General features: G+C 33.4%; 55 protein-coding genes and 1 pseudogene (1 of these 56 only partly in view). 35 read left to right on the top strand and 21 right to left on the bottom strand.

Annotated elements, in window-relative coordinates:
* The 8 genes from ASE40_RS03190 to metG form a co-directional block, all read right to left on the bottom strand.
* Positions 1 to 206, bottom strand: the beginning of a protein-coding gene (locus ASE40_RS03190; RefSeq protein ID WP_057115352.1) for a ferritin. It extends 313 nt beyond the left edge of the window; 206 of the gene's 519 nt are visible here — the first part of the coding sequence; its start codon is at positions 204 to 206; its stop codon lies beyond the left edge, outside the window.
* A 213-nt stretch (positions 207 to 419) separates the two neighbouring features.
* A complete protein-coding gene (locus ASE40_RS03185; protein ID WP_057115351.1) occupies positions 420 to 1,544 on the bottom strand; it encodes an OmpA family protein in 1,125 nt (374 codons plus the stop codon).
* A 179-nt stretch (positions 1,545 to 1,723) separates the two neighbouring features.
* Positions 1,724 to 3,118 (bottom strand): hypothetical protein, encoded by a 1,395-nt coding sequence (locus ASE40_RS03180; protein ID WP_057115350.1) that lies wholly within the window; start codon positions 3,116 to 3,118, stop codon positions 1,724 to 1,726.
* A 32-nt stretch (positions 3,119 to 3,150) separates the two neighbouring features.
* Positions 3,151 to 3,780, bottom strand: a complete 630-nt coding sequence (locus tag ASE40_RS03175; protein WP_057115349.1) for a chloramphenicol acetyltransferase — start codon at positions 3,778 to 3,780, stop codon at positions 3,151 to 3,153.
* Positions 3,780 to 4,487 (bottom strand): HAD family hydrolase, encoded by a 708-nt coding sequence (locus ASE40_RS03170; protein ID WP_057115348.1) that lies wholly within the window; start codon positions 4,485 to 4,487, stop codon positions 3,780 to 3,782. The genes ASE40_RS03175 and ASE40_RS03170 overlap by 1 nt, the downstream gene beginning before the upstream one ends.
* 141 nt (positions 4,488 to 4,628) lie before the next feature.
* Positions 4,629 to 5,516: a DMT family transporter gene (locus tag ASE40_RS03165; protein ID WP_057115347.1), complete on the bottom strand. Its 888-nt coding sequence runs from the start codon at positions 5,514 to 5,516 to the stop codon at positions 4,629 to 4,631.
* A gap of 115 nt (positions 5,517 to 5,631) precedes the next feature.
* Positions 5,632 to 5,907, bottom strand: a complete 276-nt coding sequence (locus ASE40_RS03160; RefSeq protein ID WP_057115346.1) for a hypothetical protein — start codon at positions 5,905 to 5,907, stop codon at positions 5,632 to 5,634.
* A gap of 333 nt (positions 5,908 to 6,240) precedes the next feature.
* Positions 6,241 to 8,376 (bottom strand): methionine--tRNA ligase, encoded by a 2,136-nt coding sequence (gene metG / locus ASE40_RS03155; RefSeq protein WP_057115345.1) that lies wholly within the window; start codon positions 8,374 to 8,376, stop codon positions 6,241 to 6,243.
* A gap of 577 nt (positions 8,377 to 8,953) precedes the next feature.
* Between metG and ASE40_RS03150 the strand changes: the two genes are divergently transcribed.
* From ASE40_RS03150 to ASE40_RS03140, 3 genes are all read left to right on the top strand, one after another.
* On the top strand, positions 8,954 to 9,181 hold the full coding sequence (locus ASE40_RS03150) for a CDGSH iron-sulfur domain-containing protein (protein WP_057115344.1): 228 nt from the start codon (positions 8,954 to 8,956) through the stop codon (positions 9,179 to 9,181).
* A 135-nt stretch (positions 9,182 to 9,316) separates the two neighbouring features.
* Positions 9,317 to 10,453, top strand: coding sequence for a DinB family protein (locus ASE40_RS03145; RefSeq protein ID WP_057115343.1), 1,137 nt, complete (start codon positions 9,317 to 9,319; stop codon positions 10,451 to 10,453).
* Positions 10,454 to 10,605: 152 nt separating this feature from the next.
* Positions 10,606 to 11,172: a hypothetical protein gene (locus ASE40_RS03140; RefSeq protein WP_057115342.1), complete on the top strand. Its 567-nt coding sequence runs from the start codon at positions 10,606 to 10,608 to the stop codon at positions 11,170 to 11,172.
* 44 nt (positions 11,173 to 11,216) lie between these two features.
* Here ASE40_RS03140 and ASE40_RS03135 read toward each other — a convergent pair whose 3' ends face one another.
* Both ASE40_RS03135 and ASE40_RS03130 read right to left on the bottom strand, forming a co-directional pair.
* The gene (locus ASE40_RS03135) at positions 11,217 to 11,666 is read right to left on the bottom strand and encodes a protease complex subunit PrcB family protein (RefSeq protein WP_057115341.1); all 450 of its coding nucleotides are present in this window, start codon (positions 11,664 to 11,666) and stop codon (positions 11,217 to 11,219) included.
* Positions 11,667 to 11,879: 213 nt separating this feature from the next.
* The gene (locus ASE40_RS03130; protein WP_057115340.1) at positions 11,880 to 12,317 is read right to left on the bottom strand and encodes an SMI1/KNR4 family protein; all 438 of its coding nucleotides are present in this window, start codon (positions 12,315 to 12,317) and stop codon (positions 11,880 to 11,882) included.
* A 223-nt stretch (positions 12,318 to 12,540) separates the two neighbouring features.
* On the opposite strand from ASE40_RS03130, the gene ASE40_RS03125 reads away from it, so the two are divergent.
* The 9 genes from ASE40_RS03125 (at position 12,541) to proC (ending at position 22,006) form a co-directional block, all read left to right on the top strand.
* Positions 12,541 to 13,080, top strand: a complete 540-nt coding sequence (locus ASE40_RS03125; protein ID WP_057115339.1) for a hypothetical protein — start codon at positions 12,541 to 12,543, stop codon at positions 13,078 to 13,080.
* A 132-nt stretch (positions 13,081 to 13,212) separates the two neighbouring features.
* Positions 13,213 to 14,130: a hypothetical protein gene (locus ASE40_RS03120; RefSeq protein ID WP_057115338.1), complete on the top strand. Its 918-nt coding sequence runs from the start codon at positions 13,213 to 13,215 to the stop codon at positions 14,128 to 14,130.
* Between the two features lie 158 nt (positions 14,131 to 14,288).
* Positions 14,289 to 15,560: a serine--tRNA ligase gene (gene serS, locus ASE40_RS03115; RefSeq protein ID WP_057115337.1), complete on the top strand. Its 1,272-nt coding sequence runs from the start codon at positions 14,289 to 14,291 to the stop codon at positions 15,558 to 15,560.
* 85 nt (positions 15,561 to 15,645) lie between these two features.
* The gene (gene lgt, locus ASE40_RS03110; protein ID WP_057115336.1) at positions 15,646 to 16,506 is read left to right on the top strand and encodes a prolipoprotein diacylglyceryl transferase; all 861 of its coding nucleotides are present in this window, start codon (positions 15,646 to 15,648) and stop codon (positions 16,504 to 16,506) included.
* A 101-nt stretch (positions 16,507 to 16,607) separates the two neighbouring features.
* Positions 16,608 to 18,389, top strand: a complete 1,782-nt coding sequence (locus ASE40_RS03105; protein WP_057115335.1) for a tetratricopeptide repeat protein — start codon at positions 16,608 to 16,610, stop codon at positions 18,387 to 18,389.
* Between the two features lie 110 nt (positions 18,390 to 18,499).
* Positions 18,500 to 18,811: a DUF4286 family protein gene (locus ASE40_RS03100; protein WP_057115334.1), complete on the top strand. Its 312-nt coding sequence runs from the start codon at positions 18,500 to 18,502 to the stop codon at positions 18,809 to 18,811.
* A gap of 187 nt (positions 18,812 to 18,998) precedes the next feature.
* Positions 18,999 to 19,784 carry a 16S rRNA (adenine(1518)-N(6)/adenine(1519)-N(6))-dimethyltransferase RsmA gene (gene rsmA / locus ASE40_RS03095; protein WP_057115333.1) on the top strand — a complete coding sequence of 262 codons (786 nt, stop codon included), beginning with the start codon at positions 18,999 to 19,001 and terminating at the stop codon, positions 19,782 to 19,784.
* Positions 19,768 to 21,117, top strand: a complete 1,350-nt coding sequence (mgtE, locus tag ASE40_RS03090; protein ID WP_057115332.1) for a magnesium transporter — start codon at positions 19,768 to 19,770, stop codon at positions 21,115 to 21,117. Before rsmA ends, mgtE begins: the two co-directional genes overlap by 17 nt.
* Before the next feature lie 112 nt (positions 21,118 to 21,229).
* The gene (gene proC / locus ASE40_RS03085) at positions 21,230 to 22,006 is read left to right on the top strand and encodes a pyrroline-5-carboxylate reductase (RefSeq protein WP_057115331.1); all 777 of its coding nucleotides are present in this window, start codon (positions 21,230 to 21,232) and stop codon (positions 22,004 to 22,006) included.
* A gap of 80 nt (positions 22,007 to 22,086) precedes the next feature.
* Here the strand turns inward: proC and ASE40_RS03080 are convergent, their stop codons facing one another.
* Genes ASE40_RS03080 through nhaA form a run of 3 tightly spaced genes read right to left on the bottom strand, consistent with a single transcriptional unit; the run spans position 22,087 to position 24,206 of the window.
* Positions 22,087 to 22,503: a c-type cytochrome gene (locus tag ASE40_RS03080; RefSeq protein ID WP_057115330.1), complete on the bottom strand. Its 417-nt coding sequence runs from the start codon at positions 22,501 to 22,503 to the stop codon at positions 22,087 to 22,089.
* 40 nt (positions 22,504 to 22,543) lie between these two features.
* Entirely contained in the window at positions 22,544 to 23,050 is a 507-nt protein-coding gene (locus tag ASE40_RS03075; RefSeq protein WP_057115329.1) for a hypothetical protein, read from the bottom strand.
* A gap of 10 nt (positions 23,051 to 23,060) precedes the next feature.
* A complete protein-coding gene (nhaA, locus tag ASE40_RS03070; protein ID WP_057115328.1) occupies positions 23,061 to 24,206 on the bottom strand; it encodes a Na+/H+ antiporter NhaA in 1,146 nt (381 codons plus the stop codon).
* Between the two features lie 220 nt (positions 24,207 to 24,426).
* Here nhaA and ASE40_RS03065 point away from each other — a divergent pair, with 220 nt between their 5' ends.
* The 4 genes and pseudogenes from ASE40_RS03065 to ASE40_RS22250 all read left to right on the top strand — a co-directional run bounded on the left by ASE40_RS03065 (position 24,427) and on the right by ASE40_RS22250 (position 27,122).
* The gene (locus tag ASE40_RS03065; protein ID WP_057115327.1) at positions 24,427 to 25,377 is read left to right on the top strand and encodes a 2-hydroxyacid dehydrogenase; all 951 of its coding nucleotides are present in this window, start codon (positions 24,427 to 24,429) and stop codon (positions 25,375 to 25,377) included.
* 158 nt (positions 25,378 to 25,535) lie between these two features.
* Positions 25,536 to 25,811, top strand: coding sequence for a TM2 domain-containing protein (locus tag ASE40_RS03060; protein ID WP_057115326.1), 276 nt, complete (start codon positions 25,536 to 25,538; stop codon positions 25,809 to 25,811).
* Positions 25,812 to 26,010: 199 nt separating this feature from the next.
* Positions 26,011 to 26,388 (top strand): DUF805 domain-containing protein, encoded by a 378-nt coding sequence (locus tag ASE40_RS03055; protein WP_057115325.1) that lies wholly within the window; start codon positions 26,011 to 26,013, stop codon positions 26,386 to 26,388.
* A gap of 182 nt (positions 26,389 to 26,570) precedes the next feature.
* Positions 26,571 to 27,122 (top strand): annotated as a pseudogene (locus ASE40_RS22250) (DUF4303 domain-containing protein).
* A gap of 171 nt (positions 27,123 to 27,293) precedes the next feature.
* Here ASE40_RS22250 and ASE40_RS03040 read toward each other — a convergent pair.
* Positions 27,294 to 29,096 (bottom strand): GNAT family N-acyltransferase, encoded by a 1,803-nt coding sequence (locus tag ASE40_RS03040; RefSeq protein ID WP_057115322.1) that lies wholly within the window; start codon positions 29,094 to 29,096, stop codon positions 27,294 to 27,296.
* A gap of 118 nt (positions 29,097 to 29,214) precedes the next feature.
* Here ASE40_RS03040 and ASE40_RS03035 point away from each other — a divergent pair, with 118 nt between their 5' ends.
* The 5 genes from ASE40_RS03035 (at position 29,215) to ASE40_RS03015 (ending at position 33,028) form a co-directional block, all read left to right on the top strand.
* Positions 29,215 to 29,976 (top strand): exodeoxyribonuclease III, encoded by a 762-nt coding sequence (locus tag ASE40_RS03035; protein ID WP_057115321.1) that lies wholly within the window; start codon positions 29,215 to 29,217, stop codon positions 29,974 to 29,976.
* 104 nt (positions 29,977 to 30,080) lie between these two features.
* Positions 30,081 to 31,025 (top strand): flagellar motor protein MotB, encoded by a 945-nt coding sequence (locus tag ASE40_RS03030; RefSeq protein ID WP_057115320.1) that lies wholly within the window; start codon positions 30,081 to 30,083, stop codon positions 31,023 to 31,025.
* Between the two features lie 194 nt (positions 31,026 to 31,219).
* A complete protein-coding gene (locus ASE40_RS03025; protein ID WP_057115319.1) occupies positions 31,220 to 31,471 on the top strand; it encodes a hypothetical protein in 252 nt (83 codons plus the stop codon).
* Positions 31,464 to 31,763 (top strand): type II toxin-antitoxin system RelE/ParE family toxin, encoded by a 300-nt coding sequence (locus tag ASE40_RS22580; protein ID WP_057115318.1) that lies wholly within the window; start codon positions 31,464 to 31,466, stop codon positions 31,761 to 31,763. Before ASE40_RS03025 ends, ASE40_RS22580 begins: the two co-directional genes overlap by 8 nt.
* 227 nt (positions 31,764 to 31,990) lie before the next feature.
* Positions 31,991 to 33,028 carry an aldo/keto reductase gene (locus ASE40_RS03015; protein WP_057115317.1) on the top strand — a complete coding sequence of 346 codons (1,038 nt, stop codon included), beginning with the start codon at positions 31,991 to 31,993 and terminating at the stop codon, positions 33,026 to 33,028.
* A 69-nt stretch (positions 33,029 to 33,097) separates the two neighbouring features.
* Here ASE40_RS03015 and ASE40_RS03010 read toward each other — a convergent pair whose 3' ends face one another.
* Together ASE40_RS03010 and ASE40_RS03005 are read right to left on the bottom strand one after the other, a co-directional pair.
* On the bottom strand, positions 33,098 to 34,078 hold the full coding sequence (locus ASE40_RS03010) for an SIMPL domain-containing protein (RefSeq protein WP_057115316.1): 981 nt from the start codon (positions 34,076 to 34,078) through the stop codon (positions 33,098 to 33,100).
* A 137-nt stretch (positions 34,079 to 34,215) separates the two neighbouring features.
* Positions 34,216 to 36,180 (bottom strand): transglycosylase domain-containing protein, encoded by a 1,965-nt coding sequence (locus tag ASE40_RS03005; RefSeq protein ID WP_057115315.1) that lies wholly within the window; start codon positions 36,178 to 36,180, stop codon positions 34,216 to 34,218.
* A 266-nt stretch (positions 36,181 to 36,446) separates the two neighbouring features.
* On the opposite strand from ASE40_RS03005, the gene ASE40_RS03000 reads away from it, so the two are divergent.
* A complete protein-coding gene (locus ASE40_RS03000) occupies positions 36,447 to 36,932 on the top strand; it encodes a DUF6252 family protein (RefSeq protein ID WP_057115314.1) in 486 nt (161 codons plus the stop codon).
* A gap of 81 nt (positions 36,933 to 37,013) precedes the next feature.
* Here the strand turns inward: ASE40_RS03000 and radA are convergent, their stop codons facing one another.
* The 4 genes from radA to panC form a co-directional block, all read right to left on the bottom strand.
* Positions 37,014 to 38,375 carry a DNA repair protein RadA gene (gene radA, locus ASE40_RS02995; RefSeq protein ID WP_057115313.1) on the bottom strand — a complete coding sequence of 454 codons (1,362 nt, stop codon included), beginning with the start codon at positions 38,373 to 38,375 and terminating at the stop codon, positions 37,014 to 37,016.
* On the bottom strand, positions 38,375 to 39,529 hold the full coding sequence (locus ASE40_RS02990; protein ID WP_057115312.1) for an alpha/beta hydrolase: 1,155 nt from the start codon (positions 39,527 to 39,529) through the stop codon (positions 38,375 to 38,377). The genes radA and ASE40_RS02990 overlap by 1 nt, the downstream gene beginning before the upstream one ends.
* Positions 39,530 to 39,732: 203 nt before the next feature.
* The gene (panD, locus tag ASE40_RS02985) at positions 39,733 to 40,083 is read right to left on the bottom strand and encodes an aspartate 1-decarboxylase (RefSeq protein WP_008465481.1); all 351 of its coding nucleotides are present in this window, start codon (positions 40,081 to 40,083) and stop codon (positions 39,733 to 39,735) included.
* Between the two features lie 14 nt (positions 40,084 to 40,097).
* Positions 40,098 to 40,976, bottom strand: coding sequence for a pantoate--beta-alanine ligase (panC, locus tag ASE40_RS02980; protein ID WP_057115311.1), 879 nt, complete (start codon positions 40,974 to 40,976; stop codon positions 40,098 to 40,100).
* Positions 40,977 to 41,053: 77 nt separating this feature from the next.
* Between panC and ASE40_RS02975 the strand changes: the two genes are divergently transcribed.
* From ASE40_RS02975 to ASE40_RS02915, 13 genes are all read left to right on the top strand, one after another.
* The gene (locus ASE40_RS02975) at positions 41,054 to 41,860 is read left to right on the top strand and encodes a glycogen/starch synthase (protein WP_057115310.1); all 807 of its coding nucleotides are present in this window, start codon (positions 41,054 to 41,056) and stop codon (positions 41,858 to 41,860) included.
* Between the two features lie 21 nt (positions 41,861 to 41,881).
* Complete coding sequence (locus tag ASE40_RS02970; protein WP_057115309.1) at positions 41,882 to 43,504, top strand: DUF4270 domain-containing protein; 1,623 nt, start codon at positions 41,882 to 41,884, stop codon at positions 43,502 to 43,504.
* A gap of 9 nt (positions 43,505 to 43,513) precedes the next feature.
* Entirely contained in the window at positions 43,514 to 45,364 is a 1,851-nt protein-coding gene (glmS, locus tag ASE40_RS02965) for a glutamine--fructose-6-phosphate transaminase (isomerizing) (protein ID WP_057115308.1), read from the top strand.
* 307 nt (positions 45,365 to 45,671) lie between these two features.
* Positions 45,672 to 48,503 (top strand): TonB-dependent receptor domain-containing protein, encoded by a 2,832-nt coding sequence (locus tag ASE40_RS02960; protein ID WP_057115307.1) that lies wholly within the window; start codon positions 45,672 to 45,674, stop codon positions 48,501 to 48,503.
* Positions 48,504 to 48,588: 85 nt separating this feature from the next.
* A complete protein-coding gene (locus ASE40_RS02955) occupies positions 48,589 to 50,115 on the top strand; it encodes an SGNH/GDSL hydrolase family protein (RefSeq protein WP_057115306.1) in 1,527 nt (508 codons plus the stop codon).
* Between the two features lie 237 nt (positions 50,116 to 50,352).
* The gene (atpD, locus tag ASE40_RS02950; RefSeq protein ID WP_057115305.1) at positions 50,353 to 51,864 is read left to right on the top strand and encodes a F0F1 ATP synthase subunit beta; all 1,512 of its coding nucleotides are present in this window, start codon (positions 50,353 to 50,355) and stop codon (positions 51,862 to 51,864) included.
* An 82-nt stretch (positions 51,865 to 51,946) separates the two neighbouring features.
* Positions 51,947 to 52,228, top strand: coding sequence for a F0F1 ATP synthase subunit epsilon (locus ASE40_RS02945; RefSeq protein WP_057115304.1), 282 nt, complete (start codon positions 51,947 to 51,949; stop codon positions 52,226 to 52,228).
* A gap of 206 nt (positions 52,229 to 52,434) precedes the next feature.
* Complete coding sequence (locus tag ASE40_RS02940) at positions 52,435 to 52,683, top strand: hypothetical protein (protein WP_128414923.1); 249 nt, start codon at positions 52,435 to 52,437, stop codon at positions 52,681 to 52,683.
* Positions 52,684 to 52,884: 201 nt separating this feature from the next.
* Entirely contained in the window at positions 52,885 to 53,523 is a 639-nt protein-coding gene (locus tag ASE40_RS02935) for an NAD(P)-dependent oxidoreductase (protein WP_057115302.1), read from the top strand.
* 77 nt (positions 53,524 to 53,600) lie between these two features.
* Positions 53,601 to 54,737: an aminotransferase class I/II-fold pyridoxal phosphate-dependent enzyme gene (locus ASE40_RS02930; RefSeq protein WP_057115301.1), complete on the top strand. Its 1,137-nt coding sequence runs from the start codon at positions 53,601 to 53,603 to the stop codon at positions 54,735 to 54,737.
* Positions 54,738 to 54,809: 72 nt separating this feature from the next.
* Positions 54,810 to 55,673, top strand: a complete 864-nt coding sequence (locus ASE40_RS02925; RefSeq protein WP_057115300.1) for a TraB/GumN family protein — start codon at positions 54,810 to 54,812, stop codon at positions 55,671 to 55,673.
* Between the two features lie 79 nt (positions 55,674 to 55,752).
* Positions 55,753 to 56,184: an RNA polymerase sigma factor gene (locus ASE40_RS02920; RefSeq protein WP_373428955.1), complete on the top strand. Its 432-nt coding sequence runs from the start codon at positions 55,753 to 55,755 to the stop codon at positions 56,182 to 56,184.
* Positions 56,174 to 56,788: a DUF2975 domain-containing protein gene (locus ASE40_RS02915; RefSeq protein WP_057115298.1), complete on the top strand. Its 615-nt coding sequence runs from the start codon at positions 56,174 to 56,176 to the stop codon at positions 56,786 to 56,788. The genes ASE40_RS02920 and ASE40_RS02915 overlap by 11 nt, the downstream gene beginning before the upstream one ends.
* A 46-nt stretch (positions 56,789 to 56,834) precedes the next feature.
* Here ASE40_RS02915 and ASE40_RS22575 read toward each other — a convergent pair whose 3' ends face one another.
* Positions 56,835 to 56,993 (bottom strand): T9SS sorting signal type C domain-containing protein, encoded by a 159-nt coding sequence (locus tag ASE40_RS22575; RefSeq protein WP_410503470.1) that lies wholly within the window; start codon positions 56,991 to 56,993, stop codon positions 56,835 to 56,837.
* Positions 56,994 to 57,671: the final 678 nt, after the last annotated feature.

The raw sequence follows: 57,671 nt of genomic DNA, 5'->3' as shown, positions 1-57,671 counted from the left end.
TGAGCATGTCCTCCGCGTTCGTTAACATACTTAACCAATTTAAGCATATGTGCGCGCTCTTCATCTGACTGTGTGTACATAAATTGAGCGATTCCCTCTAATCCGTGTACTTCAGCCCAACAAGCCATAGAAAGATAAGTTTGTGAAGATTCTGCTTCTATGCGGATTTGCTTGTTTAAAGCCGATTCAATATTTTTTGATAGCATAATACGTGTCTTTTTTGTAAAATTAAGAAAAAAAGACCAACAAAGAAATTGTTTAAATGCTTTCGGATCTATTCAGATTCAGACTAAATATAGAACAGTAATGCTTTTTACTTTTTTTAGTATTATGTAATGGTTTGAAAATAAGATTGTTGAAATTTTATAAAAATAAAAAGCCCGAATTAGAATTCGGGCTTTATTACTATTCAAAGTTGTTTATTTCACAATAAAAGTAACTCTTCTTGCTAATCTTCTAGCTTCATCAGAATCTTTTTGGATTGATGTATCAGCTCCGTTAGCAATAACATTCAAACGAGATGAAGCAATTCCTGCTTTCTCAAAAATTGTTTTTATATTATTTGCTCTAGCGTTTGATAATCTTTCGTTGTATTCTGCTTTTCCAACTTGATCCGCATAACCTACAAGGTCAAGTGATGCAGATGGATTTTTTCTCAAGTAATTTAAAACAACGTCGATGGCTGCAGTTGAGTTTTCGATTGGAGTTGTTTTGTTGAAATCAAAGTACACACTGTAGTACTTATCATTGATCATTCTTTTGATCAAATCATTATCAACTGGCTGTGCTTGTTTTTCGATAACTACTTCTTTTTGTGCAGGAATCTTTTTGATTTGTGACTCAAGATCTGCTATTTTGTTTTCTAATGCTGAAAGATCAGTATTATCTGTAGTCATTACAGTCCAATCTGCATGCTTAGCATTTTTACCCAAGTAAACATTCAAACCAATAGTACCATTGAAAATTAATCCAGAAAAACCTCTGTTTTGACCAACGTAAGCGCCGTCAAAAGTATGATCTTGTGTTGAATTTAAAATTGTAGAGAAATCTCCCGTTAATGCAACTCTGTTTGATAATCTAATCTGACCTGTAACACCAGCAATAAAGTTTCCAACGATATCTCTTTCAGTAAAATTATCTGATTTTAATTGACCTACACCAAAACCTGCATGCCCTAATAAACCAAATGTATTAGTCCATGTTTCAAAATTCATGATACGTCCTAAGTTTGCAACTGCTTGTAAATCTATTCTATAGTATTTTGAATCAAAATCTATAGAATTACTTTTCGCAGTAAAACTATTGTATCCAAAATCAGCTTTCAAACCAAATTTGTTATTAAACATATAACGAACTCCTAAATCACCAACCCAAGGGCTTGGCGTATCTGTAGAGTAACCCGCTGAGAATGGTCTCTGAGGTTTTGTCAAACCACCGTTTAACTCTATAGACCACTTATTAAATCTAGTAGCGTTGTTTTCAGTTTGAGCATGTAATCCTGTTAATCCAAGAGCAAATGCGAGGGTCATTACAACTTTTTTCATTGTTATTGATATTTTAAATTTGGGGTCAAAACAACGATAAATTGTAAGTAAATACTTCCTCTAAAAGTCAAAAAGATATTAGAATAAGGTATATAATGGTGCTTTTAATCAATTTAAAAAGCTTTTATAAAGCGCAGAAAAAAAAGCCTTTTTGTAGTAAGTAATTGAGATTGATTTGTTTAGTCAAATCCATCTGTGAATTTTCTTAAAACGTATTCTTTTGAAGTAATGTTATAATAACCCAGAATGCTGTAATTGTTTAATTTCAGAATGTTTGGGAGAGAGACTTCTTTATGAGTGTCCATAAAATAATAAATTTTATCTGAGGCGAGAGGTTCATGTTTTTCTGTTGTTAGTTCCAGTTTTTTAGTCCAGACACTTTCAAAAAAAACAGAATAATTACTTTCTATATAATAGTTACGAGGAGGAAAGTCTCCAAAAAAATCATCGAACATATTAAAACCATTCATAGATATGGCCTTTGAATCACTGCCAGTTCCACCTAATGTGATAAAAAGATTCTTTTTGTTTTTAAACACAGAAAGACCAGCATCAACAGAAGCTAATTCTTTTAAAAATTTACTTGTTTTCTTAATTTCTTTAGGCTGTCTATTTTCTATTTGCATTAATAAAGGAGAATTATTAAAGCGGATAGTGTCATTTTTTGAAACAGTAAATGTCTTTATTAATTCGCCAGAATCGTAATCTTTGATATCAAATAGAAGCTCATCAGAATTGACATTAAACTGATAAAGTTTGTTTTCGTGATAAAAAGAATTTGAGGTTCTTGCATTTTTATGACCGAGCGGCTGCATGAATGTCTTCTCTTTGATTTCCAGATTGTCCAAATTGATATCAAACAACTGCGTTTTCCTGAGACTTTGATCTAAAGTCAGAATTAAGCGATTTGGAAGCGTATATAATTTAGTTTTTGCAACCACTTTAAACAGCGGATTGTATTCCCCAGAATCCATTTTCTCAATCGGATTTTCATTCAAAATTTGATTGAATGTCTTTTGCTGTGTTTTTCGATCGCGAAAAATGAAAGGAGAGAAGTCGAGAAACCTTTCTTCGGCCATTCCATTTTTAAAGATATAAGCAGTTAATGCCTGCTTATCTTTATATTTCATCAATAAGTAAAAATTATTGTCTTTTTGATATTGAGTAACAATAGATTGATTGTCAACAGGCAAAGCAAATTTTAAAGCTCTGGTTGTTTTATTTTCAAAGTAGTATTTGATAACTATAATATCTTTTTGTTCAGGCGATAACCAATATACTGTTGGGTTGCCATCTTCACTAAAGCTGTATCCCAATAAAGATCTGTTTTCGACATATTGACGGCTAGTTACAAACTGATCTTTTAAAAAGAAAGCACTATTGTATTTTAGAATCGTAAAATTATTGGGAGATGCTATAAAAGCAAATACATCATGTGTAGTAGTGTTTTCTGCGTTTAAGAGCTCACATTGATCTTGTACATTTTTGAAATCTATAGGATAAGAAGTTAACACTGTTTGACTTATCGAAACAGTGCTAAAAATTATAGACAGAAAAAGAAAGATTTGTTTCATGTGTTTCTAGCGACAAAAATCATTCCATTAATTTATTGATTCATAAGCTCTTGAAAAAGATCTACAAATTGACCTACATGCATTCCGTCCATCAAACCATGATGTACATAAACCGCCATCGAGATGGTTCTTTTACCCGTTTCAGATACCATCATTTTTCCAAATGAAATTTTCGGACAGCTGTCAGGATATGTAAAACTTCGCGCATGCGTAAGTGATGTAAAATTCAACCACGGAATTGCAGAAAAATGTATGAGATTATCATCATCAAATGATCTGGTAAAAAGTCCTGTTGTATTTTGAATGCGTTCGATTTCTTTTAAAGCGATTTGCTCGAAAGTTTTAAAATCGGGATGATATTCGATTAATGAAAATCCGAAAGTTCCGTCTTCGCGCCCAATTGTTGCCGATGCATCTACGCGATCATTAATATAAATCTGCTCTCCTGAAATTCGATATTTAAAATTTTCAACTGCATTAACAGCGGCTAAAGTTTTGTGTAAATAGAAAATGAAAAAAGAAGCGTTCATACTTTTTGCGGTCTCATACGCTTTTGTACAATCGATTTCGACAGTTGCACCAAAAAACGGTTCTTCCATCTGTTTAAAATGAACAAAATGCTCCTTTCTATTCCAGTTTTCTAAGTCTAAAAGTGTTTTCATTATAGTAAATTAGGAACAACTTCTGCAATAGTATCAAAGGAACTAAAATGCTGGTGTTCTACTTTGTGATTTATTTTTTCGTGTTCCCAAGTGGTGTGAAACGGAATGTGAACGGCATAACCGCCAATTCCCAAAACTGGAAGAACATCTGATTTTAATGAATTTCCGATCATCAAAAATTCATGTGCCTGAATGTCTAAACGGCCCAATAGTTTTTCATAATCAACTTCTTGTTTGTCTGACATTACTTCAATATGGTGAAAATAATGCCCTAAACCAGAACGATGCAATTTGCTGTGCTGATCTTTTAAGTCGCCTTTTGTAGCAACAACTAATTTGTATTTTCCGTGTAAAGCCTGTAATGTTTCTTCGATTCCGTCCAAAAGTTCAATTGGTTTTTCAAGTAATTCTTTTCCGTATTGAATGATTTTTTCGATTACTTCAACTGGAATTGTATTATTTGAAATATTCATTGCAGCTTCAATCATCGAAAGAATGTATCCTTTAATTCCGTATCCGTATAACGGTAAATTGGCAATTTCGATTTTGAATAATTCCTGAGAAATGCCTTGATGCGAAAGATAATCTTCCATCAAAGCACAGAATTTATGTTCGGTTTCCTGAAAGTAAGGTTCGTTTACAAATAAAGTATCATCGGCATCAAATGCGATTACTTTTAAATTTGGTATTTTGCTTTTATGTAACATAGTTTTTTTGTTTCAAGTTTGAGGTTTCTTTTCAAGTTTTTGCCACGAATTCCACTAATTTTCTCGAATTTTTGCCACAGATTATTAAAATGATTCTTTTTAAATCTGCTCAAATCTGCTGAATCTGCGTGAAAACTAAATCTAATTCTTTGAAAACAGTCTTTTTAAAGAAATTGTTTTATCGTAAAAAGTAATTCGGATTCCGAAAAGTAAAACGATTCCGCCGAAAACCATTTGTAAAGTTATTTTTTCTTCTAAAAACAACCAAGCTAAAATGGAGGTAATTACAGCCTGACTCAATAAACTTAAAGAAACGCGGGTTGCGCGCATATGTTGTGTTGCGTAACTTATCGAAAGCCAGGCACACAATTGACAAATTACCGCCTGAAGTATTAATACAAACCAGCCTGTATTGGTAAAACCTGTAAAAGGCTCGTTTAGCGAATAACACAAAATTCCCAAATAAATACTCGAAGCCATCAAACTAATCGTCATAAATGATAAAACATCAACTGTTGAAAGCACATTTTTGCTGACCAAAAGATAAATCGAATATAGAATTCCAGATAAAACGGCAAAAAGGAATGCTTTATCAAAGTTTAAATCGATAAAAAACTCAAATCCAACTAAAGTGATCATTCCGAATAAAGCGACCAATGTTCCGATCCAGAAATTTGTGGCAGGTTTTGCTTTCAGAAAAAAGAAAGAGCCAACACCAACCCAAACTGGAGATAAATTGGTCAACAAAGAAGCCTGAGTCGCGCTTGATTCCTGAATGGCGATATTCCAAACCGCAACATCCGAAGAAAACAAAATCCCGCAAAGCGCTGCTAAAAGTGTAAATTTAAGAGTCGGAAGTTTGAAGTTTTTACTTAAAAGTACGTAAGGCAATAACAGAATCACAGCAAAAAACATTCGGTAAAAAGCCGAAATTAATCCTGGTGTTAAACGTAATTTTACCAATATCGGGAAAATAGATATGCAGAGTATACCGCAGATTAAAGCTAATCTTGGTTTGGTGAGTTTCATTTAATGAATTTTAGTCGTGTATTATTTTTCAAAGATAACTGAGAAAACAACTATTTTGAAAGCAAAAAGCGTGAATCGATTAAAAATAATAATTGATTAACGCTTTTTTGTTGTTTTAAGCAGCTATAAATTTACTGCACGCTTTCTGAATTTGTTTATCCGAAAAAGGTTCGAGTGTTTTGGCAAGCATTTTGCTGATTTTGATGCACTCCATCATTTTTGATCTTAGCTCTTTGTCATCTCCCAAGTCTGTTTCAAGAATTCTCTTGAAAATTTCAGACAGATAATTGGGCTGTTCTCTAAAATCTCCTTCAAACCAAAGGTCTGACAGGAATTTTGCCATCGATGGCATTACATCGTGGTGTGTCGGTTTTTGATTTTCTCTTTGCATATCGAAAATATTAAACGCACGAAACCCTCGCTTTAGATGTGCAAAAATACCCCAGAAGGATAGATTTCCCGAGTTTCCATAGGGCCATCATGGCGAGGGTTCGCTTATTGTTAACTTTTAATAAAGTTCAGAATTACTTCTGAAGTATTTTTGCAAGACAAACTTACAAATATAAATTTATAAAAAGAAAGAAAAATCTTATTTTAATCTGGTGATATTGTCATTTCGAGGAACGAGAAATCGCACTAGAAACTCAACAAACATTGCATGAATCTCGCGTGCGATTTCTCGTTCCTCGAAATGACAAACGATATATTTACTGTCTAAATCAGTTTAATTTACTGTAGCTCCATTCGGCGCATCAGCATCTGGATTTACAAAAACCAATTTTCCTTCAGCATTTGTTGTCATCAAGATCATTCCTTGACTTTCAACGCCGCGTAAAGCTCTTGGCGCTAAGTTTGCTAATACAGAAACACGTTTCCCGATAATTTCTTCTGGAGAAAAACTCTCAGCAATTCCTGAAACAATCGTACGAACGTCAATTCCAGTATCAACTTTTAATACTAAAAGTTTGTTTGCTTTTGGCATTTTTTCAGCTTCCAAAATTGTTCCGATACGAATATCCATTTTCGCAAAATCCTCAAACTGAATTAAATCTTTTTGTGGTTCTGCTTGTTTGTTTTCAGCAATATTTGCGGTTTTTGTCGCTTCCAATTTATCTACTTGTTTTTGTATTTCTTCGTCTTCAATTTTAGCGAAAAGCAATTCTGCTTCACCAATTTTATGTCCTGCCGGAATTAAATCTGAATTCTCAGAAATGTCATTCCAGCCTAATGTTTTCTCAATTACAATGTCTTTTGGATCGCGGTCTTTCTCTTTCAAAAACTTACTGAATCCAGCAAAATGTTCTTTAAGATCACCTAAATTCAAGATTTTAGAAAGTTTAGAAGCTGTAAAAGGTAAAAACGGCTCAGCTAAAACGCTCAACGCAGCAGCAATTTGCAATGCCACATACATTTGAGTTTTTACACGCTCTGGATTGTCTTTCATTACTTTCCAAGGCTCTTCGTCTGCAAGGTATTTATTTCCTAAACGCGCAACATTCATCAATTCGCCTAAAGCTTCACGGAATCTGTAACGCTCAACAGAACTTGAAATTACAGCTGGATACGCTTTTAATTCGGCTAAAGTTTGTTCGTCAACTTCTGTAAATTCATTTGGCGTTGGAATAACACCATCGTAATATTTATTGGTTAAAACCACAACACGATTAATGAAATTTCCGAAAATAGCCACTAATTCGTTGTTATTTCTCGCTTGGAAATCTTTCCATGTAAAATCGTTATCTTTTGTTTCAGGAGCGTTTGATGTTAAAGCATAACGCAAAACATCCTGCTTATCTGGAAACTCTTCTAAATATTCGTGTAACCAAACTGCCCAGTTTTTAGAAGTCGAAAGTTTGTTTCCTTCCAAATTCAAAAACTCATTTGCAGGAACGTTGTCTGGTAAAATATAGCTTCCTTCAGCTTTCAGCATCGCTGGGAAAATGATACAGTGAAAAACAATATTGTCTTTCCCAATAAAGTGAACCAGTTTGGTGTCTTCATCTTTCCAATATGGTTCCCAATCTTTTCCTTCGCGAGCTGCCCATTCTTTCGTAGACGAAATATACCCGATTGGCGCATCAAACCAAACATATAATTTTTTTCCTTCGGCACCTTCAACCGGAACATCAATTCCCCAGTCAAGGTCACGCGTTACGGCACGAGGTTCCAATCCGCCGTCGATCCAAGATTTTACTTGTCCGTAAACGTTAGGTTTCCAGTCGTTTTTATGTCCTTCTAAAATCCATTTGGTTAAGAAATCAGAATAACGGTCTAAAGGTAAAAACCAGTGTTTTGTTTCTTTAAGAATTGGAGTTTCTCCAGTAATTGTCGATTTCGGATTGATTAAATCAGTCGCATTCAAAGTAGATCCGCAATTTTCGCATTGATCACCGTAAGCTCCTTCATTACCGCATCTAGGGCAAGTTCCAACCACAAAACGGTCAGCTAAAAACTGATCTGCTTTTGCATCGTACAATTGCTCTGTTACTTCTTCAATAAAATCACCATTATCATACAGTTTTCTAAAAAATTCCTGAGCCGTATCATGATGAATTTTCGCCGAAGTTCTAGAATAATTGTTGAATGAAATTCCGAAATCTGCAAACGATTTACGGATAATTCCATCATATTTGTCAATAACTTCTTGTGGTGTAATTCCTTCTTTTTTGGCTTTCATCGAAATTGCAACGCCGTGTTCATCGCTTCCGCAAATAAATGCTACATCTTTTCCCTGCAATCTTAAGTATCTCGAATATATATCTGCAGGTACATAAACCCCCGCCAAATGCCCAATATGAATAGGTCCATTGGTGTAAGGTAATGCCGCTGTGATCGTATATCTCTTTGGATTCTGTGTCATAACTCAATTTTATTGAGTGCAAAAATAAGCAATAGATTTGAGATTTTAATATTACATGAAGATTCGCACGTAATTTCGCAGAGTCACGGGAAGAAAAACACAGAGATTCGCTAAGTTTTTTAAAGTAAATCGAATTAATCTCGCAAAGGCGAAGAGTTTTTTTATGCCACAGATTAAAAGGATTATAAAAGATTTTAATTTTAAGTACTAATTGCCTCTAGCTTTAGCTGGAGGTTGTAATTCTATTAATTTATATGGCTTTAGCCAAATGCTTGTTTTGGGCTAAAGCCAATTTAGTGCGTTCTTATTATAATTACATCCAGCTAAAGCTGGACGCAATTCAAAAAAACTTTGCGGGACTTCTCCCGAAGTCTCGGGATCGCTCAGTCTGACAAAAGAATAAAACCTTTGCGACTCTGCGCCTTTGCGAGATTTTTTACCCTAACAATAAAAACCTTTGTGAATCTCTGTGCATCTCTGTGGTAAAACCAATTAAAATAGAACCAGTTTAAACTACGTTTACCACTTATAAATAAAGATATATTTCGCAATCTTTGCACTCGAAAAAAACAAGTTTATGAGCAAGACAAAATTAATCATCAATAAAAACGGATCTATTAAAATCGAAGGGGATTTTGAAATTATGGATCCAGAAGGAGTTCTTTACGGTTTACAAGGAAGATCTGCACTTGGACTTTGCCGCTGCGGATTATCTGCAAACAAACCATTTTGCGATGGAGGACACAGAAATAATTTCGAACACGATTCTGTTGCGTTTGACTTACCGCCAATGAAAACTAACTAAAATTCATTTAGGTTAAAATATCTTAAAACCGCATTCTATTGGGAGTGCGGTTTTTTTGTGCATTATTTTTTATAAAAGTAAGTTATTACTTAAAGAAACAAATATTACATTTACTGCAACTTTAATTTTCCAAAAATGAAAAAACTAATAATACCACTGTTGTTTTTGTTTTTCAGCGCCAGTTACGCTCAAACACAAAAAACGATATCCAGCGATTGGACGTCCTTCAATCAGACCATTGATATTCAGACTGCTGTTACGAAAAAATTTAAGGTAATTGCTTCAGTTAAAGCAGAAACTACAGAGCCAACGGCTTGGGCTGGAGTCTGGGCGAGAGTTGATACTAAAAATGATGAAGAAGGTTTTTTTGATAATATGCAGGACAGACCTGTAAAATCTAAAGAATGGAATTCTTATACCGTAGAAGGAACTTTAGATAAAAACAGCAAATCATTGAGTTTTGGAGGTCTTTGTATCAATAACGGAAAATTCTATTTTGACAAATTCGAATTATGGATTGAAAATGATAAAGGTGTTTTTGAACCTTTAACGGTTTTAAATTCAAGTTTTGAAACTGCTGTAAAGAATGGAGATATTCCGAAATGGAGTTTAGGAACCTCAAAAGATGCTATTGTTAAAGTAAAGGAATATAAAATTACCTCAGATAAATCGAGCGTCGACGGAAAAAGCAGTTTATTATTAGAAGGAAGCGGCATTAAACCAAGACCCGAAGCCAGAATAGGAAATGTTGAAGGAGCTTCACCAAAGATTGCCGACATGATTTCGATGCTGGAAGATCTTAAATCTCGTGTCGAAAGAACGGTTAAAAACATGAGTCAATATGAAATTGATTATCTTCATGATGAAGAGGCGAATCGAATTGGAGCTTTGGTTATGCATTTGGCTGCAGCCGAAAAATACTATCAGGTTTTTACTTTTGAAAACAGGGATTTTAATGAAGAAGAAAAGAAAATTTGGAACAACGCTTTAAATTTAGATCAAGGCGGACGTGACGAATTTAAAGGTCATGATATTCAATATTATTTGGATATTTATAATCAAGTCCGTGCCAAAACTATTGAAGAATTAAAGAAAAGAGACGATGCTTGGTTTGCCCAAGTTCAGTTAAAATATGATATGACCAATCAATATTGCTGGTTTCACGTAATGGAACACCAATCGAGTCATTTAGGTCAGATTTTATTTTTGAAAAAACGAATTCCGCCAGAGAAACCGCAACAAAAAACGCTTCCACAGGAAATTAAGAAGTAAATAGATGAAAGCTGCATTTTTTAAATGCGGCTTTTTTTTATCAAAAGAATTTGGATGAACTGGATAAATCGTTTAGAATAATTTTATTTCTAAACGCATGTTTTTAAATTAATTGATTTAATTTTAGTTCGGTATAAATAATACTGTTATTTATGGAAGAACTAACTCATGTCAAATCAATTATCGGAATCATTCTGGGTTTGAGTTTAACACATCTCATAAAAGGATCCGTAATTTTTATTCAGCATCCGGGACGGAAGAAATTTTACTTTGTACATGCCTTATGGGTGTTTTATGTATTCTTGATGCTGATTCATTTTTGGTGGTGGGAGTTTAATCTGAAATTAATTCACGAATGGTATTTTGTAGATTATTTCTTCATCATCTGCTATATTTTGATTTACTATCTTCTTTGTGCAATTCTTTATCCTGATGATTTGGTTGATTACACAGGTTACGAAGATTATTTTTATTCGAGGAAGAAGTGGTTTTTTTCGATTCTGGCGATAAGTTTTGGAGCCGATATAATCGATACCGCAATTAAAGGAGGAGATTATTTTTTATACAATCAAACCGAATATTTTGTTCGGGTTATAAGTCATATTATTTTATGTTTCGCGGCAATAAAAGTCGATAATAAAAGGTTTCATAGTATTCTAGTAGTACTTTTTATTGCTTACGAACTCTCTTATATTTTGAGATTGTTTAATGTTGAATAACGAACGTTGATGAGCTTCAATAATTAAAGAAATTACGATTTTGATTATTGCTCAAAAACAACTTTTTTGGTTGTTTTGGCCATTTTTACAATGTCATAAGGTCTAGATAATCTCGAACTAAGATCACCGTTTTTTAGTTTTTCGACCTTTACAATTATAGTGTTACGATTCTCAGACATTTCGACAACATCTATAGAATGTCCACCGCCTTTTTGGGTTTTGTCAATAATTGCAATAATTTGATATTTATTGAAATCAATATTAATTTCTTTCAAATCTTGGGTTAAATTATTAGCCGCATCCATTTCGTTTATTAAACTATTCCAAGTTTTAGCATCTTTAATAACTAAATGTCTTTGAGCGACGCTTTTGTCATTCGGAAAAGAATCTCCTTTACCCACCAATGAGTATTGCACATCAGACTGCGGCAAATCGTCATTTTCGCAGCTTGTGAGAGCAAATAGAATCATTAAAATAAGTAAAATCTGTTTCATGGTTTTGGCTTTGGCAATAGAGTTTTGCTGTAAAGCTCTATTTATTAAACAGATGATTTTTTTCTAAAATGGTTGCGTTAAAGATGGTTTCTTTTTAAACCTATCACCTTATTTAATATAAATAACGTGAATTTTTGTGAAAGATTGTGTGTTTAGCTAAGAATATTAAAATTAGTACAGCATCTCAATCAAAGTTTAAAATTTGAGTATGATCTACAAGATCTCTTTGCCATTTTCATCCATAAGCATTTGTTCTCTAATATAAGCTTGAAAAGGCTTATTAGTATAATAAAGTTCTCCACTTTCATGCCAAAATTCAACAACATTTGCGTCATTTTTATCAAAGTCAAAACCAGAGAAATCACCAGAATAATTATCTCCAAAGAACCAAACATTAGATTTCAATTCGTAATAATTATTAAGCCCTAAATCTTCTAAATCAAACAAAGATGATGAGATATTAAATTGACATTCTCTAAAACTACCCGAACCAATTTCTTGTAAATAGATCAGGTAATCTTGTGGTAGTTTTGGATATTTTAAAAGAAGATTTTTAATTTGATCTTTGTTTAAGATTTCTCTCTCATTTTGCTTATCGTTATTGTTTTCAACTTTTTTTAAGAATTCTTTTTCTAAAGTATAATTTGCCATCATATCAATTTTAAATAAATCAGTTTTAAGATTAATGCATATCTAAGGCTAATATTTAAATTAATTCTTTTAAAAATTCAAAGTTAGTGTTATTTTTCTTACTTATAATTACTCGGTAGTTTTTCTTAGAATGAAAGTATTTATGTAATTCGGCTGTAAATTATTGCTGTTTCTATTGTTTTTTCTCCGAAATTTGCAAACAATCTTTTAAATACAAACTCAAATGGAATTCGGTAAAATCATCATTTCAGAAACTGCGGCAAACAGTGAAAATCCTCAAGACGTTGTTAATTCGAATATCTCGGTAATCAATTTAATGCGTGAAGAAAAAATAGACGATGATTTGATTCACGAAGATGCATTGATGAGCTATTATTTAGACTTTTATGCTTCAAAATACGCCGAAGGAAATTTTTCTAAATTCGTGCACGATTCAGGCTGGAATAAAGAATTGAACGAATTAATAGAAGAAGGTCTAGCATTAATTGGCGCCGAAAAACATTTGGAATTATTTAAAGAACAATGCCGAAAACTGCGTTTACAAAGTAATATCAAACTGGGTAAATTCTTGCAGGCAAAATTCGATGTCGCAAGTCCGTTTCGTGATTTATTAAACAATAATGCTTATTTTGAGTTGGATGAAAATCTAGTCGAATTAAATGCTGCATTTTTAAAATCGCATCCTGATACAGAAGTACTTTCGGTGGAAGAAATGTTTAAAGTTTTAGAAGAATTTGTAGGGCATGAAATCAAAAGGGATTAGATATTAAAATCCTGTTTAGTTTTTAATATTTTACGGTTTTAGCATTTTGGTTTTGAAATTTTAATTTTCTTATCATCAATTGTAAGAAAATTATATATTTGAAGTGCCCGAAATTTTCTAAATAATTAACCTATGAAAAAAACTATTCTTCCGATTGTAGTTTTGATGTTTTTGCTTTCCTGCGGAAAAAGCGAAAAAAGTTCTAAAGAAGCAGAAATTCAGAATCAGGAGTTGCTTTCTCAAAATGAAACGAACAATGATTTAAACCAAAAGCAGTTTAAAAAACTCGTTTTTAAGAATCTGGATGATATCAAAGATTCAGAAGAATTAAATCTTAATCTGCTTTCTAAAGTCGCTTCTAACTTAAAAATCAAATATTCTAATATTAAAATAGACAAAACAAGTTCTATTAACTACGACGATAAAACTGCATTTTTTGTTCTTACGACTGTTGAACATAAAAAGAATAAGAAATCTGATGAGTTTGAAGATTTAGGAAATTATTTGCAGCGTAAATATTTATTCGTAAACAGAGAAGACGGAAGTATAATCGCAGAAGAATTTGATGATAATTTAGGTTATTATGATAATGAAGCAATTCGGTTTTCGAAATCACATATCTTAAAAGATTTGGTTTATTTAAATGAAAGTACGCCGGCGATTGCCTTTTATACAGAAGCCAGTGCAAGCAGCAGAATCGTACTATATTCTGAACAGAAATTTACATTGGTGACTTTAGCCGACAAAGAAATTAAAAAAGTGCTGTACGAATATCCAATTCGAATGACAAATGGAGATTCTAACGGAGGAGGAACTTATCAAATCGAAACTTTAGAAACGGGAATGAGTTTTGGAGATCATAAAACAAATGGCTTTTATGACTTAATTGTGACCAAAAATTTTTCATATGAAGAAGCTGTAGAAGCTGATTCAGAAAAAGCTTTGCCAGAAGAAATAAATCTGAAAACCAAAAAAGAATCTGAAAAATTAAAGTTTAACGGCAGGGAATATGCTTTTCATAGAGACGAAAGACATCGCTTTCTGGAGTAAAATTTAGAGATTTGAAATAATAACAAGAGCACTTTTATAGTGCTTTTGGTGTTTATAGGCGATTTAAGTTTTCCTTATAAACTTTGTCCTATTGTTAACAAACATTTCCTTAAATTTGCTTCCGTTATAAAAAATACAATAGTTATAAAAATCAAGCTATGTTACAAATTGCATTTATTAGAGAAAATCAAGAGAAAGTAATCAAAGCTTTAGCAAAACGAAATATCGATGCTAAAAGCGTTGTTGAAGAGGTGGTTCAATTAGACGAAAATCGTCGTGCTGCGCAGGTGGAATTAGACAATACTTTATCAGAATCTAATAAATTGTCCAAAGATATTGGTGAATTGATGAAAGCTGGTGAGAAAGCTAAAGCAGCAATCTTAAAAGAAAAAACAGTTTCACTAAAAGAAAAAAGTAAAGAACTAAGCGAAAAAGCAGAAGCTTTGGCTGTTGAGTTAACCAATAAATTATACACATTACCAAATCTTCCGGCAGATATTGTTCCTGAAGGAAAAACGCCAGACGACAATTTGAATGTTTTTCAAGAAGGAGATATTCCTGTTTTGCACGAAGGCGCACAGCCTCACTGGGAATTGGTAAAGAAATACGATATTATCGATTTTGAATTGGGTGTAAAAATCACTGGAGCGGGATTTCCTGTTTATAAAGGAAAAGGAGCTCGTTTACAGCGTGCTTTAATCAACTACTTTTTAGACAAAAATACAGCTGCAGGATACAATGAAGTGCAGGTGCCGCATTTGGTAAACGAAGCTTCTGGTTACGGAACTGGACAATTGCCAGATAAAGAAGGGCAGATGTATCATTCTACTATTGACGATTTATATTTGATCCCAACGGCTGAGGTTCCGGTTACGAATTTATTTCGAGATGTTCTTTTGACAGAAACAGAATTACCTGTTTTATATACAGCTTATACACCATGTTTCCGTCGTGAAGCAGGTTCTTACGGAGCTCACGTTCGCGGATTAAATCGTTTACACCAATTTGATAAAGTAGAAATCGTTCGTGTTGAACACCCTGAAAAGTCTTATGAAGCCCTTGACGGAATGGTAGAACATGTAAAAGATATTTTAAAAGAATTAAAATTGCCTTACAGAGTTTTACGTCTTTGCGGAGGCGATATGGGCTTTACATCTGCTTTAACGTATGATTTTGAAGTGTTTTCTACAGCACAAGACCGCTGGTTAGAAATTAGTTCTGTCTCTAACTTTGAAACTTTCCAGGCAAATCGTTTGAAACTACGTTTTAAAGACAAAGATGGAAAGAATCAACTGGCACATACACTTAACGGAAGTTCATTGGCGCTTCCTAGAGTTTTGGCCGGAATTATTGAAAATTACCAAACTCCAGAAGGAATCGTAATCCCAGAAGTTTTGCGCCCTTACTGCGGATTTGATATTATAAACTAAAAAAAAGATAGTTTTTAAGATACAAACCTAACAGGTTTTAAAACCTGTTAGGTTTTCTTAATTTATAGAAATTAAAAAACGGAGCATGATGAATGGAATTTTAAACTGGAACGTAGATCCTGTTATTTTCTGGATTACAGATAGTTTTCCTTTAAAATATTACGGAGCTCTTTTTGCCTGTGGAATTCTTTTAGGTTTCTACATTGTTAGAAATATTTATAAGAAAGAAAATCTTTCGCTAGATAATCTCGATACTTTATTGATTTATGTAATTGTAGGAACCGTTTTAGGTGCTAGACTTGGACATTGTTTCTTTTACGAACCAGAGTATTTCTTCAAACATCCGATAGAAATTCTTTTACCGATTCAGAAAATAAAAGGAGTTTATCAATTTGTGGGTTACCAAGGTTTGGCAAGCCACGGAGGATCAATTGGAGTTATAACGGCAATGATTTTGTACTGCCGAAAATATAAAGTTCAGTTTTTAGGGCTTTTAGATAAAATGGCGGTTGCTGTTCCTGTAACGGGGACTTTTATCAGAATGGGAAATTTTATGAATTCTGAAATCTACGGAAAACCTACCAATGGAAATTGGGGAGTTGTCTTTCAAAGAGATGATTTAATTCCGAGACATCCAACACAATTGTACGAAGCTTTTGCTTATTTATTGATCTTCGGGATTCTGTTTTACATGTACAAATCGGAAAAAATTAGAAATGCACAGGGATTAATCTTTGGAACTTTCTTAACTTTATTATTCTCAGCTAGATTCATAATTGAATTTTTTAAAGAAAATCAAGAAGCTTTCGAGAATAACATGCTCATTAATATGGGACAGATTTTAAGTATTCCATTTATATTAATTGGTTTAGCTCTGATTTTTTGGAAAACTCGAAAAGTCACAGTTGACAATGACAGTTTACAATTTAATGAGACTGAAAACTAAAAAAGTCACAGTTTACAGTCGCAGTTTACAGTTTACAGTGTCCTAGACTGAAAACTGCGACTGTAAACTGAAAACTAATACAGGCTGAAAATTAAAAAAACATGAAAAACATCTTCATTTATATTGTTTTACTATGGTCTACTTTTTCATTCGCACAAAATGAACAATTAGCCCAATATTATTACGACAAAGGTGATTTCGATAAAGCCAAAATTAGTTACGAAGAGCTTTTAAAAAGTTCGCCTTCCAATACTCAGTATTTTTTAAGAGTGGTCGATTGTTACCAGCAATTACAGCAGTTTGCCAATGCCGAAAAAGCAATTCAAGAGCGTTACAATCGCTACAAACAAGGTGTTTTTTTAGTTGAATTAGGCTATAATTTTCAATTGCAGAAAAACGATTCGAAAGCCAAAAATTATTACGAACAGGCAATTGAAAAAATAAAAGTAAATCCAAATGATGTTTACGGAGTTGCCAATTCATTCGAGAAAAAAGTATTGTTAGAATATGCTTTAAAAGCCTATCAAACGGCAATGCAGGTACAGCCCAATTTCAATTTCAATTTTCAAATTGGAATGCTGTACGGACAGTTAGGAAAAACCGATCAAATGATCGATCTTTTGCTGACAGAATCTTTCACCAATCCGCAGAACACCAATTTGATTCAGACACAGCTGTCTCGATTCATGAATGGAGAAACTGATAATACGGCTTTTAAAGATGCCATGCGAAAAGCATTAATTCTTAAAACCCAAAAAGATCAGGATGTTTTCTGGAATCATTATTTAAGCTGGTTTTATGTTCAGCAAAAAGAATTCGGAAAAGCATTTATTCAAGAAAAAGCGATTTATAAGCGTGAGCCGGAATCGTTGATGAGTATTGTCAATTTGAGTCAGTTTGCGATGAATGAAGACGACGATGAAACGGCTGTAGAAATTCTGAATTTCATTCTTCAAAACACCAAAGATTTAGATTTATTGATTCAATCAAATGCTTATTTGATGCAGATTAAGATTGATAACGCTCAGGAAAAAGATTATCCAGCCATCAATCAGGAATTGCAGCAATTGTTGGCAACTTACGAAATCAATCCTTTTAGTTTATCTTTGCAGCTTATTCAGGCACATTTTCTAGCTTTTAATTTAAAAAAACCTGAAGAAGGAAAGGCAGTTGTAAAAAAGGCTTTAGAATTAAATTTAAACGAATATCAAAAAGCCGATGCCAAAATGGAGCTGGCAGATATTTTGCTTTTGGAAGAAAAGTACAATCAGGCGCTTATCTATTATTCACAGATTCAATTGGATTTAAAGAATGATGTAATGGCGCACGAAGCCAGTTTAAAAGCAGCCAAAACAAGTTATTACAAAGGCGATTTTGAATGGGCGAATAAACAATTCAAAGAATTAAAAGCAGCCAATACGCAGTTAATTGCCAACGACGCTTTAGAATATTTTCTTTTAATTAATGATAATACCGCTGCAGATTCGACTCAAGTAGCATTGAAGCAATTTGCAAAAGGAGATTTTTTAATTTATCAGAATAAAAAACAAGAAGCGATAACGCAGTTTCAGAATATCTTGAAAACTTATAAAGGACAAGAAATAGAAGCCGTAACATTATTGCGTTTAGGAAAAGTTTACGAAAGCCAGAAAGATTTTGCTTCGGCTCTAAGCCAATACCAGCAGATAATTGACAATCACAGCGACGGAATTTATGTAGACGAAGCGCTGTTTTTCTCAGCTGAAATTTATAACGACGAACTAAAAGATACAGAAAAGGCCAAGCCTTTATATGAAAAGGTAATTTTTAACCATCAAGACAGTATTTACTTTGTTGATGCCAGAAAAAAATACCGTGAGTTAAGAGGGGATAAGAATTTATAAATTCTAATATTTTAAATTCCAAATTCCAAACTGAAAAGAATTAATAATGAGATTATTTTAGGTTTAGAGAAAAAACTCAGAACCTTAGCATCTCAGAACCTTAGAAAAAAATGATTATTTACAACGTTACCACAAACATACACGAAAGCGTTCACGACCAATGGCTAAAATGGATGCAGGAAAAACACATACCAGAAATTCTGGCTACTAATAAATTTTCATCGGCCAGAATTGTAAAAGTTTTGGTTGAAGAAGAAATGGGCGGAATTACATATTCGGTTCAATATGTAACAGACAGCAAAGAAACTTTGGATAAGTTTTATATCGAAGATGAACCAGAATTTCACAGAGAAGCTTTGGGGTTATTTGCGGATAAAATGCTTTCTTTCAGAACAGAATTAGAAGTTATTTCGGAACACTAGGTTTTAGTTTACAGTCACAGTCGCAGTTTTTAGTATTATAATTTAGAAGAAAAAACTAAATATTTGTGTCTTTGTCCCGATAGCTATCGGGATTGTGGCAAAAAAAGCACAAAAATAAAGCTTTGTTTCTTAGTGCCTTTACAGCAAAAAGAATACTTTTGCGCCCTCGCGGCAAACAAGATATAAAATGGAAAAAGTAAAAGCCAAAAAACATTTAGGACAGCACTTTCTTAAAGACGAAAGCGTAGCAAAAGCTATCGCTGACACTTTAAGTCTGAAAGGGTACGATGAGGTTTTAGAAATAGGACCAGGGATGGGTGTGCTTACTAAGTATTTGCTTGAAAAGCCAATTACGACGCATGTTATAGAAATCGATACCGAATCTGTAGCGTATTTGGACGCACATTATCCAAAATTAAAAGACAAAATTATCTCTCAGGATTTCCTGAAGTACAATATAAATGAAGTTTACCAAGACAAACAGTTTGCTATAATTGGAAACTTTCCGTACAATATTTCTTCACAGATTGTTTTTAGGACTTTAGATCTTAAACATCAGATTCCAGAGTTTTCTGGAATGTTTCAGAAAGAAGTTGCTGAGCGTATCTGCGAAAAGAAAGGCTCAAAAACGTACGGAATATTATCAGTTTTAGCTCAGGCTTTCTATATTACAGAGTATCTGTTTACGGTTGATGAAAACGTTTTTATTCCTCCGCCCAAGGTTAAGTCGGGTGTGATGAGAATGACCCGAAAGGAAGATTACAGTCTTCCTTGCAGCGAAAGGCTATTTTTTACAGTTGTAAAAACCGCTTTTCAGCAGAGACGAAAAACATTACGTAACAGTTTGAAAACATTAAATTTATCAGACAAATTGCGAGAAGACACTATCTTTGATAAACGTCCGGAGCAGCTTAGCGTCGATGAATTTATTGAACTAACTCTAAAAATAGAAACCGATGGAGTTCAAAGTTAGTAGAGAATTTATACATCAGTTAGAAGAACTAATCAATAAGAAAAACGACAACGAACTTGAAGTTTTACTTAATGATATGCACCACGCTGATATTGCCGAAATCTTAGACGAATTAGATTTCGACGAGGCCACTTATATCTTTAAGGTTTTAGATAGTGATAAAACAGCCGAAATTCTTCTAGAATTAGAAGAAGATCTGCGTGAGAATATCTTAAGCCGACTTTCACCAAAAGAAATTGCAGAAGAGCTTGATGAGCTTGAAACCAACGATGCTGCCGATATTATCGCTGAACTTTCACAAGAAATAAAAGCAGAGGTAATCTCAGAGCTGAATGACGTTGAACACGCCAAAGACATTGTTGATCTTTTGCGTTACGACGAAAACACGGCTGGTGGTTTGATGGGAAAAGAGCTTGTAAAAGTAAATGAAAACTGGAACGTCTTGACCTGCGTTAAAGAAATGAGAATTCAGGCAGAAAATGTCTCTAGAGTTCATTCTATTTATGTCGTGGATGATGAAAACCGACTGAAAGGAAGACTTTCTCTTAAAGATCTGCTGACTTCTTCTACCAAAACTCAGATTGGAGAAGTTTACATCCGAAAATTAAATTTTGTAAATGTTGATACAGAAGACGTTGAGGTTGCTCGTATCATGCAGAAATATGACTTAGAGGCGATTCCGGTTGTGGACGAATTAGGTCGTTTGGTAGGAAGAATTACTATTGACGATATCGTAGACGTAATCAAGGAAGAAGCTGATAAAGATTACCAATTAGCGGCGGGTATTACGCAGGACGTTGAATCGAATGACAGCGTTTATGAATTAACAAAAGCACGTTTACCTTGGCTTTTAATTGGAATGGTGATTGAAATTGTAGCTTCTTTTGTTTTAAAAGGAAACGAAGCAACGTTTCAAAAATATTCTACTTTAATCATTTTTGTGCCTTTGCTTTCGGCAACCGCAGGAAATATCGGAGTTCAGGCTTCGGCAATCGTTGTGCAAGGTTTGGCAAACGGAACTTTAAAAGATTTTAGCCGTGCTTACTTTACCAAAGAAATTACCGTTTCTATGATTTCGGGAAGTATAATCTCATTATTGCTTTTAGGCTATCATTCTGTCATGTATCAGCAGTATTTAGTGGGCTTTGCAATTTCGATTTCGATGATTGTAGTGATTTTATTTGCAGCCACTTTAGGAACTTTGGTACCGCTTTTCTTGAATAAAAATAAAATTGACCCCGCAATTGCGACTGGTCCATTTATCACAACCACAAACGATGTATTCGGAATTATGCTTTACTTCGGCGTGGCCAATTTGATTCTTGGATTTTAGATTTTTGCCACAAATTAGCCGTTTACAGTGATTTAAGATCTCTAAAAACTGCGTAATTTACAGGCGGAAAATATACTGTTAATCAGTTCATCATAAATTCAAACCAAGAAGAATGAAAGTACATATTATTGGAGGAGGAAACCTTGGGGTTTCTATTGCCTTGGGAATCGCTAAATTTTCAAAAAACAACCAAGTTACCGTTACAAGAAGAAACACAGCAAGTATTCAATATTTAACAGAATACGGAATTGCAGTTTCTAACGATAACAAACATAATATTCAAGAAGCTGATGTAGTGATTTTAACCATAAAACCGTATCAAGTAGATACCGTTTTGGCTGAAATTCTGCCAGTTATTCAAAATAAGACAATTGCTTCGGCAGTCAGCGGATTATCGCTTGATGTTTTACAGTCTAAAACAAATAACGAATATCCTGTTGTTCGAATTATGCCAAATATTGCAGCGCAGTTTGGAGAATCGGCAACTTGTATTTCTTTCCCAGAAAAATATGCGGCAAATGCTTCACCAATTGTGGACTTATTCCAAGATTTAGGGACAGCTCCTGTTATAGACGAAAAATTAATGGATGCAGCGACTGTTTTAGGCGCGTGCGGTACTGCGTATGCATTACGTTATATTCGTGCTTCTATGCAGGCGGGAATCGAGATAGGATTTGATTCTAATACCGCTCTAGCAATTGCTGCTCAAACCGTAAAAGGTGCTGCGAAAATGCTTTTAGAAGAGAAAGTGCATCCAGAACAATTAATCGATCGTGTAACAACGCCGCAAGGCTGTACAATTGTCGGTTTAAATGAAATGGAGCATAATGGTTTCAGCTCATCATTAATTAAAGGGATTAAGACTTCTTTGAAGCAAATCAAAGGGTAGGTTTTAAAGAAATTCCAAATATTTTTAAATTCCAAATTCCAATTTTATCATTGGGGTTTGGGATTTTTTTGCTTTAGATATTAATAGTCTTTTTTCGTTGAACAATATTCTATTATTAAGGCGATTTCTTTTTCTTTTACGTATTCTGTGAATTTTGTTCTGTGATAATCTAATCCCAAATTTTCAATTTTTGCACTATCGATTTTATGATTTTTATTGATTATCCATTTCATAAAAACAATCGAATCTACATTACGTAATGCTGGTCCAGCACTTCTGACATCTAGTTTATGACAAGCAGCACAATTTGAATTGAATATTTCTTTTCCTTTTTCTTGATTTTCAGATAAGTTTGCAGTGCCACAAAAAGTAGGAATAGGTGTTTGACAATACCAGTTTTCAGATGCTTTATATGTCTTTATTTCATAGAAGATTATTCCAACCAATACAATTATAGAAGAAATTGAAATAAATAATATTTGTCGAATTCTATTCACTCGCCTACATTTAAAATTGGAATTTAAAAATTGGAATTTTTTACTTCTTAATAAGCTGAATATACTTCAAACCGCATTCAGAAATCTTGGTATACGAATTCATCGCATTCCCGTAATTTTGAATCGTTAAAGTGTCTTTTACATATAAAGCATCAATTCCAACTGGGATTTCCAATTCTTTTGCAGGAATCGAATCATTTTCGTTTTCATTACTGATGTCGCCTTCGTATTCATCCCACTGAATTCCTTCTAGAGTTAAATAGTTTTCACCAGAACTACTATGTGAGTAAGTCGCTTTTCCTTTTAAAGTTCGAACACTTGTTTTAAAAACATATTGATAATCATTTTTAATTTTTGAAATGATCAGCGAAATATTACAATCGCCAGAATCTGTGTAAGTTCCTTCAATTTCATCTTTAGAATTTACTTTTGATACATTTATTTCTTCTTTCAAATTTTTCTCAGAAGAAATCTTTTCTGTTTTCTGATTGCAGGACAGCAGTCCAAAATAGAAAATCAGCAGGAAAAAAAAGCGAGTTTTACTCATAACGATTAGATTAGATTGCTGTGTTTTTATTTAAAATATATTTTAAGTAAACAAAACCCAAAAGTCCAGCTAGAAAAGAGGCAATAAGAATCGCTATTTTAGAAAAAACAATTATTTCAGGATTTTTAAAAGCCAAAACAGTTATAAAGATCGACATAGTAAAACCAATACCGCCGAGCATTCCGGCACCTAAAATATGAGCCCATTTTAAGTTTTTGGGCAAAACACATAACCCCGCCGTTACACCAACAGAAGAGAAAAGTAAAATTCCCAGCGGTTTGCCAATTACAAGTCCAAGAATAATCCCGTAAGTATTCGCATGGTTCAATCCTTCATGCCAATTTTCGGTAATTGTGAGCGCAGTATTGGCTACAGCAAATAAAGGCAAAATAAAAAAGGCTACCGGCTTGTGCAGAAAATGCTGTAGTTTGTATGAAGATGTTTTCTCGCTTCCATCTCCAAACGGAATTACAAATGCTAAAATGACGCCCGTTATTGTAGCGTGAACTCCAGAATTGAGCATAAAGTACCACATTACAATTCCTCCAATGATATACGGAATCAAATTGTGAATTTTCATTCGATTTAAAACAAAAAGAAAACCCCAGATTGCCAGAGCGATTCCAAGATTTAGAAATGAGATGGAGGTTGTGTAAAAAATGGCAATTACTATAATAGCGCCCAAGTCATCAATAACAGCAAGCGCCGTTAAAAATACTTTTAAGGAAGCAGGAACTTTATTTCCTAGAAGCGATAAAATCCCAATTGCAAAAGCAATATCTGTTGCCATCGGAATTCCAGCTCCATTTTGGGTTGTAGTTCCGTAATTTAAAACGAGGAAAATTGCAGCCGGAACAAGCATTCCGCCAAAAGCAGCCATTATAGGTAACGAAGCATTCTTTATGTTCGATAATTCACCGTGATAAATTTCGCGTTCCAATTCCAATCCGATTAACAGAAAGAAAATCGTCATTAAGCCGTCGTTAATCCAATCTGTTATTGAATGTCCGGCAATTTCTCTTTCCCAAAATTCTGTATAGTGTATTTGAAAAGAAGAATTGGCCAGATAAAGAGATAAAATCGTGACAAAGAGCAAGATAATTCCTCCTGATTTTTCATTTTCAAAAAAAGCGGTAAAGGTTTTGGTTAATTTCATTTCGGAGAATTCTGAAGATTTAGAGATGGATTTATGCAATCCTTGTATTTTCAAAGTTAGAAAAAATCTGACCAATAAAAAAGTTTAGTCGCCAAGTCACAAAAGACTCCAAGTTTATATTCCGTATTCCTGAAATAAATCAGTATAAAAACTTTGCGCCTTTGGACGTTTACGATATTAAATTAACCGTATTTTTGTTTAGTATAAAATTGGAAAAATAATGAGTATAAAAATTCTTCATATCGACAGCAATAATCCAATACTTTGGAATCAATTAGAAGAAGCAGGTTTCGAAAATCACGCTGATTTTAAATCTTCAAAAGAAGAAATAGAAGCAAAAATACAAGATTATAACGGCATCGTAATTCGCAGTCGTTTTAAGATTGATAAAACTTTTTTAGACCGTGCAACAAAGTTGCAATTTATTGCAAGAGTCGGCGCAGGTTTGGAAAGCATTGATTGTGAGTATGCTTCTTCGAAAGGAATTCATCTTATTGCTGCTCCAGAAGGTAATCGCAACGCTGTTGCAGAACATTCGCTGGGCGTTATTTTATCGCTATTTAATAATCTAAACCAAGCCGATGCAGAAGTTAAAGCGGGTCAATGGAATCGAGAAAGCAACCGAGGTCATGAACTAGATTTAAAAACTGTCGGTATTATTGGTTATGGAAATATGGGAAAAGCTTTTGCTAAAAAACTGCGAGGTTTTGGTACTGAGGTTTTATGTTATGATATTTTGGATAATGTTGGAGACGAAAATGCTAAACAAGTTTCATTAGCAGAATTACAAGAAAAAGCAGATGTTTTAAGTCTTCATCTTCCATGGACACCAGAAACGGATAAAATGGTCAATACAAATTTTATAAACGCATTTAAAAAGCCATTTTGGATCATTAATACTTCTCGCGGTAAAAATATAGTTACGGCCGATTTAGTTGAAGCTATGAAAGTAAAAAAGGTATTAGGAGCAGGTTTGGATGTTTTGGAGTATGAGAAACTTTCTTTCGAAACACTTTTTCAAGATAAAAATACTCCAGAGGCGTTTCAATATCTTCTGGAAGCAAAAAATGTTTTATTGACTCCTCATATTGCAGGATGGACTTTTGAAAGCCACGAACGTTTAGCGCAGGTTATAGTCAATAAAATTAAGGCTGTTTACAAAGTTGCATAAGTGAATGCATATTTTTGTAAGATTATTTTTTTGTAAATCCCTTAACTTTAATTAGCTTTATTTGTTAATTTTTAATAATATTGTTTAGGTAATTGAAACATTTTAAGTGTTTTATAATCTGGAGCATTTTAAAATATTATTAACTTTAAGGGAATAAAATGGAAAATACAAAAAGAGAAGATTGGAATAATCCGCAGCGTTATCAACAAGAGAACAAAAAAATAGTTGCAGGAATTCTAGCGATTCTATTAGGTTACTTAGGAATTCATAAGTTTTATCTTGGTTATACTAAAGAAGGCGTCATTCAACTTATTTTAGGGCTTTTGTTCGGAATTGGAGCTATAATTGGAATTATCGAAGGAATCATTTACTTGACAAAATCAGATGAAGAGTTTTACCAAACCTACCAAGTTGGTAAAAGAGGCTGGTTTTAAGCAAAACATATCATATTAAGAATCCCATTCAGAAATGAATGGGATTTTTTTATGTCTAAAAATGTCTTTTAATGTTATAAAAAAAACTTTTAGGTCCTGTACGTAAATTCTTAAGCATGTAATCTTGCATTTTGTTAAAATAATTAATGGAGTAACTGAAAATCCTTAAGAGTAGGGGAATTATTATAAAGATTTTATTATGTTAGAAATGTACAAAAAATTAGTTTTGGAAAACTACGCAAACTTTAATGGAAGAGCAAGAAGAAAAGAATACTGGATGTTTGGTCTTTTAAATATTTTAATCTATCTATTACTTAATGTTTTAAGCTTTATTCCTGGAGTAGGAATTGTCTTTTCAATTATAGCTGGAATATTTATCTTAGGTGTTATGATACCGTCAATTGCTGTGGCAATTAGAAGGATGCATGATGTTGGTAAAAGTGGCTGGTATTTATTTATTCCTATCTACAGTTTAATTTTAGCTTGTACTGAAGGGGAACACAAAACAAATGAATACGGAGCAGATCCTAAAAATGGATTTGAAGAAATGAGCGAGATTGGTAAAGATCTTAACTAGTTTTTTTAAAAATTGTAATTAAAAAAAATCCCATTTGCTTTGGTTAATGGGATTTTTATTTATAAATCCCTCCGCTATCGCGAGCATCTCGCTCATGCTAGCGGAGGAATAATCTTTGCGGGAACAGATTGAAAATCTGCGCTATCGCGTATCTTTTTTTATTCACTAAAATTAATTGGAGTATGGAATTTTTTTTAAATGGGATAGCCGATAAGCTTGTTAAAGCTATTCAAAATGATTTTAATGAAGTATTAAAAGTAGTTAATGTAGAAGTAATTTATTCGATCAGCTTAGTTACTGATAGTGATACTTCCTCATTATTTTTCGCTTTAAATACGATTGAGTATATGCAAAAAAAGGATGAAGAATATCTGAAAAGTGGGCTTTTTGACAAAATGAATTTTATATATAAAACTAAATGGATACCTGCCGAATAGGGTTATAGTAATAATAAAATACAAGAAAGTGAAATTTCCAAAATCGTACCAATATTATTTGAAAAAAGTGTCAGTTTTGACGATGATGAAGAGTTTGATAAGTATCAAATAATGTTTTTTGGAATGATGGAAAAAGTTTTGAAACAAACAATTGAATTAGGTGTTTTTGGAGAGTATTCGGATAAAGTTACATTCTTTAATTCAATATCAGATGATGAAAGAACTGAAAGAATAGAAAAATATTCCGCTAAAGCTCTTAACAGTAGGCAATTATATGAACAGTTTTTAAAACGATAGGTTATTACTCTGCTAGAGCGAACGGTTCGGTTCGTGACAGGAAAAAGTCTCATCCTGAAAAAGTTTACATATTTAGAAATAATCCTAAAATAGATTTAATTTTAGGACATAATTAAAAAATCCCTTTTACTTAATTAAGCAAATGGGATTTTTGTATATCAAAAGATAAACTTAATCTTCCTTCTCAGACAATTTACGCTCTAATTCAATCTGAAATTCTTCAATAACAGGTTTCATAGTGCTTTCTGGAATATCTGCGATTCTAATGTACATTAAACCGTCTACAGCATTATTAAACAAAGGATCGACGTTAAAAGCGACAACACGTGCATTTTGTTTGATGTATTTTTTAATTAAAACCGGCAAACGTAAGTTTCCTGGTTCTAACTCGTCAATGATTTTATCAAACTTGTTTAAGTCAGATTCAGCTTCATCGAAGATAAAGTCTTTATCGGCATCTTTCAGTTTAACTTTATAGGCTTTTTTCGGGTGAATATACTGCGCAATATACGGATCGTAATAATTCGATTTCATAAACTCAATCATCAACGATTTTGAAAAATCAGAAAATTGGTTGCTGATACTTACACCGCCCAATAAATATTTATGTTCAGGATAACGTAAAGTGGTGTGAATAATACCTTTCCATAACAAGAATAACGGCATTGGTTTCTGCTGGTATTCTTTTACGATAAATGCACGGCCCATTTCGATCGATTTGTGCATCATATCGTGCAATTCTGGTTCAAATCTAAAAAGATCTGTCAAGTAGAAACCTTCGATTCCGTATTTCGGATAAATTTCAGCCCCTAATCCCATACGATAAGCACCCGCGATTCGCTTTGTCTCATCATCCCATAAAAACATATGGTGGTAATATTGGTCGTATTCGTCTAAATCTATAGATTCGTTTGTTCCTTCTCCAACTTCACGGAAAGTAATTTCGCGTAAACGTCCTATTTCATGCAAAATATTCGGAATTGATTTCGCTCTAGCGAAAAACACTTCGTAATTTTTACTTTGAAGCAAACGGCAGTCACTGTTTCGAAGAGCCTGAACTTCATCAATCATTTTTGATTCGTTGGCCGGCGTAACAATTTTTTTAGGCGCTTTGGTAATTTTTAAACTAGCAGTGTCGATCAATTTCGTGTCCTTTTCAAAAGGATTTGCCAGCATGTATGTTTTCTTTCTTAAGAATTCTGAATATTCTTCAAAAGATTCGATTTCGTTTTGCTCGTTTACTGAGATTGGTTTTCCAATACGAACTTTAATAACACGGTCTTTTTGCGTTAGCAGTTCAGACGGTAATTTTGCAGTACGCAAAGTATCATCAATTTTAGAAAGCCAGTAAAATAGTTTACTGTTTTTGGCATGAAAATAAATCGGCACAACCGGAACTTTGGCTTTTCTGATTAATTTCAGCGCGCCTTCTTCCCAAGGTTTGTCAACCACTAATTTTCCGTCTTTATAAGTCGAAACTTCTCCGGCAGGAAAAATTCCTAAAGGTTTTCCGTCACTTAAATGACGTAAAGTTTCTTTAATACCAATTACACTAGATTTAGCATCCTTGTGGTTTTCAAAAGGATTAACTGGCATAATGTATTTTTTCATTGGAACAATTCTGTGTAACAAGAAATTGGCAATGATTTTGAAATTTGGCTCTCTTTCAAGCATCAATTTCAATAATAAAATCCCATCAATCCCACCCAGCGGATGGTTTGAAATAGTAATGTAAGCACCATCTTTTGGCAGACGTTTTAAATCTTCTTCTGGGATTTCGAACTTAATTTCCATTTCGTCCAAAATTCCATTTAAAAACGCAAGGTCTTCCAAATGTTTATTACGGTCATAAATTTTATTAAGGGTAGAGATCTTAAGAACCTTCATAAGAATCCAGCCAGAAAAGGTACCGAAAACTCCGTACTTTTCAACATTTATTGCCTTTGCAACTTCTTTCGCGGTAACTAAACCCATGTACTATTTTTAATTTATTCGAACAGCGAACAAAGATAACAAAAAAGTCTACTTTTCATTGTTTCCAAGATAAACTTTGCACATTTTTATTACATTTGAAATCCTAAAAAAAACACTGATGAAAATTATTTCTTATAATGTAAACGGAATTCGTGCTGCGATAAACAAAGGTTTTATCGAGTGGCTTCAACAAGCAAATCCTGATGTGATCTGTCTTCAGGAAATAAAAGCTACGCAGGATCAAATTCCGGTTGATGATATAACTGCCGCCGGCTATCCTTTTCAATATTACTATCCTGCGACCAAAAAAGGGTACAGCGGAGTAGCTATTTTATCTAAAACAAAACCGAACAATATTGTTTTCGGAACAGGAATTCATCATATGGATTTTGAAGGACGAAACCTTCGTGCCGATTTTGATGATGTTTCAGTAATGAGTTTATATCTTCCGTCTGGAACAAATATCGAAAGACTGGATCATAAATTTATGTTTATGGATGATTTTCAGACGTATGTTAATGAGTTAAAATTGACGATTCCGAATTTGATTATCTGCGGTGATTATAATATCTGTCACGAGGCAATTGACATTCACGATCCAGTTCGTAATAAGACAGTTTCTGGATTTCTTCCTGCAGAACGAGCTTGGTTAGATGGTTTTATGAAATCTGGTTTTATTGATAGTTTCCGTCATTTTAATAAAGATCCTCATCATTATTCTTGGTGGAGTTACCGCGCTGGGGCTAGAGGAAATAATAAAGGCTGGCGTATCGATTATAATCTGGTAAGCGAATCTTTAGAAAACCGATTAAAAAGAGCGGTTATACTTCCAGATGCCATGCATTCAGATCATTGTCCGGTTTTAGTCGAAATTGATTAAAGTTTGGTATTGTTCTTGCGGAAAGGATAGTTGTTTTAAAATTGACATTGAATTTTGAATTCAAAAAGTATTAAACGCCCAAAAATAAAACCAATTAAAGTAAGATGATTAAAAAAGCCTCCATCGGATTGCTAGTATTAGCCTTGTCCACAACGTCATGCGTTTCGAAGAAAATTTACAATGATCTAGAAACAAAGTATTCAGATTTAAAAAAAGAAAACCGTTCAATTGCTGATGAAAATGAAAATTTGAAGGCAGCAAAAAATCAGTTAGAACTGGATCGCGATAAATTGACTAAAGACCTTGCCAGTACAAAAGACGACTTGGCAAAGCAAAAAGCTGATCTTGCCGCTGAGCAGAAAAAATATAAAGTATTGCAAGATTCGTACAATGCATTAGAGAAAAACAGCAATGATGCATTGGAAAGCAATATGGCTAAAAACCGTGACTTGCTGGCTCAACTTGAGGCAAAATCTAAAAAATTAGCCGACGAACAAGCACGTTTAGACAAAACAGCAAATCGTTTGAAAGAACTTGAAGATATGATTGCTGCTAAAGAAGAAGCAATGCGCAAACTAAAAGAAACTTTATCGAAAGCCTTAAACGGATTTGAAGGTAAAGGTTTGACAGTTGAACAGAAAAATGGAAAAGTTTATGTTTCTATGGAAAACAAATTGCTTTTCAACTCAGGAAGCTGGGCTGTTGGAACAGAAGGACGCAAAGCGGTTGTAGAACTTGGTAAAGTTTTGGGCGATAATCCAGATCTTTCGGTTCTTATTGAAGGCCATACAGACGATGATCCGTATGCTGGTTCTGGACCAATTGCAAACAACTGGGATTTATCGACTAAAAGAGCAACTGCAATTGTGAATATTTTGAGCGAAAATGCCAAAATCAACAAACAAAAATTAACGGCAGCGGGAAGAAGCGAATTTTCTCCTTTAGCAAGCAACGCCACTCCAGAAGGAAAAGCTAAGAACCGTAGAATCGAGATCATCTTAACTCCTAGATTAGATGAGATTGCTGAAATGCTTAATAGTATTAACTAAGGTTCTGAGGGACTGAGGTTCTAAGTTACAAAGGCTCAAAGGTTTTACTTTGAGCCTTTTTTGTTTCCTGCAAGGTTTTTAAAACCTTGCAGATTTGTTTTTAGATTTGAAGTTTTAGTTTTGGTATCTTGATTTTTCAAATTGGAGCTTCTGTTTTATTATTTTCGTAACTTTGAATTTCTAAAATTTAAACGATGGGACTTCCAGAATTAAAAGAAAAAATAAGAAATCAACTGGATTTAGCTGATGAAAGAGTGTTGAGAATTGTTTCTTCCGTTTTTGATAATTATTTGAATGAAGTAGTTTCGTATGATTCAGATGGAAATCCTCTGTCATTATCAGAATATCATAATAAAGTTGAAGAAGGATTGGATGATATAAAATACAATCGAATAATTTCAAAAGAAGATTTGTCGAAAGAAATGCAAGATTGGGATAATGAGTAATACTAAATTTGAAATTTTTTGGACTTCAAACGCAAAAGAAGATCTAAAAGAAATTTATATTTCATTAAAAAATAGAATATCGAAAGAAACAGCACTTAAAATCAGAAATGAATTATTCAACTGTACCAATGAAATTGTTTTTGCAGAACAGTTTCAATTAGATGAATACAGATTAGATTGTCGAAGAATAGTAATAAGAAACTTTAAGGTTCTTTATCAAATTCGAGAAAATTCAATTTTTGTAATCAGGGTTTTTAATTCTTTTCAAAAACCTGTGAAAAGTTTGAAATAATAAAAGCTCAAAGTTTTATGCTTTGAGCTTTTTTGTTTCCTGCAAGGTTTGCAAAACCTTGTACATTTTAATCTTGATACGAAATGTTGATACCTACAAGGTTTTGGAAACCTTGCAGGAGAAGAAAGAAAGAGAAAATCTTGTGGTTTTTTTAACCTTTAACAAATTTCAATTTGAAAAATCCCTTTGTACCTTTGCCTCTTTGCAACTTTGAACCTTAGTAAAGAATGAAATACACAACATTACCCAACACCGACATAAAAGTTAGTAAAATCTGCCTTGGAACAATGACTTTTGGGCAGCAGAATACAGAAGCTGAAGGACACGAACAAATGGATTATGCTCTTGAAAGAGGCGTTAACTTTTTTGACACAGCCGAAATGTATTCTGTTCCTGCAAGCGAAGCAACTTACGGAAGCACAGAAAAAATTATAGGAACTTGGTTCAAGAAATCAGGAAATCGCGATAAAGTCGTTTTAGCATCAAAAATTGCGGGTCCAAATCCGAATTTTGGATACATGCGTGAGAAATTGGACTTTTCTCCAGCGAGTATTAAATATGCGGTTGAAAACAGTTTAAAAAGACTTCAGACAGATTATATCGATTTGTACCAAATGCACTGGCCAGAAAGAAAAACCAATAATTTTGGACAGCGCGCCTTCCACGGACATGATGATATTTGGGAAGATAATTTTAGAGAAATCCTAGAAACTTTCGACGGATTAATTAAAGAAGGGAAAATCAAACACATTGGAGTTTCAAATGAAAATTCTTGGGGAATGATGCGCCTTTTAGAAGAAAGCAAATATCAAAATCTGCCAAGAATTAAAACCGTTCAAAATCCGTATTCTTTATTGAATCGTTTATTTGAAGTGAACTCTGCAGAAGTTTCAAAATATGAAAATGTGGGATTGCTAGGGTATTCGCCTTTAGCTTTTGGAGTTTTGACTGGGAAATTCTTAACGGGTGAAAGTCATCCAAAAGCGAGAATTAATCTTTTTCCGCAATACAAACGTTACAATAGCGACCAATGTACCGAAGCAACTAAATTGTATCAGGAAATCGCTAAAAAGCATGGCTTAACGTTAACCGAGTTAGCAATGGGGTTTGTATTGCAACAGCCGTTTTTGACAAGTGCCATTATCGGAGCTACAACTTTAGAACAATTAAAAGAGAATATCGACACGATTGATGTGGTACTTTCTAAACAAATCTTAGCAGAAATCGATGCTGTTCAGGCAATAATTCCTGACCCGGCTCCTTAAAAAAATAATGCCTAACAGATTTTTATTATCTGTTAGGCATTATATAAATTTAGATTAATGGATTAGCTTCTATCTAATAGGCCGCGCAGTTGTGTTTGTGTCTAATGCCTTTAATTCTCCATTAGGAGTTATAAGAACAAAATTTTTATCCATCTTTGCTGGTTTGTTTGTTTTGATTGCAATTTTGACTTCATACTGTATCTGAATCGCAGGTTCTAGCAAGGTTGGGTTAATTACAAAATCAAATTCTTTGTTCAAAATGGGTTGATAATAAATTGTTGTAGATTTACTTACTTGATTTATAGGAGCAGTTTTTTTTAAATTTAATGAAGAACTATTAGACGCTTCATAAGATTTATACATATCAATGGGATAGTTTACTGTGTAACCATCAATTATTTTTTTTTCGGAATCTGCTAATGATTGTCCTAATAAAATCTCGTAGTTCTTTATTTTTTCCTGAACAAGTAATTTTGCCTTATTCATCATTTCTTTCTTGATTGACTCTAATGAGTCGGAGTAATAATCATTTCTTGCTAAATCATAGATTTCGTTATTTGATAGTATCGAAATAATGTCATTTAACTGATTTGGGTCAGAATATTTGATTAGAATGTTTTTCTTTAGTTCAAAACCTGCCGGTATTTCATTATATGTTTTTCGGCTAAAATTTTTCTTTTCTGTTTCATATTCATAAACAGGAACAAATGAAATCATATCAATAAAAGTTTCAACATTTTTTTTAAGTTTGATTTCGCTTACGGATTGATTAATTCGTTTGTCTATTAGCTCGTTTACTTCTTGTGCGGTTTTTCCATTTTGAGTAACACTAAAAGTGGCGATATAAGTATCTGCTTTTATGTTTGCAAGACCTTTAATGCTTACAAACATATCATTTTCTGAGTCTAATTTTACATCAAGAATACTTCTATTGGCATACTCATAATTATCATTATTCCTGTTATAAGATGCATTCGTTCCAACACCAACCTGACCAATCATAGCCTGACAAAAAATTAGGGCTAACAATTGAAAATTTATTCTTTTCATATTCTTATTTATTAAAAATTGGAAGCAAATATATGAAAGAAAAAACTTATATTTATTTGATGTGTTTGAAAATAACAAAGCCACAAAGTTCAATAAAAAAACTTTGTGGCTTTGTGCCTTCGTGGCAATTTTTAATCTTATAAATCAAATTCATCATCAGTTGCGAGAGAATCCAATTTCACAGCTGTCGAATCCGGAACTTTGATTTTTATAAATGAGCGAGCATTACCAGATATATAAACTGGCAATTGTCCCAATGTATCTTCTGGAACTAAAAGACCGCGGCGGAACATTAGATTCTTCAAGAATTTTTGGTTTTTAATGGCATAATCTTTCAAATTGCCTTGATCGTTAAATTGATACATGAATTTTCTTGGCTTCGGAATAATAGTTGCCAAATACAAACATTCATCAACATTTAAAGCCGAAGGACTTTTTTGGAAATAAAAATGACTCGCTTCGCCAATTCCGTATACGTTTGGTCCCCATTCGATAATGTTGAAATATACTTCCAGCATTCTTTCTTTGCTTACAATTCGGTTGTTTTCTAAAATGTAAACTAAAAGGATTTCTTCAAGCTTTCGCGAAAGTGTTTTTTCACGAGTCAAAAACACATTCTTTATCAACTGCATGCTGATTGTGCTGGCACCACGCGAGAATTTTTTGGTTCTGATGTTTTTTAGAATAGATTGTTTGAAGGCTTCATTAATGAATCCGCGATGCGAGAAGAATGACGGATCTTCTGTTGTTAAAACACATTTTCTTAAATAAGGAGAAATTTGGTCCAAAGGCGTATAATTCGGATTTGCATTTCCAACCAAAATTGGTCGCTGTAATACATTTTGAATAATCGCGCGGTACACAAATTCGCCGTTTAATTTATTTAAATCGGCTTCACCATATTTGGTAATTCTTAAATCTTCTTTATTCAGTTTGCTGTCAAAAACAAGTGTATTGGGTTTGTTTTGATTGAATTTGAAATCTAATTTATAATCGAAATTCCCAGTTGCCTGCATGCCTTGAAAATGTGTAAATAAACCATCTGGAAGCGAAACGATGAAATCCTGCGCTTTCATTTTCGGAATATCAACTTTTAAAGTGTAAACCGTATCTTTTTCAGTATCATAAGAAATGTACGGACGTACTTTTATTTTATTCAACTGCATGGTCGAAGAGCTGTCAATAGAAATAAAACTGTCTCCCAATAAAAAGCGGTAATCAAAACGGGCATTTTTTATAACCACATCTTTACTGGCAATTTTCGGGTGATTGATTTTAAGATTGGCAATAGAAGTGTAGCCGTCTATATGGAGTTCGCTGCCGCTTTTGTCTATGTTTTGAACATTAAGGCGGATAGAATCGAAACTTGCTTTTAAGTTATAGCGCTGATCGAGATATGGAACACGAATTGCACCAGTGTCTAAATTGAAAAAACGAATATCAGCTTTTTTGTTTCTCGGATCAGCAAAACCTTTAATATTCCAGCGTTGATCAAAGTCTTTCGCTTGAACATGAAGATTAGTTTCTAATTGTTTATTGTTTAAGATTAGTTTGTTTACTGCAATAGAAGTTTGTTTTCCGTTGTCATCGATTTTAAAATTAAAATTTTTCAAATCCATGTCGGTCGGAACCAAATTCAAGAGTTTGGAAATGATTCTGTAAGCAAAAGAACCATATTTGCGCTTTTCGTTTGATTCTGTTTCTTCACGGTCTCTTTTTAAAAAAGCATCAAAATTTCGTTTTTTGCCTTTTTTGACCAATTGAATATAACCGTTATCAACTTTTAAAGTGCCAATTTGAACATCTCCGATTAATAAACTGCTTAAGCTAATGCTGGTTTCAACATTTTTAATTTTGCATAAAGTGTCGGCATTTATAGGTGCCAAAACTACATCGGTCAGTTTTATGGTAGACAATCCATCAAACGAAGCCGATTTTACAGAAAAATTACTATTATACTCAACAGCCATTTTATGGGTAACTTTTGCAATTGCCTGCTTTAAAAGTGAATTTCGGAAATAATACAAGCCGATGCAAAGCAAAATCACTACGACGGCTAGTACTTTTAATGCCTTGTATATTTTTTGTTTTGGAAAATTCATAAAATTAGTTTGCTTCGAAATTATTCAGTTTTCAAATTTAAATTTAAAATTACCAGCTTGGAGAGTTTTTCTTTTAAATTTTAAACAATGTGTCTAAAATGTTGATCTAATTCTGTTTGTACTGTTATACGCAACGCTTTTTTGTAAAGACATCATATGGATTAAGCTTGTTGAAGCTGTTTTATTTTATTAATTGTGGAAAACCGTATTTTTTTATAGTATTTATCCTATATATTTGCGCTGTTAAATAATAAAAAACCAGTCAAATGAAAATTTTAAAAAAAATTATGTTTTTGTCTTTTGCAATTTGTGCATTAGTGTTGTCTTCATGTAGTAGTGATAATTCGTCAGATGATACAGATACTCCAAGCAGTCAAGAAGGATTTATGAAATTTAAGTATAATGAAACTGTTTATACTTTTGCTGAACCTGCCTTGATAAGTTCAGGAAGTATCAATATAATGGGAAGTACAGGAATTGATAATACCTATAAAAAAATCTCTTTATGGACGCCTTTGAATATTACAACAGGAAGTCATCCCATAGTTTTTGATTTATCAAATCTTACTACTACGTACCACGCGTCCTTTAGTTTTATGCCAGAAATAGAGAATGCCGATGCTACATCTGGAACGATAAATATTATTGTTAATGATGATAAGAAAATTGAAGGTACTTTCAGTTTTTCAGGAACTTCAAAAGGAAAAACATTTACTGTTACTGAGGGAAGCTTTAGAATTATAAAATGGTAAGAACTTAAAAAGTTTAAAAAATCCTGCTCATAAGTATTATACTCGAGAGCAGGATTTTTTTATAGTAGATATTCTAAAAAATCAACCAAAAAGAATGCTTGCAACATCTTCAATTTTAGCAACCAGTTCGATTTTAATTCCAGTGTTTTTTAAAGCAATTTTATTGTATTTAGAAACAAAAATAGTATCAAATCCTAGTTTTTCTGCTTCCTGAATGCGCTGGTCCACACGGTTTACAGGACGAATTTCGCCCGAGAGCCCAACTTCTCCAGCAAAACAAAAACCTTTACCAACTGGAATATCTTCGTTGGAAGATAAAATGGCAGCGACAACCGCTAGATCAATTGCAGGATCATCAACAGAAATTCCGCCTGTAACATTTAAGAAAACGTCTTTTGCGCCTAAACGAAATCCAGCTCTTTTTTCTAAAACTGCCAAAATCATATTTAGCCTTTTGGCGTTGTAACCAGTTGTACTTCGCTGTGGAGTTCCGTAAACTGCGGTACTAACCAAAGATTGTATTTCGATCATTAACGGGCGCATACCTTCAAGAGTTGTGGCAATTGCAGTTCCAGATAATTCTTCGTCTTTGTGAGAAATTAAAATTTCAGAAGGATTGCTTACTTCTCTAAGTCCGCTTCCAAGCATTTCGTAAATTCCCAGCTCGGCAGTAGATCCAAAACGGTTTTTTAAGGAACGTAAAATTCGGTACACATGATTTCGGTCGCCTTCAAATTGCAAAACGGTATCAACCATGTGTTCTAAGATTTTCGGACCAGCAATATTTCCGTCTTTTGTAATATGTCCGATTAAAATTACGGGAATATTACTTTCTTTAGCAAACTTGATTAGTTCGGCGGTAGTTTCTCGAATCTGAGAAATGCTTCCTGCAGTCGATTCGATATAATCAGTATGCAAAGTCTGAATAGAGTCAATTATGACAACTTCAGGTTGAATAGTTTCAATTTGTTTGAAAATATTCTGCGTCTTAGTTTCCGTTAAAATATAGCAGTTATCGCTATTTGGCGTTATTCTTTCGGCACGCATTTTTATTTGTTTCTGGCTTTCTTCTCCGGAAACGTATAATGTTTTATAAGGTAATTTTAGCGAAACCTGAAGCAAAAGTGTACTTTTTCCAATGCCAGGTTCTCCACCCAAAAGAGTTAATGAGCCAGGAACAAGTCCACCGCCTAAAACACGATTTAATTCGCTGTCCGTTGTGTCCATTCGGACTTCCTGGGTAGAATCAATTTCGTTTATTTTTAAAGGTCTTGGTGCTTTACCAACTGGAGTTGGTTCACTCTTCCAGGCTACTTTTTCCTGTTTTTGAATAATTTCTTCGGCAATCGTATTCCATTCTTTGCAGGCATTACATTGTCCCTGCCATTTGGAATATTGCGTTCCGCAGTTTTGACAAAAAAAGGAAGTTTTAACTTTTGACATTATTTACTTTTTTTCGCGAGCGTATTCATTTCGTCGATTTTCTCATACATCAAATCTTTGTTCAAATCACCAATCGGCTCCATTTGCGAAGCGTTTTGATATTTTTTCGATGCATGTTTAGGATCGCCTTGTTTTTCATACATTAATCCTAATTCATATTCTCCTAACATGGCTTTAGGATAATTTACATTTCCTATTTCAGCCATTTTTCCTAGCTCGCTGTAAGCGTTATTTTTTAAAATTAAGTTTTCAATAACTTTAAAATCACTCATACGAACCGGAATTTGAACGCCTAAAACTTTAGACATTTCGTTGTATTTGTTCTCTAAATATTCGGCATAACCAGATTGAAGAACGGCAATTTTATTATTGTACTCGGCAGAATTTATAGGTCGGTAAACCTCAAAAATCTGATACAGCGCACTCGGAATAGAATGCAATACTTCTGTGTAATGTGTCGTGCCTTTAAATAATTCGTATTTGTAATTTACTAACGGATTATTTGCAATTTTAATATTACTGTCTAATTTTTCTATTGGTTCTTTTATTTTTTTAATATCGCCGTCGGCAGCAGATAAATAGTAGAATATAGGTTCTTTAATTTTAGCAAATTTTTCTGGAATACGAACTTCCATTTTTGGTGCTAATTCCGGACTAAAACAGATATAAGCATTAAAAATTGGACTTTCTTTATACAAATAAAAATTGGCAAAACTTGCTGTTAAATCATGTCCCGCAATTATTCTAAATGGAGAAGTGCGGTATTTTTTTTCGATATACGGAATCAATTCTGCTCCTATAAATTCGAAAAATTGTGCTCCTTTTTCAAAAGGAAGTCCGTTGTTTTGATCGATTGTTGTGTCGTCAAAACGTTCTCCGTCTTTGTTTTGATGAATTCCGATAATAATCATTTCTGGAATATCATCCCAATAAGAACCATAACTTACTGCTCCAGAAAAAGGATCAAATAAGTAATCCCCATCCAATAAATAAAGAACAGGATATTTTTTGTCTTTGTTTGCTTCGTAAGAAGCAGGAAGTCCAATCGTAATTCTGCGTTCTTCTCCCAGTTTTTCTGATTTAATATTATCGAACGTTTTTTGGGCAAACGACGAAAATGAAATCAAAAGTGTTAGTAGGTAAACTTTTTTCATGATTTGTGGCATTTCAGTGAATTAAAAAAGTATTGAAAATAGTGTAGCAATATACTATTTTATTTGCTTCTTTGTTAAGCAGATTTGAAATTGAAGCACAGCAGTTTAAGACCAAAATCATTTTTGACTGAGGCAAAAGAAGCTTGTTTTGTACAAAATTTGGATTTTGACAAAGAGGGGGAATTCTTAGAAAAAGAAAAAGATTAGGTTAATGAATTGTCATTTTCATTTGGGAAAATAATCCATGGTTTGAAGGTTTTTGCTTCTTCAAAATCTAAAGTTGCATAAGAAATGATAATAATGATATCATCTTTCTGAACTTTTCTTGCTGCAGGACCATTCAAAGTGATTTCACCTGAATTTTTTTCTCCTTTAATAGCGTAAGTTTCAAAACGTTCGCCATTATTAATGTTTACAATAGATACTTTTTCGCCTTCAATAATGTTTGAAGCCTCTAGTAAAGTTTCATCAATAGTAATGCTGCCAATATAATTTAAATCGGCACCCGTTACTTTAACGCGATGAATTTTTGATTTTATAACTTGAATTTGCATGCTGCAAAGTTAGATTAATTTAATGAAATGGTATCAATCAGTCTTATAGAATTAACAAATACCGCTATAAATGCACGATATTTTTTGTCTTTATCTTTCTGATCGATAGGTAAAAGTGTAGATTCGTCAGCAATAACAAAATATTCAAGTTCAAACTCTTTGTTGTCTTTGAAAGAATTTTCTACAAATTCAACAGTTTCTTGTGGAGTATGAGTTTGAAAAATATCTTTTGCCTCAGTCAATGTTTTATAGATTATAGAAGCATCTTTGCGTTCTTGTGCCGTTAAACGTTCGTTACGAGAACTCATTGCAAGCTGGTTTTCTTCTCTAAAAATTGGACAGCCAACAATATTTACAGGTAAATTTGTTTTCTCGACCATTTTTTTAACAATTTGAAGTTGCTGAAAATCTTTTTCTCCAAAATAAGCATTTGTCGGAGTTACAATTTCGAAAAGTCTTTTTACAATTGTTCCAACTCCATTAAAATGTCCTGGCCTGAATTTTCCTTCCATTTGATTTTCCAATCCATCAAAATCAAAAGTTTGAGAAATGGTGTTTCCTTCATAAATATCCTCAACAGAAGGTGCGTATAAAATGATTTTATCACTTAATGTACGCATTTTCCTAATATCCTCTTCTAAAGTTCGCGGGTATTTTTCTAAATCTTCAGGATTGTTAAATTGTGTTGGATTGACAAAAATGCTCACAACTGTGTCGTCGTTTTCTTTTAACGAACGCTGCATTAAGGCCAAATGTCCTTGGTGTAAAGCGCCCATTGTTGGTACAAATCCGATGGTTGAATTTGCGGTTTTGATAGTTTTAATATAAGCTATCAAAGCTGCTTTACTGTAGAAAATATGCATCGAGGTATTATTAAAATTTAGTGCAAACATAATATATTAGTTATAAACTGCATAAATTTTTGTAATTTTGCGACGTTTTTATTACCAAAATTAAGTAAAATACTATTATGAAAGATAAGAGGATATTATATGTATCATCTGAAGTCGTGCCTTATTTGGCTGAAAATGAGGTTTCTTTAATGTCTTATGACGTTCCGAAAATGATTAATGATCAAGGCGGTCAGATAAGAATTTTCATGCCAAGATACGGGAATATCAACGAGAGAAGACATCAACTGCATGAAGTAATTAGACTTTCTGGGATGAATTTGGTAGTGAATGACTTAGATATGCCATTGATTATCAAAGTAGCATCAATTCCAAAAGAAAGAATTCAGGTTTACTTTATTGATAACGATGAATATTTTAAACGTAAAGCAACCTTCGCAGATGAGGAGGGAGTTTTATACCCTGATAATGATGAGAGAGCAATCTTTTTTGCTAAAGGTGTTGTTGAGACAGTTAAAAAATTAAACTGGGTTCCAGATATTATTCACGTTCATGGCTGGCTGGCTGCAATGCTTCCAATCTACATGAAACATTATTACAAACACGAAGCATTGTTTTCTGAAACTAAAATTATAACTTCTGTTTACGGACAGTCTTTTGATGAAAATTTAGATTTGGAGATGATAAATAAAGTTAAATATGACGGTGTTCCTCATGAGGCTGTATCAGATTTAGAAGTTCCAAATTACGAGAATGTTTTAAAAGCTAGTATATTACATTCTGATGGAGTAATAATAGCATCAGAAAATGTTTCTCCAAGTTTAACAAAATTTATAGAATCTTCAGGAAAACCTTTTTTACCTTTCGCCACGAAAGATGCATTTGCTGACGCTTATACAAATTTCTACAGAACGTTTGGACTTTAAATTTTAACTTTATTATAAAACATGTATAATACTTCTTTTATTAAGAAAATTCTTTTAGCTTTAATTGTTGTTTTTTTATATTCTTGCGATAAAGATTTTAATGCAATTGGTGATGGTTTAATTGGAGATGATCATTTTGGTCTTGAACCAGAGAAATATAATGTTTTAGCATTTAATCAAGAAGTAACTCCTATTCAGTCCAATAACTTGGCGATTAATGCTTTAGGAATTTATGATAATCCAGTATTTGGTACTACAACAGCTAACTTTGTTACGCAATTGGCACTTTCTGCTTATGCTCCTACAATTGGTGAAGCCCCAGTTATTGATAGTGTTAAGCTTGCGATTCCTTATTTTAGTCATGTAAAATCAACAGATACAAACGGAAATAATACGTATGTTCTAGATTCTATTTATGGAGATCAAAATGGAAAAATTAAGCTGAGTGTATATGAGTCAAAAATGCAGATGAGAAGCAGCTATTTTAGTGGTGGGTCTCAATTGCCGCAGTTTTATTATACAGATCAAAACACTGATTTTTTTAATCAAAAAGGAGATGTACTTTTAAATGATGCACAAATTAAAGATAAATCTGGTAATTTGTTAGAAAACGACCAATTCTATTTTGATCCAGCCGAAATTAAAACCAAAACGATTGATCCAGATACTAAAAAAGAAACTGTTACTAGATCAGTTCCACAGATGACTTTGCATCTTAATAAAGATTTTTTCCAAGCGAAAATCCTAAATGCTGCAGCATCAAAACTTTCTACTGAAGATCTTTTTCAAGAATATTTTAGAGGATTGTATTTTAATGTAGAAAAATCAGGATCTTTTCCTAGTAATATGGCCTTGATGGATTTTTCTAAAGGTGTAATTACTATTTATTATAAAGCTAAAACAGCTTCAACAACAGATGGTGATGCTACAGAAAGCAAACAAATTCTTTTAAATCTTAAAAGCAGTATAACTGGAGGTATAGTAAATACAGCCAGCTTCCTTCAGGATGTTAGAAAACCTGATTATGAAAGTGCCATAACTACAAATGTTAATAAAACAGATGGAGATGAAAGGCTTTATTTAAAAGGAGGTCAAGGTGCTCTGGCGGTCATTAGTCTTAATGATTTTGGGGCGCAGCTTGAAACAATTAGAGCTAACAAATGGATGGTAAATGAAGCAAATCTAGTTTTCTATATCGATTCTGATAAGATGACTGGAGCAGATGAGCCGAAAAGAGTTTATTTATACGATTTAGATAATAATACAATTATTACGGATTATTCGGATGGGACTTCTGGAGCATTAAACCCGTCAGATCCTAAAACAACTCGATATATTTATGATGGTATGATAAATATTGATGCTACCACTAAAAGAGGTAAAACATATAAAATCAGATTAACCAATCATATACGTAATATTATTAAAGACGCAACTGTGAAAAATGTACGATTAGGTTTAGTAGTAACAGAAGATGTAAGCATTATAGCTTCAAATGTACTAAAACTAAAAAACGAAACAATATCACAAGCACCGAGAGCATCGGTTATGAATCCTCTAGGTACAATCTTATATGGCGGAAAAACTTCTGTTCCGGATGATAAAAGATTGAGACTTGAGGTTTACTACACGAAACCAAATTAATAAATATATATGTGTGGAATTGTTGGATATATCGGCCATAGAGACGCTTATCCTATTGTAATCAAGGGGCTGAAGCGGCTTGAGTACAGAGGGTATGATAGTGCCGGTGTTATGTTATATGACGATGAGTCAGGCATAAAAGTGTGTAAAACAAAAGGTAAAGTGTCAGACCTTGAAGCTAAAGCTAATGAAGGTTTTACAACAAACGGAAATATTGGAATTGGACATACACGCTGGGCAACCCACGGTGTTCCAAATGATGTAAACTCTCATCCGCATCTTTCAAATTCTGGAGATCTTGTAATTATCCATAATGGAATTATAGAAAATTACGCGCCTCTAAAAGAAGAATTGATAAAAAGAGGATATACTTTTAAATCTGATACAGATACTGAGGTTTTAGTTAATTTAATTGAAGAAGTTCAAAAGAAAGAAAACATTAAGTTAGGTAAAGCTGTTCAAATTGCATTGAATCAAGTTGTTGGTGCTTATGCAATTGCTGTTTTTGATAAAAAGAATCCAAACGAGATTGTTGCGGCAAGATTAGGAAGTCCGTTGGCAATTGGAGTTGGAGAAGGCGAATATTTTATTGCTTCTGATGCATCACCATTTATTGAATATACTTCTAATGCAGTGTATTTGGAAGATGGAGAGATGGCAAATATAAGACTGCACAAGCCAATCAAAATTAGAAAAATTAAAGATGACTCTTTGGTAGACCCTTATATTCAAGAGCTTCAAATGAATTTGGAGCAAATTGAAAAAGGAGGTTATGACCATTTCATGCTAAAAGAGATTTACGAACAGCCAAGTGTTATTAAAGATACTTATAGAGGTAGACTTAATGCGAATCAAGGAATTGTTCAAATGGCAGGTGTTGAAGATAATATTGAAAAATTCTTAAACGCTAAGCGAATTCTAATTGTAGCTTGTGGAACTTCTTGGCATGCAGGTTTAGTTGCAGAATATATTTTTGAAGAGTTTACTCGTATTCCTGTTGAAGTAGAATATGCTTCTGAGTTTAGATACAGAAATCCGATTATCAATAAAGATGATGTTGTTATTGCTATCTCGCAATCTGGTGAGACTGCAGATACTATGGCGGCTATCAAATTGGCTAAAGAAAACGGAGCGTTTGTATTTGGTGTTTGTAACGTTGTTGGATCTTCTATTTCAAGAGAAAGTCATGCAGGTGCTTATACACACGCAGGACCAGAGATCGGAGTTGCTTCAACAAAGGCATTTACTACTCAGATCACAGTTTTAACGATGATCGCTTTAAGATTAGGAAAAGCTAAAGGAACTTTGTCAAATACAGATTTCCATACTTATCTTCAAGAATTAGAAATTATTCCTGAAAAAGTAGCTGAAGCATTAGAAACCAATGATAAAGCAAAAGAAATTGCTGCTGCCTTTAAAGATTCGCCAAACTGTCTTTATTTAGGTAGAGGATATAATTTTCCAGTTGCTTTAGAGGGTGCTTTAAAGTTAAAAGAAATTTCATATATCCACGCTGAAGGTTATCCAGCTGCCGAAATGAAACACGGTCCAATTGCTTTAATTGATGAATTTATGCCAGTAATTGTTATTGCGCCTAAACAAGGACATTACGACAAGATTGTAAGTAACATTCAGGAAATTAAATCAAGAAGCGGGAAAATCATTGCGGTTGTTACCAAAGGTGATACTCAAGTTCGTGAATTAGCAGATTATGTAATCGAAATTCCAGAAACTTCAGACGCATTGTCTCCATTAGTTACTACAATTCCATTGCAATTGCTTTCTTATTACATTGCTGTAATGAGAGGTTGTAATGTGGATCAGCCTCGTAACCTAGCGAAGTCAGTTACAGTAGAATAACTTCTATTTAAAATATAAATATGTTAAAAAAGCGAGATTTATGTCTCGCTTTTTTTTATTGTCGAATTTTTTTTTCAACACCTGTATTTTTATGAATTTTTCATTTTTTTAATCAAAAATTGTATGTATGCATAGTAAGTAAGATTTTCTTGTGGTCTTCTTTGATTTTATTTTAATAAAACTCATTGATAAATAGTTAAAATATTGATTAAAATAGTGCTAAATATTAATTTTATTTAACGTTTTTTTATACATATGAAAATATTTATGTATTTTGGCTATATATACTAACGAAAAAACTAACCCAATGAGAGTCTACTTGCTAATTATGTTGTTATTCAGCGGAATATCCTTTGCGCAGAATACAATAACAGGTTCGGTTACCGATGGTAACAAACAATCTATTCCAGGTGCTAATGTTATTGTTGTCGGTGAAAATAGTGGTGCGTCTACTGATTTCGACGGATCATTTAAATTGACAACCAATTCTAAACTTCCTTTTTCTGTAAAAGTTTCTGCAGTAGGATTTGTGTCAAAAACGATTAATGTAACCACGGCTAATCAAAAGTTGAATGTAATTCTAATTGATGAAGAAACTAAATTAGATGAAATTGTAGTTTCAGCATCCAGAACACCAGAAAGAGTTTTGGAATCTCCTGTGACAATTGAAAGAATGGGAATTCAGGAAATAAAAAGGACGGCTTCTCCAACTTTTTATGATGGTCTAGAAAATATGAAAGAGGTACAGATGAATACCAGTAGTATGTCTTTCAAGTCAATCAATACAAGGGGATTTGCGACTGTTGCAAATACTCGTTTTATGCAGTTGGTAGATGGTATGGATAACTCTTCTCCATTGCTGAATTTTGTTTTAGGAAACATGATTGGGGTTTCGGAAATTGATGTTCAGAGTGTGGAACTTCTGCCAGGTGCTTCATCTGCATTATATGGAGCAAATGCTTTTAATGGAATTTTATTCATGACCAGTAAAAGTCCATTTACAAATCAAGGTGTTTCAGCTTATTTTAAATATGGAGTAACTTCTCAAGAAGCTGCGGGCACAAATAGTTATTATGATTTTGGTATTCGATTTGCTCGCGCTTTTAATAAATACTTTGCTGCTAAAGCGAATTTTACCTACATGGAAGCTACAGATTGGTATGCTACAAATTATAATGACAAGACAAGGACGGGCATTGATAGAACGAATCCTAGTTATGATGGAATCAATGTTTATGGTGATGAGGCAGCGACGAATATTAAAGGCGTTGGTCAGAAGTTAGAGGCAATGGGGTTAATTCCGGCTGGTGCATCTAATCTTTTACCGAATTCTATGGTTAGTAGAACAGGTTATAATGAAATTGATTTAACGGATAATAAGGCGTCGAATATTAAGATTGATTTTTCTTTGCATGCACGACCTTTTGGAGATGAAAAGTTGGAAATTATCTGGCAGAGTAAAATTGGTACAGGGAATGCTGTTTATCAAGGAGCTAACAGGTATTATCTGAATGATTTTTTTATGTACCAGAATAAATTAGAATTTAAAGGGAAAAACTTTTTTGTAAGAGGGTACATGACTGGGGAAGATGGAGGTCATTCTTATGATATGGTTTTTACGGGTATCAATGTTAATAGAAAATGGAAAGATGATAATACTTGGTTTGGTCAATATGCAGGCGCATATATACAAGGTACATTGGCAGGTATGACGCCTGAGCAGGCACATGCGGCAGGAAGAACTACTGCAGATACTGGTCGTTTCTTGCCAGGAACAGCAGAATTCAAAAATGCTTTTAATCAAGTTACAAATGAGGAAGATGTTCTTTCTGGTTCAAAATTGGTTGATAACTCAAAAATTTACCATTCTGATGCAAACTATAATTTTAGAGATCTAATAAAATTTGCGGAGATTCAAGTTGGAGGTTCTTTTAGGGCTTATGAACTGAATTCTCATGGAAGAATTTATACGGACGCAAATGGTCCGATTAATTACAATGAGTATGGAGCTTATGCTCAATTGATGAAAAAATTCATGGATGACAGATTGAAGTTTACAGGATCTCTTCGTTATGATAAATCTAAAAACTTTGATGGAAACTTTTCACCGCGTTTATCTTTAGTGTATTCAGGAGGAGAGAAGAGAAATCATAATTTTAGAGGATCTTTCCAAACAGGTTTTAGAAATCCTTCTACTCAAGATCAATATATTGGATTTAATATTGGAAGTGCTGTGTTGATTGGTTCTGCGCCGGATAACTTGACAAGATTTAGTGAAACATTTCCGTTAAGTACTGAAGGTCAATCTTACAGCAACGGAAGTGCTACTAAAAATATGACTGGTGTTGATGCTTATAATAATTCTTATTTAGCAAGTTCTGTAAATGCGTTTTCAGCTATGGCAGGAAGTAATCCAATTGCTGCAGCAGCTTTATTGAAGAAATCCAGAGCGAACTTGGTAAAACCTGAAGAAGTAAAAGCTTTTGAAATTGGATATCGCTCTATTTTTGAAGGTACGTCAATAGATCTTAACGGTTACTATAATATTTATAATAATTTCATTGGTACTTTAAATGTAATTTCTCCTTACTACGGAACAGCACAGGATAATCCAAATCTTGCGGCAGGAACTACAGATGCAGGAGTGCAGTCTGTAAGAGCTATTCAAAATGGAGAATATAGAGTGTATCAATTGTATACCAATTCAGATGTAGAAATACATTCATTAGGATTTGGGGTTGGACTTTCTAGAAAAATAATTTCTGATTTCGAATTAGGGGTAAATTATAACTATGCTCAATTCGATTTTGATCAAGAAAAAGATCCAAGTTTTGAAGCTGGATTTAATACTCCAAAACATAGAGTTAAAATGTCACTTGGAAATGATAAACTGTTCAAGAATTTTGGCTTCAGTGTTAGTGGAAGATGGAACAGTGAATATCTGTGGCAGGCAGGTTTTGCTGATGGTGTGATCAAATCTGCAACTGTAATCGATGCGCAGATAAATTATGGAATTCCAAAATTGAAATCAGTTGTAAAATTAGGAGCGGCTAACATTGGTGGTAAAGAATATTATCAAGTTATTGGAGCGGGATTAATTGGACAGCAGTATTTTGCTTCTTGGACTATCAATCCATAATTGATTTATTAACTCAGTGTAAAATTCATTATATATGTTTCTGAATTTATGATTTGGAAATGAATAAATTTAAAATATAGAAATTATGATAAAAAATTTCAAATGGCTTTTATTGGTTTCGTTAACCTTTATGGCTTGTAATAGTGATGATGATGTGGTTGTTCCTGTGGAATCGTCTGATGGGAAGCCTTTGACAGCTGGAAGTGCAGATTTTTCTAAATATGTGGCATTAGGAGATTCTTTTGCGGCAGGTTTTAGTGATAATGCCTTATTTATTAAGGGACAAGAAGGTGCTTATCCAAACATTTTGGCACAGCAATTTGCTTTAGTTGGAGGAGGAGAGTTTAAAACGCCTTTTTCAAATGATAATATTGGGGGGTTGTTATTAGGAGGGAATGTTATTTTTGGGCCTCGTTTATATTTTAAGAGTGCACCAGTTCCAGTTGAGGGAACACCAACGACAGAAGTTACAGCGCATTTGTCTGGGACTTTTGGTAATTTAGGAGTTCCTGGAGCTAAAAGTTTCCATTTGTTAGCGCCTGGTTATGGTAATCCAGCGGGAGTTGTTGCAGGAACAGCAAATCCTTATTTTGCTCGTTTTGCTTCAAGTACAACAACTACAGTTCTGGCCGATGCTTTAAGTCAAAATCCTACTTTTTTCTCTTTGTGGATAGGGGGTAATGATGAGTTGGGCTACGCAACTGCTGGTGGTGATCCGACAGTAAATCCGTTAACGCCGCCGGCTACTTTTGCGGCAGCATATAACGCCTTGGTTACACAGCTTGTTTCTGGTGGAAGAAAAGGAGTTGTGGCTAATTTACCTGTAATTACTACTCTTCCTCATTTTCATGTGATTGCCTACAATCAGTTAACTCAAGCGAATTTAAGTGCTGGAGGAGTGAGTTTGGTTGGTACTTTAAATGCTCAATTATATGGTCCGTTGCATAATGCATTAGCATTTTTAGGTCAGGGAAGCAGAATTAATCTTTTGTCTGCAACAGGAAATAATCCATTATTAATTGTAGACGAGACCCTGCCTGATCTTTCAGCAAATTTAAAAGCAGTATTAATGGGAGGTGGATTAGATGCTACAACTGCTACAGTAATGGGACAGATTTTTGGAAGAGCTAGACAAGCACTGCCTACTGATTTAATTGTTTTGGGCGCTTCATCTAGAATAGGTAAAGTTCCAACAGTTGCCGCTGATGGAATTGCTTCGCCTTCGCCTTCTTTGTCACAATTAGGAGTGACCTTTCCGTTGCCAGACAGATATGTTTTACTGCCTTCTGAAGTTGCTGAAATTGAAACGGCTACGAATGCTTATAATTTAACGATTAAAGCTGCAGCAGATGCGAATGGATTGGCAATTGTTGATGCTAAATCAATTATGGATGATCTAAATAAACCAAACGGAATTACAATGAACAACTTTACATTAAAAGCTACATTTGTTACTGGTGGAATGTTCTCTCTAGATGGAGTTCATCCTTCTCCAAGAGGATATGCTTTTATTGCAAATAAATTTATTGAGGTAATAAATGCTAAATATGGTTCAAATCTAAAAGGGGTGGATATTGGTAACTACCAAGTTTTATTTCCAGCTACATTATAATTGAAAACTATTTTTAACTTCAAAAAACCGCTCATTTTTAGGATGCAGCGGTTTTTTTTCTTTTATTAAAAAAATGCCGATTTTGTGATTTTATAGGTGGGTTTTATGAATCAAACAAAATCATGGTATTTTTTATGAAAAAAAAATTGATTTTATATTTTAAAAAATTATCTTTGCGCTCTGAAAAAAGAGGTATTTTCGATAAACCTAAATAGCTATTTAATAAATACATAAGTAATGTCAAAAGTAATAGGAAAAGTTGCTCAAATCATTGGACCAGTAGTAGACGTAGTTTTCAACGGTAAAGATGTTGAACTTCCAAAAATTTATGATTCACTAGAAATCACTAAAAAAGATGGAACTATTTTAGTTCTAGAAGTACAATCTCATATTGGCGAAAACACTGTTCGTACCATTTCTATGGATTCAACAGATGGTTTAAGCAGAGGATATGAAGTAGTTGGAACTGGAAATCCAATCCAAATGCCAATCGGTCCAGACGTATATGGAAGATTATTTAATGTTGTTGGAGATGCCATTGACGGTTTAGGTGATTTGCCAAAAACTGGAGAAAATGGTCTGCCAATTCACAGACAAGCTCCTAAATTCGAAGATTTATCAACTTCATCTGAAGTTTTATTCACAGGTATCAAAGTAATCGATTTGATCGAGCCTTACGCAAAAGGAGGTAAAATTGGATTGTTTGGTGGTGCTGGTGTTGGTAAAACAGTATTAATTCAGGAGTTGATCAACAATATTGCAAAAGGTCACGGTGGACTTTCAGTATTCGCTGGGGTAGGTGAAAGAACACGTGAAGGGAATGACTTACTTCGTGAGATGTTAGAGTCAGGAATTATTAAATACGGTGATGATTTCATGCACTCTATGGAAAATGGAGGATGGGATTTATCTAAAGTAGATATGCCAGGAATGAGAGAGTCTAAAGCTACTTTCGTTTTCGGACAAATGAATGAGCCACCTGGAGCTCGTGCACGTGTGGCACTTTCAGGATTATCTATCGCTGAGTATTTCCGTGATGGAGCTGGATCTGATCAAGGTAAAGATGTATTATTCTTCGTTGATAATATCTTCCGTTTTACACAAGCAGGTTCTGAGGTATCGGCACTTTTAGGTCGTATGCCATCTGCGGTAGGTTACCAACCAACTTTAGCAACAGAGATGGGTGCTATGCAAGAGCGTATTACATCTACAAACAAAGGATCTATTACATCTGTACAAGCGGTTTACGTTCCTGCGGATGACTTAACTGACCCGGCGCCAGCAACAACGTTTGCTCACTTAGATGCTACAACTGTATTGTCTCGTAAAATTGCTGAGTTAGGTATCTATCCTGCGGTTGACCCGTTAGATTCTACTTCAAGAATTTTAACTCCACATATCTTAGGAGATGAGCACTACAACTGTGCACAAAGAGTAAAAGAGATTCTTCAAAAATACAAACAATTACAAGATATCATCGCGATTCTTGGTATGGAGGAGTTATCTGAAGAAGATAAACTTTCAGTATCAAGAGCACGTCGTGTACAACGTTTCTTGTCTCAACCTTTCCACGTTGCGGAGCAATTTACAGGTATCCCAGGTGTATTAGTTGATATTAAAGATACTATCAAAGGTTTCAACATGATTATCGATGGTGAGTTAGATCACCTTCCAGAAGCTGCTTTCAACTTGAAAGGTTCTATTCAAGATGCAATCGAAGCTGGAGAAAAAATGTTAGCTGAAGCATAAAAATAAAGTTAAAAGTTAAAAGTTAGAGGTTATACGTTTCGTAACTTTTAACTTTTAACAAATAACTTCTAACTTAAAAAATATGATTTTAGAAATAGTATCACCAGAAGCGAAATTATTTTCAGGAGAGGTAACTTCGGTTACTTTGCCAGGAGTTGATGGAAGCTTTCAGATTTTAAATCATCACGCACCAATTGTTTCTATCTTAGAAGAAGGAACAATTAAAATTGCAGCTCCTAGCTTTAATTTTTCTAAGGAAGCCGTTGATAAATTCAAGAGAGTAAATGACCAAACTTATACTTTAGAGATTAAGTCAGGAACAATCGAGATGAAAAATAATAAAATTATTGTTTTAGTTGACTAAAACAAATTTTAAAATAAGTAGAAAACCAGACAGTATTTGTCTGGTTTTTTTATTTGTGTATAAACGTAATTGAAGTAGCTGTTTGTTTTATTTGTAATAAAAATAATATATTTTAAAAAATAAGTAAGAAAATTACTTAATACAATATATATTTGTAGCTCTATTAACAAATTAAACCACTTATTATGAAAAGATTTTCTGTAGTAATGCTAGTACTAGCATTAGGATTTGGGACAATGTCCCTAACTTCGAGTTCTAATTGTATCAATGAGATTTCAGCTGAAGCAGCAAATGTTGTAGTTGGTCCAACATATACAGCCCCTTGGCTTGGTGTCTGTTGCGAATCGCCACTTACTGCGGTTGAACGTGATATTGCAAAACGTGGCTATCCTGCTACTACTCAATACTTAATTAACAGCACAACAAGTAATACGGTAACTTACACAATTAATTAAATTCTTTAAAAAATTATAGTTTTCGTAAATGTATTTTATGGCCAGATTTAATATCTGGCTTTTTTTATTTTCGTACTTTTGAAATATTAAAATCTCTTTATAAAATATTTGATCATTTGTAAAAGTTCGGTAAGCTTTTATGTTTTGTTTCATCAACGATGAAGCACAATCTTTTATTATCAAATTTTATAAAGAATACTTATGAAAAATATATCAAAAGTTGCCGTTCTTGGAGGCGGAGGAAGAACTGGAAATTATCTTGTGAACCAGTTATTAAAAAAGGGATTCAGCGTAAAACTTTTGCTGAGAAATCCAGAAAGTTTTGAAATTGTAAATCCCGATATTGAAATTGTCAAAGGTGACTCATTAGATCTTGAAGCGATTAAATCAGTAATGCATGATTGTCAGGCAGTACTTAATACAATTAGTCAGAGAAAGGATGAACCTCTTGTGGCATATGGAACCACCAAGAATGTCTTAAATGCCATGAAAGAATATAATATAGATCGTTATGTTCTTTTAGCTGGTCTTAATATCGATACACCATTCGATAAAAAAAGTCCAAAAACTATTATGGCAACCGACTGGATGAAAACTAATTTTCCGTCAATTCAGATCGATAGACAAAATACCTATAATCTTTTGACTGAAAGTGATGTAAACTGGACGCAAGTTCGAGTTCCTTTTATTGAATTTAAAAATGAAACTAATGCAATAGATGTAAATCTCGAAGATTGTTTAGGAGATAAAATTACTGCATTAGATATTTCGGATTTTATGATTAATGAAATGGTTGAATCACAATATAGCAGGAATTCACCTTTCATTAGTGCTAAATAATTAGTAAATTTAAAACAACGGACTTAATACAAGTCCGTTGTTTGTTTACTGTAATTTCAATTTTATACTTTTGTTTTATGAAACTACCTGAAAATCTTGGCGAGAAAATAGAAAATTGTAGGGAGGATAATTCCCTTAAAAAATTGCCTGTATTTAATAACGTAGTTGATTTTTCTTCCAATGATTATATTGGTTTTTCAAAATCTGAAATAATTTTTAGAAATGTCCACGCTTATTTGTTAGAAAATGAAATTTTTCAAAATGGGGCAACTGGCTCTAGATTGGTTTCTGGGAATCATTCACTTTATCACATTGCAGAAAACTTTATAGCGCAGTTTCATGATGCAGAAGCTGCTTTAATTTTTAATTCGGGTTACGATGCCAATATTGCTTTTTTTAGCGCTGTACCCCAAGAAAATGATGTTGTTTTGTATGATGAGCTATGTCATACTTCAATAAAAGACGGAATTTCGATTTCTAGTGCCAAATCTTTTAAATTTAATCACAATGACTTTGAAGATTTAGAACGTTTAATTCTAGAATTTCCAAATCAATTGGTTTATATCGTCACAGAAAGTGTTTTTTCAATAGACGGCGACAGCCCAAATCTAGAAGAATTAATTGCGCTTTCAGAAAAACACAATTGCTATGTAATTGTTGATGAATCCAACACATTAGGTGTTTTTGGCGAAAGAGGAGAAGGTCTTAGTCAGTATCTTCAATTGCATGATAAAATTTTTGCACGAATCATGACTTTTGGAAAAGGTTTAGGATGTTATGGTGCGGGGATTCTTGGTTCCGTTGAACTGAAAGAATATCTCATAAATTTTGCAAAAAACTTTATTTACTCAACGGGTTTGTCTCCTCATTCAGTTGCAACTATTTTGATAGCTTATCAACATTTGGAAATTGAAAAAGAGGCTATTGAAAAACTTCGCCAAAACATTATATATTTTAATCAGTATAAAAATTTATTAGGCTTAAAGCCAATGTTTGTTCGTAGCAAATCTGCTATACATTGTGCTATTGTTCCTGGAAATGAAAATGCCAAAAAGCTGGAGCAGGAACTTCAAGATAAAGGATTTGATGTGCAGTCAATTCTGTCGCCAATTGTACCACAAGGTCAGGAACGTCTTCGTTTTTGTATTCATAATTACAATTCACAAGAACAAATTAATCAAGCTTTAGAGTTACTAAGAGATTTTATTTTCTGAAAATTTTAAAATTTCTTGTAACGTTTTAATGATTCGATTACTTACCAGTCGTAATCAAATAAACCCATAAACATGAAAACAATATTTCGATTTGCAGGAATACTATTTATATTCTTTTTTTCTTCAACTATTTCAGCACAGGAAAAATCACGTAAACTAGAAAATTCACTTTTGTGGGAAGTTTCAGGAAAAGGACTTGAAAAGCCGTCTTATTTGTATGGAACGATCCATATGATTTGTTCAAAGGATTATTTTTTATCTGAAAAAGCAAAAAAAGCATTTGACGCCTCAAATAAATTATATTTAGAAATCAATTTTACAGATCCCAATGAAATGAGCCAAATGCAGCAGTTGGCAATGGGAAAAGAACCACTAAGTAAAAAATTAAGTCCAGAACAATTGGCAAAACTAGATTTAATTTTAAAAAAGAGCACAGGAATGAGTGTGCAGCAAGTAGATAGTTTCAGTCTTTTAACAGTCTTAAGTTTGATTAGTATGAAAAGTTTTGGTTGCACAGATCTTAAGTTTTATGAAATGGAGTTTTCTGATGCCGCTAAAAAAAGAAATGTCTCAATTTCTGGTCTTGAAACCGTAAAGGCTCAATTTGAAATTTTGGAAAATGCTTATTCAAATGATGAAATTTTAAAGATTTTAGAAGAATCAACTTCTGAGGAATCAGAGCAATTAGTTACTGCATACAAAAATGAAAACATTGATAGCATGTATGCTTTAACAACTGATGAAAAATTTACAAGTGAAAAAACAAAGAAGCAGATTCTTGACAATAGAAATTTGAACTGGGTAAAAGCAATGCCAGAGTTAATGAAACAAAATAGAGTTTTCTTCGCTGTTGGCGCTGGGCATTTGGGAGGTGAATTTGGAGTTATTAATTTATTGAGAAAAGAAGGATATACTGTAAAACCGATAATGAACTAAATCTGTTTTGAAAGAGAAAGAACAAGAATTTTTGAATCGGATACAAAGCCATAAAGGAATTTTATATAAAGTTTCTAAAATGTATATGGATAATTCTGATGATCAGCAGGATTTGTTTCAGGAAATCGTCTGCCAGCTTTGGAAATCATATGATTCTTTTCGAAATGAAAGTCAGTTTTCGACTTGGATGTATAGAGTAGCAGTAAATACAGCAATTGTATTTTTAAAGAAAGAAAAGCGAAAGATAGATAAATATGAAATCGATTCGGATAATATTAAAGAAGACGAAAATGATTCTCATATAAAAGAAAGTCAGCTGGATCATTTTTATAAAGCGGTACAAAAGCTGGATAAAATTGATAAAGCCATAATCTTCTATCAATTAGAAGGCTTCTCTCATAAAGAAATTGGTCAGAATCTCGGAATTTCTGAAGGAAATGCCAGAGTAAAATTGAACAGAGCCAAAGAAAAATTAAAAGAAATTATTAAAAATCAGGGATATGGATTTTAACGATATACAAAATGCATGGAATAATGAAAAACCCGAAAATATTATTCTGCCAGAAAATTTAGAGAAGATTCAATCTGCGAATACTCCATTAGATAAAATTAAAAAAAATCTAAAAAATGAATTCATTTATCAAATCCTGTCTATTGTTTTGATAGGTACAGTTCCTTTTATATGTGATTTTCCACCCAAGATGACTTTTCTGTATTATTTGCTGTACAGTCTTTTTGTAGCAGTCTGTGTTTATTATTTGACGAAGCTTTACTTTTTTTATAAGCGGTTGAATAATATAACTCTAAGAACAAAAGACAGTTTGTATGAAACCTATTTTGATATTAGGCTAAATATGGAATTGTATAAAACTTTTGGATTTGCTTTGACTCCGTTTTTGGTTTTATATTTTTTAGGCTTTTATTATTATGCGTTTACCAAAATACCAGGGTTTGTTGATCATGAATTTTCTAGCGGCCAACTCATCGGATTCTTTCTAGTGGTTGTTTTTACGATGCTCTTTATGGGAATTTCTCTAGAATGGTGGGTTCATAAATTTTATGGAAAGTTTGCCAAAGAAATAAAGAAGGTGATTGATGAATTGAAAGAGGAATAAAAAACAAGAAACCCATCATAATTTGATGGGTTTCTTGTTTTAGGAATTAATCCATTATTATTTTTTTTGATGTGCTATGACCATTCTGTAGATTAATCTTTAGCAGTAAAACTTGATTTCCTGTCTGCAAATTCGAAATTTGAAATTCTGTACTATTAATTTTTTTCTTATTGAATATTTCCTGACCCAGTATATTATAAATAATAACATCATTGATAGTTTCTTTTGAAGAAGAAATTCTAACTATTTTATTTTTAACTGAGACTAAAATTCCATCTGAAATATTTTCAAAGTCATCTGTTCCTAAAGTTTTAGAAGTATAACGAAGGACAAAACGANATTTTCTTTGCGAAGATCTGTTATTTTTCCTGTTGTTTTATCTTCTAAATAAACAGCCTGGGTATCAAAGAATCCGTCTGCATGGTCAATTGCAATGGTAAAATCACCTTCAATTGTAGATTTATATCCTACCGGCACTAGGTCGCTGCTGTCAAACGGCAGCCCGCGTCCCTGAATTGACAATTTACTGGTTCCATTAACGGTATAAAAATCTATAAAACTGTTGCCTGAGATTGTTGCCGCATCAAAGTTGTAATCAACGTTGTTTGTCGCTCCCTCAATATATCCAAGCAGTGCCTGTTTATAAGCTCCCTGTGTATTTGTTAAAGTGAGCCATAAACGATTCTTTTCTCTTGTGTTTGTTTTGGCAGTTTTATAGAACTGTGTATTATTCCCTCCTACACGCAGATTGTTGTTGAAATTTACCGTCGATGTGGTTGGTTTTGCAATGAATGCCTGTCCCGCTGCGATATAACCTTTAAATGGTCCGCCGACCTGAGGCCCTTCAACCTGTCCAGTTCCGTTAATTACGGCAAAATCATCA

This window comes from Flavobacterium sp. Root935 (assembly GCF_001429295.1).
Classification (GTDB): domain Bacteria; phylum Bacteroidota; class Bacteroidia; order Flavobacteriales; family Flavobacteriaceae; genus Flavobacterium.
This window is presented reverse-complemented; position numbering and strand designations above follow the sequence as displayed.

Bases quoted from the DNA above. Each gene is read 5' to 3' on its own strand.
- ASE40_RS02945 (WP_057115304.1), top strand. From the start codon at position 51,947: ATGATTTTAGAAATAGTATCACCAGAAGCGAAATTATTTTCAGGAGAG.
- rsmA (WP_057115333.1), top strand. From the start codon at position 18,999: ATGGAAAAAGTAAAAGCCAAAAAACATTTAGGACAGCACTTTCTTAAA.
- ASE40_RS03060 (WP_057115326.1), top strand. From the start codon at position 25,536: ATGGAAAATACAAAAAGAGAAGATTGGAATAATCCGCAGCGTTATCAA.
- ASE40_RS03160 (WP_057115346.1), bottom strand. From the start codon at position 5,907: ATGCAAAGAGAAAATCAAAAACCGACACACCACGATGTAATGCCATCG.
- ASE40_RS03075 (WP_057115329.1), bottom strand. From the start codon at position 23,050: ATGAGTAAAACTCGCTTTTTTTTCCTGCTGATTTTCTATTTTGGACTG.
- ASE40_RS03145 (WP_057115343.1), top strand. From the start codon at position 9,317: ATGAAAAAACTAATAATACCACTGTTGTTTTTGTTTTTCAGCGCCAGT.
- ASE40_RS03010 (WP_057115316.1), bottom strand. From the start codon at position 34,078: ATGAAAAGAATAAATTTTCAATTGTTAGCCCTAATTTTTTGTCAGGCT.
- ASE40_RS03135 (WP_057115341.1), bottom strand. From the start codon at position 11,666: ATGAAACAGATTTTACTTATTTTAATGATTCTATTTGCTCTCACAAGC.
- radA (WP_057115313.1), bottom strand. From the start codon at position 38,375: ATGTCAAAAGTTAAAACTTCCTTTTTTTGTCAAAACTGCGGAACGCAA.
- proC (WP_057115331.1), top strand. From the start codon at position 21,230: ATGAAAGTACATATTATTGGAGGAGGAAACCTTGGGGTTTCTATTGCC.
- ASE40_RS03125 (WP_057115339.1), top strand. From the start codon at position 12,541: ATGGAATTCGGTAAAATCATCATTTCAGAAACTGCGGCAAACAGTGAA.
- atpD (WP_057115305.1), top strand. From the start codon at position 50,353: ATGTCAAAAGTAATAGGAAAAGTTGCTCAAATCATTGGACCAGTAGTA.
- ASE40_RS03180 (WP_057115350.1), bottom strand. From the start codon at position 3,118: ATGAAACAAATCTTTCTTTTTCTGTCTATAATTTTTAGCACTGTTTCG.
- ASE40_RS03185 (WP_057115351.1), bottom strand. From the start codon at position 1,544: ATGAAAAAAGTTGTAATGACCCTCGCATTTGCTCTTGGATTAACAGGA.
- ASE40_RS03025 (WP_057115319.1), top strand. From the start codon at position 31,220: ATGGGACTTCCAGAATTAAAAGAAAAAATAAGAAATCAACTGGATTTA.
- ASE40_RS03065 (WP_057115327.1), top strand. From the start codon at position 24,427: ATGAGTATAAAAATTCTTCATATCGACAGCAATAATCCAATACTTTGG.
- metG (WP_057115345.1), bottom strand. From the start codon at position 8,376: ATGACACAGAATCCAAAGAGATATACGATCACAGCGGCATTACCTTAC.
- lgt (WP_057115336.1), top strand. From the start codon at position 15,646: ATGATGAATGGAATTTTAAACTGGAACGTAGATCCTGTTATTTTCTGG.
- ASE40_RS03000 (WP_057115314.1), top strand. From the start codon at position 36,447: ATGAAAATTTTAAAAAAAATTATGTTTTTGTCTTTTGCAATTTGTGCA.
- panD (WP_008465481.1), bottom strand. From the start codon at position 40,083: ATGCAAATTCAAGTTATAAAATCAAAAATTCATCGCGTTAAAGTAACG.
- ASE40_RS02975 (WP_057115310.1), top strand. From the start codon at position 41,054: ATGAAAGATAAGAGGATATTATATGTATCATCTGAAGTCGTGCCTTAT.
- ASE40_RS02935 (WP_057115302.1), top strand. From the start codon at position 52,885: ATGAAAAATATATCAAAAGTTGCCGTTCTTGGAGGCGGAGGAAGAACT.
- ASE40_RS03005 (WP_057115315.1), bottom strand. From the start codon at position 36,180: ATGAATTTTCCAAAACAAAAAATATACAAGGCATTAAAAGTACTAGCC.
- ASE40_RS03170 (WP_057115348.1), bottom strand. From the start codon at position 4,487: ATGTTACATAAAAGCAAAATACCAAATTTAAAAGTAATCGCATTTGAT.
- ASE40_RS03175 (WP_057115349.1), bottom strand. From the start codon at position 3,780: ATGAAAACACTTTTAGACTTAGAAAACTGGAATAGAAAGGAGCATTTT.
- ASE40_RS02960 (WP_057115307.1), top strand. From the start codon at position 45,672: ATGAGAGTCTACTTGCTAATTATGTTGTTATTCAGCGGAATATCCTTT.
- ASE40_RS03040 (WP_057115322.1), bottom strand. From the start codon at position 29,096: ATGGGTTTAGTTACCGCGAAAGAAGTTGCAAAGGCAATAAATGTTGAA.
- ASE40_RS03030 (WP_057115320.1), top strand. From the start codon at position 30,081: ATGATTAAAAAAGCCTCCATCGGATTGCTAGTATTAGCCTTGTCCACA.
- ASE40_RS02925 (WP_057115300.1), top strand. From the start codon at position 54,810: ATGAAAACAATATTTCGATTTGCAGGAATACTATTTATATTCTTTTTT.
- ASE40_RS02990 (WP_057115312.1), bottom strand. From the start codon at position 39,529: ATGAAAAAAGTTTACCTACTAACACTTTTGATTTCATTTTCGTCGTTT.
- ASE40_RS02920 (WP_373428955.1), top strand. From the start codon at position 55,753: ATGTATATGGATAATTCTGATGATCAGCAGGATTTGTTTCAGGAAATC.
- ASE40_RS03140 (WP_057115342.1), top strand. From the start codon at position 10,606: ATGGAAGAACTAACTCATGTCAAATCAATTATCGGAATCATTCTGGGT.
- ASE40_RS03100 (WP_057115334.1), top strand. From the start codon at position 18,500: ATGATTATTTACAACGTTACCACAAACATACACGAAAGCGTTCACGAC.
- ASE40_RS22580 (WP_057115318.1), top strand. From the start codon at position 31,464: ATGAGTAATACTAAATTTGAAATTTTTTGGACTTCAAACGCAAAAGAA.
- ASE40_RS02930 (WP_057115301.1), top strand. From the start codon at position 53,601: ATGAAACTACCTGAAAATCTTGGCGAGAAAATAGAAAATTGTAGGGAG.
- ASE40_RS03130 (WP_057115340.1), bottom strand. From the start codon at position 12,317: ATGGCAAATTATACTTTAGAAAAAGAATTCTTAAAAAAAGTTGAAAAC.
- ASE40_RS02970 (WP_057115309.1), top strand. From the start codon at position 41,882: ATGTATAATACTTCTTTTATTAAGAAAATTCTTTTAGCTTTAATTGTT.
- ASE40_RS02915 (WP_057115298.1), top strand. From the start codon at position 56,174: ATGGATTTTAACGATATACAAAATGCATGGAATAATGAAAAACCCGAA.
- ASE40_RS03120 (WP_057115338.1), top strand. From the start codon at position 13,213: ATGAAAAAAACTATTCTTCCGATTGTAGTTTTGATGTTTTTGCTTTCC.
- glmS (WP_057115308.1), top strand. From the start codon at position 43,514: ATGTGTGGAATTGTTGGATATATCGGCCATAGAGACGCTTATCCTATT.
- ASE40_RS03015 (WP_057115317.1), top strand. From the start codon at position 31,991: ATGAAATACACAACATTACCCAACACCGACATAAAAGTTAGTAAAATC.
- panC (WP_057115311.1), bottom strand. From the start codon at position 40,976: ATGTTTGCACTAAATTTTAATAATACCTCGATGCATATTTTCTACAGT.
- ASE40_RS03035 (WP_057115321.1), top strand. From the start codon at position 29,215: ATGAAAATTATTTCTTATAATGTAAACGGAATTCGTGCTGCGATAAAC.
- ASE40_RS03150 (WP_057115344.1), top strand. From the start codon at position 8,954: ATGAGCAAGACAAAATTAATCATCAATAAAAACGGATCTATTAAAATC.
- ASE40_RS02940 (WP_128414923.1), top strand. From the start codon at position 52,435: ATGCTAGTACTAGCATTAGGATTTGGGACAATGTCCCTAACTTCGAGT.
- ASE40_RS03105 (WP_057115335.1), top strand. From the start codon at position 16,608: ATGAAAAACATCTTCATTTATATTGTTTTACTATGGTCTACTTTTTCA.
- ASE40_RS02955 (WP_057115306.1), top strand. From the start codon at position 48,589: ATGATAAAAAATTTCAAATGGCTTTTATTGGTTTCGTTAACCTTTATG.
- nhaA (WP_057115328.1), bottom strand. From the start codon at position 24,206: ATGAAATTAACCAAAACCTTTACCGCTTTTTTTGAAAATGAAAAATCA.
- ASE40_RS03165 (WP_057115347.1), bottom strand. From the start codon at position 5,516: ATGAAACTCACCAAACCAAGATTAGCTTTAATCTGCGGTATACTCTGC.
- serS (WP_057115337.1), top strand. From the start codon at position 14,289: ATGTTACAAATTGCATTTATTAGAGAAAATCAAGAGAAAGTAATCAAA.
- mgtE (WP_057115332.1), top strand. From the start codon at position 19,768: ATGGAGTTCAAAGTTAGTAGAGAATTTATACATCAGTTAGAAGAACTA.
- ASE40_RS03055 (WP_057115325.1), top strand. From the start codon at position 26,011: ATGTTAGAAATGTACAAAAAATTAGTTTTGGAAAACTACGCAAACTTT.